Source organism: Limnohabitans sp. MMS-10A-192 (genome assembly GCF_003063335.1).
In the GTDB taxonomy this organism is placed as follows: domain Bacteria; phylum Pseudomonadota; class Gammaproteobacteria; order Burkholderiales; family Burkholderiaceae_C; genus Limnohabitans_A.
Window position 1 is genome coordinate 730,217 of sequence record NZ_NERX01000001.1, and the last position, 56,686, is coordinate 786,902.

The following is a 56,686-nucleotide window of genomic DNA, read 5'->3' on the forward strand; positions in this document are numbered from 1 at the left end:
GCAAACGCTGCAAAAAGAATATTGTGAAGGTATCAGTTGATAATGTTTCTTCAGTCACTTTTTGTTTCATCAATGTGTTGTCAATTGATAGGATGCCGGTCATTTTTTACCTTCTGAAATTTGATGGTGTATCGATTCTTTTTACGTCGTATTGCTTGAGCGCTAATGACGCCTTCTTTCATTTGTTCAACCTGCTGCCCTTGGCTGAGTTCTTATCCTCATACGTCAGAAACCCAATGGGTCGTTTGAGCGGCTCTGGTGGTGTGGTCAGCTCTCGGACCGCATCAAGCAGTTGGCGCAATTGCAACCGGGTATTGCTACTAAAGGTTTTGTGCGACATTTCTAGAGACTCGGTCTTCGTCTCAACCTCTGCTAGGCGCTGGGCGATATCTGCATTGGAAGCGAGTGACGGGCGCAACGGCACAAACGCCCGCTCGACATAAATTCCCATCTCAACTGCTTGGCTTGAACCCAGCACATTGGCCACCTGAATTGCACCCTGCTCGGTAAACGCAAACGGCCGCGCCTTGGAGAACTTCAGGTTTCGGAGGTGGTTGCAATTTGCTACCACCTCGCCTTTTTCATCCTGCGTGAGTTGAAACAGAAAGTGGCCGGGGATCAGAGAAGTCAAAATTTGTATGCGAAAAAAGTTCACATAAGCATATTCTGAATTTGGCCCAAAAAAACCCAGCTCATCACAAATTTGAATTTTTTGAGGCGTGTGGGGCTGGACTTGGCCCATAGCCACAAAGGCCCGTTAAAGCATCACCTGGCTTTAACGGTTCCCTGCTTGCCCTTGCACCAGCAGATCAAACACAATCCGCGCAAAGTTGGCGGCTTTGCTGGGGTCGGCCAGTAGCTGCATCATCTGGTTTTGGTGGGCATCGCTGCTGTCGAGGATGGCGTCGTCGATGGCCTTTGAGAAGTCACCCAGCAGGGCCTGCTCGGCCGAGTTGTTCTCGATCTGCTTCATCACCTTGATGTTCTCGCCCACCTTGTCGCGGATCGTATAGGCGTAGTTCACCATGTCCTTGTCGGTGAGCTGGTCGGTGACGAACACCTCGTTCAGGCGGTTGATGATCTGCGACAGGTACTCCTCTTTCTTGTCCTTTGGCTTGGCCGTACCCAGGCCTTCGCCCGGCTCCAGCTTGTACTCACCGGTGTTTTCTTTGAGCAGCAAATCCTGCTGGCGTATCTTGGCCACGCGGTAGTGGCTGAGCACTACGTTGCCTAGGTCGATGTCGTCTTCATCCAGCAAGGTTTCGCGCAACATGGGCCGCAGGTTGCGGGCGTACAGGCTGAGCTTTTCCAGATCGGTGTCGTCGTAATCCACGATCTGCGACATGAACTCATAAAAGCGCACAAAGGTGCCCAAGTCTTTCTTGAAAATTTCGAGCGCGTCTTTTTCCTTCTGGCATTCCTTCAGGCTTTTCTCCGCATTGGCGATCAGCACCGCATCGCCCGTCTTCTGGGTGCGCTCAAACATGTCCTTGGCAATCTTGAAAGCCTCCACCGCCGACTTGTAGCGCAGCTGCCAACGCTGCACCGCAGGCTTGCAGATATTGGCAATCGCCGCGTTGCTCTTGTTCTTCACATAAAACGCGGCGCAGAACTGCTCCACTTCCTGCCAAGTAAAAATGCCAGCGGCACGCAATTTGTCTTGCAGCGCAAAGATCAGATTCGGGTCAGACACATCCAGCAGCTCAGCCGTCTGGAAATACGGCTGAAACGCTTCCAGAATCTCGTCCGGGTCATTGAAGAAGTCCAGCACAAAGGTGCCCGTCTCGGCCTTGTTGGGGTAGGTGCGGTTCAGGCGCGATAAGGTCTGCACGCACTCCACCCCGGCCAGCTTTTTGTCCACATACATGGCGCACAACTTGGGCTGGTCAAAGCCGGTCTGAAACTTGTTGGCGACGATCATCACCTGGTAGTCATCTGAATCAAAAGCCTTGCGCATATCCCGGCCCTTGAGGTTCGGGTTCATATTGCTTTCGGTGAACTTCTCGCCGATCAGTCCCGCCGTGATCTCACCCGCCGAACTCGGGTCTTTGTCGGTGAACAGCACCTCACCCGAAAACGCCACCATGGCGCGAATCTTCTGGTAGCCCTTGTCTGCGATGTACTTGTCAAAACACTGCTTGTAGCGCACCGCCTCCTTGCGCGAGCTGGTGACCACCATGGCCTTGGCTTGCCCACCGAGCAAGCCCATCACGTTGTCCTTGAAGTGCTCCACGATCACCATCACCTTTTGGGCAATGTTGTGGTCGTGCAGGCGCACCCATTGGTTCAGCTTCACCTTGGCCCGCTTGCTTTCCACCTCTGCGTCGGCACCCTGCACCTTCAGGGCCAGCTTGTAGGCCACCTTGTAGTTGGTGTAGTTCTTCAGCACATCGAGGATGAAGCCCTCCTCAATCGCCTGGCGCATGCTGTACACATGAAACGCCGCTGGCTTGTTGGTTTTAGAAGGCACTTCGTTCGGTTGCGGCAAGCGGCCAAACAGCTCCAGCGTCTTGGGCTTGGGCGTGGCGGTAAAGGCAAAGTAGCTCAGGTTGCCCGATGCGCGGCGCGCAGCCACCGTGGCGGCGATGATGTCGTCGCTATCCAGCTCCTCGCCGTCGTCCCCGGCTTCCTTCATCAGCACCTCTTTGAGCTGCCGCGCTGTCGAGCCGCTTTGCGACGAATGCGCCTCGTCGGCAATGATGGCGTAGCAGCGCTCCTTCAGGCTCACGCTGTTTTCAATCGCCTTCAACACATGGGGAAAGGTCTGAATGGTGACGATGATGATGGGCTGGGCCGACTCCAAGGCTGCGGCCAGCTTCTCGGACTTGGAGCCGTCGCCTTCCTTGTTGTTGATGCGCCCCACCACGCCATCGGTGTGCTCAAACTGGTAGATCGTGTCTTGCAACTGCGCGTCCAGCACGGTGCGGTCGGTCACCACAATCACCGAGTCAAACTGCTTTTTGCCGTCGGCCTTGTACAGCGACGAGAGCTGATGCGCCACCCAGGCAATCGAGTTGGACTTGCCCGAGCCCGCGCTGTGCTGAATCAGGTACATCTGCCCCGGTCCCTCGCTGCGCGCCGCCGCCAACAGCTTGCCCACCACGTCCCACTGGTGGTAACGCGGGAAGATCAGACTTTCCTTCTTGTACTTGCGGCCTTCCCAGTCTTCTTTGTCCTCAATCTGCAAGTGCACAAAACGGGCCAAGATGTTGAGCAGGTTGTCCGGCAGCAGCACTTCGTTCCACAGGTAATCCGTGGCGTAGCGGTTGATGTCGTACGGCACACTATTGCCCGCGCCGCCGTCGTGCGTGCCTTTGTTAAAGGGCAGAAAGTAGGTGCCCTCCCCCTCCAAGCGTGTGGCCATGTGCACCTCGTACTGGCTGACTGCAAAGTGCACCAGCGCACCGCGCTTGAAGGTCAACAGCGGCTCGGCTTTCTTGGCCACCGGGTCTACAGGCAGGCGAGTGGTCTTGTACTGCCGAATGGCGCGGTCCACCGCCTGCTTGAATTCACTCTTCAGCTCCAACGTGGCTACTGGCAGACCATTCACAAACAGCACCAGGTCAATGCGCCACGCCTTGGCCTTCTTTGCGTCGCTGTTGCCGGTCTCGGTCAGATGCGCATCAGTCGCCCACGGGCTGTACACCAGCTCTGGCACCACACGCAGGCGGTTTTTGGCGTAGCGGACCAGCGTGTCCGGGTTCAGGTCGTGCTCGGGCCTGAACTGGCACAGCGACAAACGCGCATTGCGGTCGCGCAGCTCGTGGCGCAGCACGCCCAGCGTGCCAAAAGTGCGGCTGTCTTTGTGCGTGGCGTTCGGGTCGGCCTTGCCCAACTGCGCGGCAACCAGTTGCAAAAACTTCTGCTCTGCATCCTTGGGGTGGTTGGCGCAAAACTTTTGCCACTGCGCGTCTTGCGTCTCCTGCACAAAGCCCAGCGCATCCTCGGGGTACAAGGCCAGTTCGCGGTTGTACTTGTCTGGCGAGCCGAGCAACCAGCCATTGGCCTGCAGCTGGCGAATGATGTCGTCTTGAAAAATGCGTTCGGTGGCTTGGTCGCTCATGGTCGAGTTGAGATTTGGCTGTTTGGGTTAAGGCAGTCAGGCGGCAGCTTGCCAGTCGCGCACGTCGATCTTGCCGGTGACGGCGGCGGAGATCAGGGCGGTGCGCCGTTCTTGGAGCAAGCTGATTCCTGTTGATGCTTGTTGTTCAAGTGCATCAAATGACTCCATTCGCTTGCGAATGGTGGCATTAATTTCAAGCTGCTCATGGTAAGGCGGCACAGGGAAAACACTTGAAGATAGATATTCGTGCTCAATACTTTCAACAGTGGCCCCCTCCTTCGACCACTCCAACAGCAGGGGTGGAATATTTCCAAGGATGAAATTTGCCGCAAACTCAACATTCATTTCTGAGATAAAAGACAAAGCCTTCATATCTTGATTGAGGGTGACGGGAACTGTATTGATTGCGATAGGAATGGTTCTTTGCAAGATTCCAGAGCGGACAACAATTAATAAAGAGCCAGCATCGACAAAATTAGTAGATGAGGCCTGCACAGCAGCTTGCGTAATTTTGTCCTGGCTATCGTTAATCCAGAAGCTTTTCATATCCTTGGGCGACACCCACGGAATAGTGCCGTCACTCCAGTAGCTCAAATTATCTTTGCTTGGTGTGCCCCCACCACTGAAGGAGCACAGATACTTTAGCGGCTGCAAATCCCAATGAGCAGGCACTTCGCCCTGCCATTCCACGCCTGAGTCTTTCATCGGGGCGTTGGGGTTGAGGCCTTTGGTGACGGCGTGGCTGATGACGGCTTGGCGCTTTTCCTTGAGCAATTCAATCAGCCGCTGCTGCTTCTCGATCAAGGCATCAATCTTCGCCGTCTCGTGGTCGAGGAAGGCGGCGATTTTTTGTTGCTCAATCTTGGGCGGCAGAACTACACGAATATTTCCGAGCAATCCTCTACTAATTCGCTGCATGGTTGCGCCACGAGCCAGATTAGTGGTGTGTTCGAAGTACGCTGGACTTGAAAATAAGCGAACTAGATATTCTTTTGAGTAAAGCTGATCGGGTCGAAAAATAACGTTATCAACAGATGTGACAACTCTTGAAGCAAGATACGGCACAACGCACGCGCGTCCGATGGGTGAATTTAGTCTTGAGATCAAAACATCGCCAGGGAAAACCTCGGTGCAATTTAATGCGCTGAATTTTTCCTCACTAATAAATCCAGAGCCCTGTTCTTTGTATGCACCTTCGCCAACATTTCCTGTTGTGATGTATTTGATTCCCTCGCTGGAAATGTCCTTACTTTCGATCCAGTCGCCATCTAAAAAAAGTGTGCCTTCTTCAAGGGCCATATATTTAATGGCGACACGCGACCAATGCGTTGGAACAGTATCAAGCCATTCGACGCCGGAGTTTTTGTACTCCGAATAAGCCTTGTACCGACTCATTACGCATCCCCCTCGCCCACGTTGGCCAAATAGAACTCATGCAGTTTGGCTTGCAGCAGTTTCTTGTCTGGCAACTGGATTTGGTCATTGCCCTTGAACAAGCTGACCGCATCAGGATGAATTTGTCTCACCAGTGGTGAGAGTTTTGGCAATTGTGTCAGCAGTGGTGACACTAATTGCGGGGCTGGATAAGCCAAGTAGCTCACGAATGCACCTCGCGCAGCAGGGCCATGATCTCGGCGCTCACGGCGTCCAGATCGGCGTCAATTTCTTCCAATGGCCGTGGCGGCTGGTATTGGTAAAAGTGGCGGTTGAACGGAATCTCGTAGCCGACGATGCCGATCTCGCCATCTTTGGCGTCGCGCTTGCTGGCATCTATCCACGCATCGGGCACATGCGGCTGCACTTCGGCGATGAAATAGGCCTCGATGCTTTCGCTCACGCTGCGGCTGGGGTCTAGCGCGACGTTTTCAAAATCGCGAAGCTCGCCATCGGCTTGGTATTCGATCACTTCATTGTTCACTTCGAACAAGCCATACAGGGGGGCGTCGTTGCCTTTGTGAACCTTCTTGATCACCTTTTCGGCGGCGGGGTTCTTCCAGCTCACGGCATCCGCGATCTGCTTTTTCTCTTTGGCGTCCAGCGTGATGTCGGCCTGCTTGCTGGCGGCCTTGATGGCTTCGTCATAGCCATTGAAGTCGTCGCACTGCACTGAGCCTATCGCGCCCTGCAAGGCGCGGGCTTTGAGCAGCACGGCCTTTTGTGCCAGCCAGGTGCTGGCGTCGAGCAGGTCTTTGATCTGCTTTTCCTTGAGGTCGGCAAACTGGCTTTTGAGATAGGCGCGGATTTCGACGGCGTAGTCGTCCAGCTGGCCGTAGAGCTCGCAATCTGCCGCGTCTTGCCAGTGGCCCTGACCATACTCGGAGTAGATCCAACGCATGGCTGCATTCAGGGTGCCGGACTCAAAGCGCAGGCTGGCGATGCGTTCATCGCTGAACTGCCACGACAAACGCAGTGGCCGTTCGATGGTGATGCGGCGGTAGCCGAACTCGTGCGTGGCGAAAATTTGGCTGGCGAAGGTTTTGACGGCTTCGGGCTTGGGGTTGGCGGCTTGGCGACCACGGTTGCTTTTGACTTCAGCCGGTTTATCGAGTGCCTGCGCTTCGACCACCTCGAAGTTGCCAAAGCAGCGGGTGATGGTGGCGATGTCGCCCTCGTCCATCACATGGCGCTTGCTGCCCAGCGATTTGCGCATCTTGCCGCAGAGGTTGGCTCCGTTGATGAGCTGCACCTTGCCTTTGCGCTCGGCAGGCTTTTTGTTCGAAAGCACCCATACATAAGTGGCAATGCCCGTGTTGTAGAACATGTCGGTGGGCAGGGCGACGATGGCTTCGAGCAAATCGCTTTCCAAAATATGGCGGCGGATTTCGGATTCGCCCGAGCCTGCACCGCCGGTGAACAGCGGCGAGCCATTCAAGATGATGCCGATGCGAGAGCCACCTTCCTTCACATCACGCATCTTGCTGATGAGGTGCAGCAGAAACAGCAGCGAGCCGTCGGACACACGCGGCAGGCCGGGGCCAAAGCGGCCATCAAAGCCTTTGAGGGTGTGCTCGTCGGCAATGTCGCCTTCGATCTTTTTCCAGTCCACGCCAAAGGGCGGGTTGGAGAGCATGTAGTCGAACTTGCTGGCGTAGAGGTGGTCGTTGGAGAGTGTGTTGCCGAGCTTGATGTTGCTGACTTCCTGCCCCTTGATGAGCATGTCGGCCTTGCAGATGGCGTAGCTCTCAGGGTTCAGCTCCTGACCAAAGGCGCGCATGACGGCTTGGGGGTTCTGCTCGTGCACGTATTCCATGCCCGCCGACAGAAAGCCACCAGTGCCCGCTGTCGGGTCGTATATGGTGCGAATGATGCCGGGCTTGGTGAGGGCTTCGTCATCTTCCATGAACACCAGCGAGGTGGTGAGGTGCACGATGTCGCGCGGTGTGAAGTGTTCGCCAGCCGTTTCGTTCGAGCTTTCGGCAAATTTGCGAATCAGTTCTTCAAACACCAGGCCCATTTCGTAGTTGGAAACGGCTCTGGGGTGCAGGCCCATGGTGCGGACTTTTTGCACCACCTTGTAGAGCAGGTTGGCGTCATTCAGCAGGCCAATGAATTCGGCGAACTTGAAGTGGTCAAAAATCTCGCGGGCGTCTTTGGAAAAGCACTGGATGTAGCGCTCCAGATTGGCCTTGATGCCCGACTCGCCCAGGGTGCTCAGATCCATGGGCGAGGTGTTGAAAAAGCTGAGTCCGCTGGTGGCGCGCAGGAGCAGCTTTTCCTTGGCCTCTTCGGCAATGGCCATCTTCTCCACCTTGGCCGCTTCGACCAGCACAGCAGACTTGCTGCTTTCCAACACACATTCCAGTCGGCGCAGCAGGGCAAAAGGCAGGATGACACGGCCGTATTGGCTCTGTTTGAAGTCACCGCGCAGCAGGTCGGCCAGCGCCCACAGATCGGCGGCGAGGTTGTTGGTTTCTTGGGTCATTTTTTACGAATGAGGGGTTGGAGTTTCAACCAGATAGCCCACAAGTATTACACGGGGTTGAAGCGAAATTGGCCCTGCGCCACATAGGTCAGCTCACCTGCGGCGTGGGGTGTTTTTCCAGCCTGGATATACTATGGTATCTACCATCGCGCCATGGAGGTTAAATATGTCCCAAACCGCCAAACTTTTCCTGAACGGTCGCAGCCAGGCCGTTCGCCTGCCAGCTGCCTACAGGTTTGACACCGAAGAAGTCTTTATCCGCAAAGACCCGGTCACAGGTGATGTGATCCTTTCACGCCGTCCCGATGACTGGACTGGTTTTTTTGCGGCGGCTGACAACGCTCAGGTGCCTGACGACTTTTTGAGCCCCGAAGAACGCACGCCACAAGGCCAGGCTGAAGCTGCAGATCGCGACCCTTTTGAGTCCTTACCCAACACCTTGGGGCACTGAGCCAGGCCATGAACACACGCTACCTGCTGGACACCAACACGGTCAGCCACCTCATCAAACGCCATCCGCAGGCTACCCAACGCTTGCTGGCTGTGCCCATGCACAGCGTTTGCATATCGGCCATCACGGCAGGTGAGCTGGCCTATGGTTTGGCAAAACGACCCGAAGCACTGGCGTTGAAAGCGGCTGTGCACGAATTCTTGCGTCGCGTAGAAGTGCTGCCGTGGGACGAAGCCGTGGCTCAGACCTACGGCACATTGCGGGCGCAACTGCAAAGCCAAGGCATCAGCCTGTCGGCGCTGGACATGCAAATTGCGGCGCATGCACTGCAAGCCAAAGCCGTGCTGGTCAGCAGCGATGCCGCCTTTTTACATGCAGGTCAGCTCCAAATCCAAAATTGGATGGACGCCATCAGTTGATGAAATTTTTTTTCGCCCTGAGTCGAGACACAAGTTCATCAAAAAAAGCCGCCAACCTTTGCAGGTTGGCGGCTTTTTGGGTTGGGGCTTGAAGCGTTTACTTCTTGCTAGGCGGCACGTCCGTGCAGCTACCGTGTGCCACTTCCGCCGCCATACCAATGCTTTCGCCCAGGGTTGGGTGGGGGTGGATGGTTTTGCCGATGTCCACTGCGTCTGCGCCCATTTCGATGGCCAGTGCGATCTCACCAATCATGTCGCCCGCGTGCGTGCCGACCATGCCGCCGCCCAAGATCTTGCCGTGGCCGTGGGCCTCGGGTGAATCGTCAAACAGCAGTTTGGTCACGCCTTCGTCGCGGCCGTTGGCGATGGCGCGGCCCGAGGCGGTCCAAGGGAACAAGCCCTTTTTCACCTTGATGCCTTGCGCTTTGGCTTGGTCTTCGGTCAAGCCCACCCATGCCACTTCGGGGTCGGTGTAGGCCACGCTTGGGATGACGCGTGCGTTGAACGCTGCGGCTGCCAGCTCTTTGTTGCCTTGCAGTTCGCCCGCAATGACTTCGGCCGCCACGTGTGCTTCGTGCACCGCTTTGTGCGCCAACATGGGCTGGCCCACGATGTCGCCAATGGCGAAGATGTGCGGCACGTTGGTGCGCATTTGAATGTCGACGTTGATGAAGCCACGGTCGGTCACAGACACGCCTGCTTTTTCGGCGGCGAGTTTTTTGCCGTTGGGCGTGCGGCCCACGGCTTGCAACACCAGGTCGTACACCTGCGGCGCGGGGGCTGTGCCGCCCTCTTCTGCCGGTGCAAACGTGACTTCAATGCCTTCGGGCAAGGCGCGTGCGGACACGGTCTTGGTCTTGAGCATGATGTTGTCAAAGCGCTTGGCGTTCATCTTTTGCCAGATCTTGACCAAGTCGCGGTCAGCGCCTTGCATGAGGCCATCCATCATTTCCACCACGTCCAGGCGTGCGCCCAGCGTGCTGTAAACGGTGCCCATTTCGAGGCCGATGATGCCGCCGCCCAGAATCAGCATGCGCTTGGGCACTTCTTTGAGTTCCAAAGCGCCGGTGCTGTCGACCACGCGTGGGTCGTTGGGCATGAAAGGCAAACGCACGGCTTGCGAACCTGCAGCGATGATGGCCTTCTTAAAGGCGATCACTTTTTTGCTGCCGTTTTGTTCTTGTGCAGTGCCGGTGGTCTCTGACACTTCAAGGTGGTTTGCACCTACGAACTGGCCCAAGCCGCGCACGGTGGTGACCTTGCGCATCTTGGCCATGGCAGCCAAGCCGCCTGTGAGTTTGCCAATGACTTTTTCTTTGTGGCCGCGCAGCTTGTCGATGTTGACCACCGGCTTGCCAAAGTCCACGCCAAGGTCGGCCATGTGGCTGACTTCGTCCATGACGGCCGCGACGTGCAGCAAAGCTTTGGAGGGGATGCAACCCACGTTCAAACACACGCCGCCCAAGGTGGCGTAGCGCTCGACGATGACGACGTTCAAGCCGAGGTCAGCCGCGCGGAATGCAGCCGAATAACCGCCGGGGCCACCGCCCAACACGAGCACATCGCACTCGAGGTCGGCAGAGCCGCCGAAGCTGGAGGCCACGGGTGCTGCAACGGCTGGGGCTGCTGCTGGGGCTTGTGGGCTGGATTGCCGCGCTTCGCTCGCAATGACGGGTGCAGGGGCAGCAGCCGGGGCCGCCGCAGCGCCCTCGCCGTCCAGCACCAACACCACCGAGCCTTGCTTGACCTTGTCGCCCAGCTTGATGCGCAGCTCCTTGACCACGCCAGCGTGGGAGGACGGGATTTCCATCGAGGCTTTGTCGGACTCGACGGTGATGAGCGATTGCTCGGCCTTGACGGTGTCGCCGGGTTTGACCAGCAACTCGATCACGGTCACTTCGTCGAAGTCGCCAATGTCGGGGACTTGGATATCAATCAGTGCCATACCAAATCCTTAGAGAAGAACGCGACGGAAGTCGCTGAGGATTTGACCCAGGAACGCGTTGAAGCGTGCCGCTGCGGCGCCGTCGATGACGCGGTGGTCCCATGTCAAAGACAAAGGCAGCATCAGGCGGGGCACAAACTGCTTACCGTCCCAGACGGGCTCCATGGTGCTCTTGCAAACGCCCAAAATGGCCACTTCGGGTGCATTGATGATGGGCGTGAAGTACTTGCCACCAATGCCGCCGAGGCTGGAGATGGTGAAAGTTGCGCCGGTCATTTCAGCGGGGCCGAGTTTGCCGTCACGGGCTTTCTTGGCCAGCTCGCCCATTTCCTGGCTGATTTGCAAGACGCCTTTTTTGTCGCAGTCGCGGATCACTGGAACCATCAAACCATTGGGCGTGTCGGCGGCAAAGCCGATGTGCCAGTAGTTTTTGTAGACGATGGCATCACCATCCAAAGAGCTGTTGAACTCGGGGTATTTCTTGAGCGCGGCCACGCAAGCCTTGATCAAGAACGCCAGCATCGTGACTTTGACGCCCGACTTTTCGTTCTCTTTGTTGGTCGAGACGCGGAAGGCTTCGAGGTCGGTGATGTCGGCGTCGTCGTGGTTGGTGACCGCCGGAATCATGATGGCGTTGCGCAGCAAGTTGGCACCGCTGATCTTCTTGATGCGGCCCATTTCTTTGCGCTCGATGGGGCCGAATTTGGCAAAGTCCACCTTGGGCCAGGGGATCAGGCCCAGCTCGGAACCGCCACCGCCCGAAGCTGCAGGGGCTTTGGCTGCCTGCGCTTTGGTTTGTGCAACGCCCGACATGACGGCCTTGGTGAAGGCTTGCACGTCGTCTGACGTGATGCGGCCCTTGAGGCCGGAGCCTTTGACTTCGTCCAGCGGCACACCCAACTCGCGAGCGAACTTGCGCACCGATGGGGACGCGTGGGGCATGCCCACCGTGTTGCCACCAGGTGCGTGGGCAGGCGCAGACACTGCGGCAGCAGCCGCTGCGACAGGGCTTGGCGCGACAGCGGGTGCCGAGGCTACCGCCACAGCCACTACGGGGGCAGCAGCAGCCACGGGCGCAGCCGCCAGAGCGGTGCCTTCCAGCACAGCCAGCAGGTCACCAATGTTGACCGTGTCGCCCACTTTGACTTTGAGCTCTTTGAGCACGCCAGCGGCCGAGGACGGGATTTCCATCGAGGCCTTGTCGGACTCGACCGTAATCAGCGATTGCTCGATCTTGATGGCGTCACCAGGCTTGACCATGACTTCGATGACGACCACGTCTTTGAAGTCGCCGATGTCGGGCACATGCACTTGCACGGGGCCGGAGGCTGCTGGGGTGGCGGGCGCTGCACTAGATGGCTGCGCTTCGCTCGCAACGACAGGGGACGCGCTCGAAACTGCGGCTGAAGGTGCGGCTGCAGGTGCAGCGGCCGCACCAGCGGCCTCCACCACCAACACCACCGAGCCTTGCTTGACCTTGTCGCCCAAGGCCACGCGCATTTCCTTGACCACGCCTGCCGTGCTCGATGGGATTTCCATCGAGGCTTTGTCGGACTCGACTGTGATCAGCGATTGCTCCGCCTTCACGGTGTCGCCCACTTTGACCATCAATTCAATGACGGTCACTTCATCAAAATCCCCGATGTCCGGGACTTGTACTTCTACCAATGCCATGTGTGTCTCCCGGATTTATGCGTACAGCGGGTTGATCTTGTCGGTCTTGATGCCGTACTTCTTGATGGCCTCGGCCACTTGAGCGACGGGCACTTTGCCCTCTTCGCTCAGCGCCTTCAGGGCCGCGACCACGATGTAGTGGCGGTTGACCTCGAAGTGCTCGCGCAGCTTGCTGCGGAAGTCGGAGCGGCCAAAACCATCGGTGCCCAGCACTTTGTAGGTGCGGTCTTTCGGAACGAAAGGACGGATCTGTTCGGCATAGGCCTTCATGTAGTCGGTCGACGCGACTACGGGGCCGCTGTGCTTGGCCAACTGTTGACCGACAAACGGCACGCGTGGCGTTTCCAGCGGGTGCAGCATGTTGAAGCGCTCGGCGTCTTGGCCGTCGCGGGTCAGTTCGTTGAAGCTTGGGCAGCTCCACACGTCAGCCTGGATGCCCCAGTCGGTGGCCAGCAGGGTTTGTGCGGCAATCGATTCGCGCAGGATGGTGCCCGAGCCCAGCAGTTGCACGCGCTTGTCGCCAGCGGCGCCGGGCTTGCACATGTACATGCCCTTGATGATCTGCTCTTCGGTGCCGGGCGTGAGGCCTGGCATGGCGTAGTTTTCGTTCAGCAGCGTCAGGTAGTAGAAGATGTTGTCTTGCTTCTCGACCATGCGCTTGAGGCCGTGGTGCAGGATGACGCCGACTTCGTGCGCAAATGTGGGGTCATACGACACGCAGTTGGGAATGGTGTTGGCCATGAGGTGGCTGTGACCGTCTTCGTGCTGCAAGCCTTCGCCGTTGAGCGTGGTGCGGCCCGATGTGCCGCCCAACAAGAAGCCTCGTGCTTGCATGTCGCCCGCAGCCCAGGCCAGGTCGCCAATGCGCTGGAAGCCGAACATCGAGTAGTACACGTAGAACGGGATCATGATCCGGTTGGATGTGCTGTAGCTGGTGGCCGCAGCGATCCAGCTGGACATGCCGCCCGCTTCGTTGATGCCTTCTTGCAGGATCTGACCGGCCACGTCTTCGCGGTAGTACATGACCTGGTCTTTGTCGACCGGGGTGTAGTTTTGACCTGCAGGGTTGTAGATACCGATCTGACGGAACAGGCCTTCCATACCAAAGGTACGGGCTTCGTCCACCAAAATCGGCACCACGCGTGGGCCCAGGGCCTGGTCGCGCAGCAGCTGGGTCAAGAAGCGCACATACGCCTGGGTGGTCGAGATTTCACGGCCTTCAGCCGTAGGCTCCATGACGGACTTGAACGTCTCCAGCGCGGGCACGGTGAAGCTCTCGTCGCTCTTGGTGCGGCGGTGTGGCAAATAGCCGCCCAAGGCCTTGCGGCGCTCGTGCAGGTATTTCATTTCTGGGGTGTCGTCTGCGGGCTTGTAGAACGGGATCTTGGCCAGCTCGCTGTCGGGCACCGGAATGTTGAAGCGGTCGCGGAAGGCTTTGATGTCCTCGTCCGACAGCTTTTTGGTTTGGTGCACGTTGTTCTTGCCCTCGCCCGCTTTGCCCATGCCAAAACCCTTGACGGTCTTGATCAGCAGCACGGTGGGCTGGCCTTTGTGGTTGACCGCTTTGTGGAATGCGGCATAGACTTTTTTGGAGTCGTGGCCACCACGGCGCAGGTCGAAGATCTCTTCGTCAGACATCTTGGACACCATCTCCAGGGTGCGCGGATCGCGGCCAAAGAAATGTTTGCGCACATAAGCGCCGTCGTTGGCTTTCATGGCTTGGTAATCGCCGTCCAGCGTTTCCATCATGATCTTCTTGAGCGCGCCTTCTTTGTCGCGGGCCAACAGGGGGTCCCAACCGGAGCCCCACAGCAGCTTGATGACGTTCCAGCCGGAGCCACGGAACTCGCCTTCGAGCTCTTGAATGATCTTGCCGTTGCCGCGCACCGGGCCATCCAGACGCTGCAAGTTGCAGTTGACCACGAAGACCAGGTTGTCCAGGTTCTCACGGGCAGCCAAGCCGATGGCACCCAAGGATTCGACTTCGTCCATCTCGCCGTCACCACAGAACACCCAGACCTTGCGGTTTTCGGTGTTGGCAATGCCACGGGCGTGCAGGTATTTCAAAAAGCGGGCTTGGTAGATCGCCATCAGTGGGCCCAAGCCCATCGACACCGTGGGGAACTGCCAGAACTCGGGCATCAGCTTGGGGTGTGGGTAGCTCGACAGGCCTTTGCCGTCCACCTCTTGGCGGAAGTTGAGCAATTGCTCTTCGGTCAGGCGGCCTTCCAAGTAGGCGCGGGCATACACGCCGGGCGACACGTGGCCCTGGATGTAGAGGCAGTCGCCGCCGTGGTTTTCACTCTCGGCGTGCCAAAAGTGGTTGAAGCCAGCGCCAAACAAGCTGGCCAAAGACGCGAAGGAGCCAATGTGGCCACCCAAATCGCCGCCGTCAGCGGGGTTGTGGCGGTTGGCCTTGACGACCATGGCCATGGCGTTCCAGCGCATGTAGGCGCGCAGGCGCTCTTCGATTTCGAGGTTGCCAGGAGCGCGCTCTTCTTCCTGCGGCTCGATGGTGTTGACGTAGCCCGTGGTGGCGGAAAACGGCATGTCGATGCTGTTTTCGCGGGCATGTTCAAGGAGTTGCTCAATCAGAAAGTGGGCACGTTCGCCACCTTCTTTTTCAATCACGGCGGACAGTGCGTCCATCCATTCACGGGTCTCTTGCGAATCCAGATCGGGCTTCGGCTGATGTGGGTTGGCCGCTGTCATGCGTGTCTCCTGTTTGTTGTCGATGAAATGATGCCCGTAAGTTTCTCATAATTTTTCAAATATTTCAAATGGTGCCGGATGATTTCTTATTGTGAAATTTTGAGAGAATTTTCCGTGTCGGCACAGCCGTTTTACGGGTAGGTACGCAAGGGTTGTCACCTAAACTTAGCCCATGGAATTGAACAAAGCTGCATCGGTGGTCAAAAAGGTAGGTCCCTGGGCATGGTGGCGCTCATGGTGGGTGCAGCAATCACCCAATAGGCAAGATCGGTTTGCCAATTTGGCGCCGGTTGCCGCCGTTTTATTGTTCTTGGCAGCCATCGCCAGTGCGTTTTGGTACTTGCGCATCGAAGAAGTCGAGCGTGAGCAAGAAGCGATCAAACGTGATGTGGAATACGCACAGCAGAGACTGCGACTGCGACTGATCGAGCGCCAGGAACAGGTGATGCGCTTGGCACGCGATGTGTCCAACCGCGAAGTCAGACCCGATCAATTCATGTCGCGCGCCGAAGCCCTGGTGCAGCAATACCCCGAATACCAATCTTTGTCCTGGATCGATGACCGCCGTCGGATCATTGCCCACCAAAGCATCTCCAGTTTGCTGCCCACACAGCATTTGAAAACAGGCAGTGTTCTGAAAGTCGGTGAGACAGAGGCCCACTTCAGCTTGGCACGTGATTTGATGCAACCGATCTACGGTCGCGTCGACGCGGATGAGGACAAAGACAACAACAACGAGGTGCTGCAACTGCACTCGCCCTTGAGCGACGATCAAGGCCGATTCAGTGGCGTCATCCTGGCCGAATACACCATGGAAGGCTTGCTTCGTTACGGCATTCCCACCGAGGTTCTGGCGAAATACGCCGTTGCCTTACAAGACAGCACAGGGCAATTGCTGGCAGGACAAACCATTCCCAAACGTATTCATTTGCTCAACTTGCTGCCAGGCACCCAGCGCTTGGACAACGACTACGAAATCCCTGTGCCCCCGGTGGGCAACGATCTGATCTTGCGCGCACAAGCCTGGCGAACTTCGCAGGGTTTGGTGGGAAGTGGTTTGTTTTGGCTGGTGAGCGTACTCAGCGTCATGACCGCCTGGATGCTGATCGGCAATTGGCGGCATACCCGCAGACGACTGCAAGCACAAAAGGCACTGGTTGCAGAAACCAGTTTTCGCAGGGCCATGGAGAACTCCATGGTCACAGGCATGCGTGCACTGGATTTGCGTGGACGCATCACTTACGTCAATCCCGCTTTTTGCCAGATGACCGGCTGGAGCGAGGCGGAATTGGTGGGGGCAGAAGCGCCCTTCCCTTACTGGCCAGACCAGGACCGGGAACTGCTGATGAAGCGCTTGGAGGAGGAAATCAGCGGACAACATTCATCCGCAGGCTTTCAGGTGCGGGTCAAGCGCAAAAGCGGCAAGTTGTTTGATGCGCGAATGTACGTCTCGCCCCTGATCGATGCGACGGGCAAGCAAACGGGCTGGATGACGTCGATGACCGACATCACCGAGCCCAACCGCATTCGCGAGCAGTTGGCCAGTTCGCACGAGCGTTTCACCATCGTGCTCGAAGCGCTGGACGCCTCTGTATCGGTTGCGCCCTTGGGCAGCGAAGAGCTGCTGTTTGCCAACAAGCTCTACCGCCTGTGGTTCGGACAAAACACAGAGGGGCATTTGCGCTTGGTGCAACAAGCGGGTGCCTACAGTGGCGAAAAAGCCTCCGACGATGTGGACGATCTCGCAGGACTGCCGATCGACAGTTTGACCGTGGCCTCGTCGGAAAATGCCGAAATCTTTGTCGCCGAGCTTGGCAAGTGGCTGGAAGTGCGTTCGCGCTACATCAACTGGGCCGATGGGCGCTTGGCGCAGATGGTGATTGCCAGCGACATCACGCCACGCCGACAGGCAGAAGAGCTGGCCGCCCAGCAGGCCGAGCGCGCACAAACCGCCAGCCGCCTGATCACCATGGGCGAGATGGCCTCCAGCGTGGCCCACGAGCTGAACCAACCCCTGACCGCCATCAGCAATTACTGCAGCGGCATGATTTCGCGCATCAAGAGCCAACAGGCCGAGGAAAAAGACCTGCTCTGGGCACTGGACAAGACCGCGCACCAAGCCCAGCGCGCGGGCCAAATCATTTTGCGCATCCGCAGTTTTGTGAAACGCAGCGAACCCAACCGCGCCTTGTCGGACGTGAGCGCCATGGTCAACGAGTCGTTGGAACTGGCCGAAATTGAACTGCGCCGCCGCCATGTGCGTCTGAGCCATTACGTGGCCGCCCGCTTGCCGCAGCTGATGGTGGACCCGATTCTGATTGAGCAGGTCCTGATCAACCTGATGAAAAACGCGGCCGAGTCGATTGACAACGCCAACCGGCCAGCGGACAAGCGCCATGTGGAATTGAAAGTGGTGCCCACCATGGTGGACGAGAAACCGGTGGTCGAGTTTTCTGTCACCGACAGCGGGCAAGGCCTGCCACCCGAGGCCATCGATCGCGTCTATGAAGCCTTCTTCTCAACCAAGGTCGAAGGCATGGGCATTGGCCTGAATTTGTGCCGCAGCATCATCGAGTCTCACCAGGGCAGGATCGTGGCCGAGAACCTCTACAATGCCGACGAGGTTACCGGCTGCCGGTTCTCCTTCTGGATTCCGGTCGACACCACGTTGACCACACAACAAGCCACTGGGGTAAATGAATGAGTTTGATTCCGAAAAAAGGCACCGTTTATGTCGTGGACGACGACGAGGCCGTGCGTGACTCGCTGCAGTGGTTGCTCGAAGGTAAAGACTACCGCGTTCGCTGCTTTGACAGTGCCGAGTCCTTCATCAGCCGTTACGACCCCCGTGAAGTGGCTTGCCTGATTGCCGACATCCGCATGGGCGGCATGACCGGACTGGAACTCCAAGACCGCCTGATCGAGCGCAGATCTCCTTTGCCCATCGTGTTCATCACGGGCCATGGCGACGTGCCCATGGCTGTGAACACCATGAAAAAAGGCGCGATGGACTTCATCCAGAAGCCCTTCAAGGAAGAAGAATTGGTCAGCCTGGTCGAACGCATGCTCGACGAGGCCCGCGAAGCCTTTGCCGGTCACCAGCAAGCGGCCAGCCGCGACGCCCTGCTGTCCAAGCTGACCGGCCGCGAAGCCCAGGTGCTTGAACGCATCGTGGCCGGACGACTGAACAAGCAGATCGCCGACGACTTGGGCATCAGCATCAAGACCGTGGAAGCGCACCGCGCCAACATCATGGAAAAGCTCAACGCCAACACTGTGGCCGATTTGCTCAAGATTGCCCTGGGACAAAACGCGCCCAAGGCCTGATCCACAAGCCCTCTCCAAAACGCCCGCACCCGTCGGGCGTTTTGCATTTATCACCGACCTTTTCGAGTTTTCACACATGACCGCCCAACTGATCGATGGCAACGCCCTGTCCAAACAACTGCGCTCCGAAGTCGCCACCCGTGCTCAAGCCCTGAAAGCCAAAGGCGTCACGCCGGGGCTGGCCGTGGTGCTGGTGGGCGACAACCAAGCCAGTCAGGTTTATGTGCGCAACAAGGTCAAAGCTTGCGAAGACGCAGGCTTGCACTCGGTGCTGGAGAAATACGAGGCCAGCATGACCGAAGCCGACTTGCTGGCCCGCGTGGAAGCGCTCAACAACGACCCCAGCATCCACGGCATCCTGGTACAGCTGCCCTTGCCTGCGCACATCGACGCGCAAAAAGTGATCGAAGCCATCAGCCCGGCCAAAGACGTGGACGGTTTCCACATCGCCAGCGCTGGTGCGCTCATGACCGGCATGCCCGGTTTCTGGCCCTGCACGCCTTATGGCTGCATGAAGATGCTCGAAAGCATCAACTACGACCTCAAAGGCAAACACGCCGTGGTGATTGGCCGCAGCAACATCGTGGGCAAGCCCATGGCGCTGATGCTCTTGCAAAAGAACGCCACCGTGACCATTTGCCACAGCGGCACCAAAGACCTCAAGGCCATGACGCTGCAGGCCGACGTGATCGTGGCCGCCGTGGGCAAACGCAATGTGCTCACGGCCGACATGGTCAAGCCCGGCGCTGTGGTGCTGGACGTGGGCATGAACCGCAACGACGAAGGCAAGCTGTGCGGCGACGTGGATTTTGAAGGCGTCAAACAAGTCGCCAGCCACATCACCCCCGTGCCCGGCGGCGTCGGCCCCATGACCATCACCATGCTGCTGGTCAACACCCTTGAAGCCGCCGAACGCGCCTCCAATTAATCCACAAGGCACCCAAAGCCCCAAATGAATCGACCCGGGCCCCAAATGTGTCACCCCGGGCCCAAAATCTGTCACCCCGGGCTTGACCCGGGGTCTATCCCCGCCAGACCCCTGCCCTTGACCCACAAGACCCAAAAGCCATGACCAATCCCCTGCTCGACACCTCCGGCCTGCCCTTGTTTGACCGCATTGCCCCGGAACACGTGGCACCCGCCATGGACGAACTGCTGGCGGCCGCCAACAAGGCCCTCGAGACGGTCACCGCTGCAGATTTCCCGGCGCAATGGGTCGAGATCGCCAAGGTGCTGGACGTCAGCACAGAGCGCTTGGGGCTGGCTTGGGGCGCAGTCAGCCACCTCAACAGCGTGGCCGACACCCCCGAGCTGCGCGCCGCCTACAACGCGGCACTGCCCCTGGTCACCGAATTTTGGACACGCCTGGGCAGCGACGAGCGCCTGTACGCCAAGTACAAAGCCATCGACACCGCCCGCCTGAACGCTGAACAAAAGCAAGCCCACCAAAACGCCTTGCGCGCCTTTGTGCTGGGCGGTGCCGAGCTGCAAGGCGAGGCCAAAGTGCGTTACGCCGCCATTCAGGAGCGCCTGGCCGAGTTGACCCAGAAGTTCAGCGAAAACACGCTGGACGCGACCGACAACTTTTCCTTGTATGTGAGCGAAGACCGTCTGGCGGGCGTGCCCGCTGACGTGGTGCAAGCCACCCGCGCCTCCGCCCAAAAAGAAGGCCAGGACGGCTGCCGACTGAGCCTGAAGATGCCGGTGTACCTGCCGGTGATGCAATTTGCCCATGACGCGGCGCTGCGCGAGCAACTGTACAAAGCCCACGTCACCCGCGCATCGGACCAGGCACCTGAAGACAGCCGCCAGTTCGACAACACCGCCTTGATGCAGGAGATCCTCGTCTTGCGCCAAGAAGAGTCCCGCCTGCTGGGGTACGACAACTACGCGCAGGTCTCGGTGGTGCCCAAGATGGCCGAATCGCCCGAAAAAGTGATCGGCTTTTTGCGCGACCTGGCCGTGCGTGCGCGCCCCTTTGCCGAAAAAGACCTGGCCGATTTGCGCGAGTTCGCCGCCCAAGAGTTGGGCCACACCGGCCCGCTGAACGCTTGGGATGTGCCCTACATCAGCGAAAAGCTCAAGGAAGCGCGCTACAGCTTCAGCGAACAGGACGTGAAGCAATACTTCACCGCGCCCAAGGTCTTGGCCGGTTTGTTCAAGATCATCGAAACCCTGTTCGAAGTCAGCATCCGCCCTGACCAAGCCCCGGTCTGGCACCCTGCGGTGCAGTTTTTCCGCATCGAACGCCAAGGCCAGCTGATCGGCCAGTTCTACCTGGACCAACCCGCACGCGGCGGCAAACGCGGCGGCGCCTGGATGGACGATGTGCGCGGCCGCTGGCAGCGCCCCGACACCGGCGTGCTGCAAACACCGGTGGCGCACCTGGTGTGCAACTTCGCCGAAGGTGTCAACGGCCAGCCCGCGCTGCTCACGCATGACGACGTGATCACCCTCTTCCACGAGTTTGGCCATGGCCTGCACCACATGCTCACGCAAGTCAACGAGCGCGATGTTTCGGGCATCAGCGGCGTGGAGTGGGATGCGGTTGAGCTGCCCAGCCAGTTCATGGAAAACTTCTGCTGGGAATGGTCGGTGCTCAGCCACATGACCGCCCATGTCGAGACCGGCGCCGCCTTGCCGCGCGAACTGTTCGACAAAATGCTGGCCGCCAAGAATTTCCAAAGCGGTCTGCAAACCCTGCGCCAGATCGAGTTTTCGCTGTTCGACATGCTGGTGCACGCTGAGCACGACCCGTCACAGGACTTCATGCCGCTCTTGCAAGAAGTGCGCGACGAAGTGGCCGTCATGCGTCCACCGGCGTTCAACCGCATGGTCCACACCTTCAGCCACATCTTTGCGGGCGGGTATGCGGCCGGCTATTACAGCTACAAATGGGCCGAGGTGCTGAGCGCCGATGCCTACGCCGCCTTTGAAGAAGCCGCCGCTGCCGACGGCAGCCCCAGCCTGGACACCGGCCGCCGCTACCGCCAAGCCATTTTGGAAGCCGGCGGCAGCCGTCCTGCGCTGGACTCGTTCAAAGCCTTCCGAGGCCGCGAGCCCAGCCTGGATGCGCTGCTGCGGCACCAGGGCATGGTCAGCGCCTGAAACAAAAAAGGGAGCTTGCAAGCTCCCTTTTTATTTGGCAGCTGAAACCAAGCGACTGCCCAGAAACGAAAAAGCCCGGTAAATCTTTGATTTACCGGGCTTTTAAACCTACCAAATTTGGTAGGCGCGATTGGACTCGAACCAACGACCCCCACCATGTCAAGGTGGTGCTCTAACCAGCTGAGCTACGCGCCTGTTGAAGCCTTGAATTATAGCAGTAAAAATCAGCGCCTTCGGGCTGACCGCACACCTTTTACGTTTCGCACCGTGCCCAGCACCTTGTTCAGGCCCGCCGCATCGCTGATTTCTACCGTGAAAGTCATCCAGGCTGTGCCTTTGACCGATTGGGTTTGCACCCCGATCACGTTCATTTTTTCTTTGGCAAAGACCTCCGAGATGTCGCGCAGCAAGCCTTGGCGGTCAAACGCTTCAACCGACACGTCGATGGGATAAACCGCACCGTCAGGCCCTTTGTGCTCACCCCATCGCACGTCGATCACCCGCTCACCATGGCGCGACGCCAGCTCGCGGAAATTGCTGCAGTCCTGGCGGTGGATGCTCACGCCCTTGCCTCGGGTGACAAAACCACTGATCACATCGGGCGGCGCAGGTTTGCAGCAGCGTGACAACTGGGTCAAGAGCGAGTCCACCCCCACCACCAGCACGCCCGATGGTGATTTGCGCGCCACGGCGCCTTTGAATTTCTTTTGCAGGTACTCGTCAGGCAAAAGGGCGGGCTCAGGCGGGTTGAGCAAAACCTCGATGTTGCGCAGCGAGTATTCGTCTTTGCCCACGACCTCGAACAAGCCCTCGGCCGACTTGAAACCCAGCTGACTGGCCAAATCCTCGAGCTTGGTGGATGTGCGGCCCAGACGTTGCAAGAGTTTTTCGACCGCCTCGCGCCCACGCGCGATGGTCTCTTCGCTGATCTGCGCGTTGAACCAGGCACGCACCTTGGCACGGGCACGGTTGCTGGCCAAATAACCCAACTCGGGGTTGAGCCAGTCGCGTGAGGGGCCGCCTTCCTTGATGGCAGTGACCTCGACCGTTTGGCCATTGGCCAGGGGCGTGTTGAGAGGCACCATGGCGCCGTCGACCTTGGCCCCACGGCAGCGATGGCCTAAATTGGTGTGCACGGTGTAAGCAAAGTCCACAGGCGTGGCGCCTTGCGGCAGTTCCACCACGGCGGCGTCGGGCGTCAGCACATAGATGCGGTCGTCGAACAGGCCTTCGCCCTGCCCTGCACCGGACAAGTCACGCTCCCAGGCGAGCAGCTGCCGCAAGACCGCGATCTTGGCGTCGTAGTCGCTGCTGGCCGAGACACCTGCATAGCCTTTGGCTCCCGCTTCCTTGTAGGCCCAATGCGCCGCCACACCATGCTCGGCATGGTCGTGCATGGCCTGTGTGCGGATTTGAATTTCGATGGGTCTGCCGTCCACATCGCGCACCACCGTGTGCAAGGACTGGTAGCCGTTGGGCTTGGGCTTGGCGATGTAATCGTCAAACTCTTCGGCGATCGGCACAAAGTGCTCATGCACCCAACTGAGCACCTGGTAACAGTCCGACACGGCGGGCACCACCACGCGCAGCGCACGGATGTCAAAGACCCGGTCAAAGGCCAGCGACTTGCCGCGCATCTTGCGCACGATGCTGTAGATGTGCTTGGGTCGGCCGTCGACCTGAGCTTTCACGCCCTGCGCGGCCAGTTCTTGCTGCATGCGCTCACGCAAGTCCACCATGTAACGCTCGCGCTCGCCCCGCTTTTGATCGAGCAAGCTGGCGATTTCCTTGTAGGTCACCGGCTCCAGAAAGCGGAAAGACAAGTCTTCCATCTCCCACTTGATCTGCCAGATGCCCAAGCGGTTGGCCAAGGGCGCAAACACCTGCAAGGACTCGCGAGCCAGTGCGGGCGGGACCGGCAGCTTGGTGGCCGCGTAGTGGCGCAAGGTCTGCAGGCGCGAGGCCAGGCGCAGCATGACCACGCGCAGGTCGCGGCTGAAGGCCAGCAGCATTTTGCGCACGTTTTCGGTCTGCAGCTTGGGGTCATCGACCAGCTGCGCACGGGTCTCGGCCGCGCGCGACAAGCGCTGCACATGCACCAGGTGGTTGGTCTGTATGGCCAGCTGCGCCAAGTTGGGGCCAAAGGCCTTGGTGATGACGTCTTCGGGTTTGTTCAGGTGCGGGCAGGCATAGACCAGGTAACTGGCCGCCTGCATTTGGGCCGAACCACCGATCTGGGCCAGGATGGCGGCCACCGCATCGGCGTGCGTGAGGATGTTCTCGCCCGTGTCCAGACTTTCGCCCGAGATCAAGGGCTCGGCAAATGCGCGGGCGCGGACCAGCGTGTCAGCCAGATCGGCGTTGTCGGCCGTGACCAGCATGACCGGCGGCACCGCCGCATGCAAATGCGTCGAGATGCGTGTCGGGCTGGCGGCGTGGCTGGTGTTGGGACTGACCATGGTGTCAAGCCGCAAGCAAGAAATTGGCCACCACCTCGATGTGCACATCGCTGGTGATGGTGGGGGCATGACCGCAATCGGCCCAAACAACCAATTGGGCTTTGGGGCCCCGCTCGGTCATGGCCAAAGCCGTTTCGGGGGTGAGCAAATCAGAATCGGCCCCACGAATGAGCAAGGTTTTCGCCTGTATCTGGTCGTACACGGTCCAAAGCAGCGCCTCGCCCGCTTGGGCTGCTTCGGGCGTCAAGGCACGCACCGGCGTCCCGATGGCCGGGTCGTAATGCAAAGTGAGCGCGCCATCCGCGCAAGGCCGAACCATGTGTGAAGACATCTCACGCCACACGTCCGCTGGTACAGGACCAAAACCCTGCGACAACGCCCACATGGCCGCAGCAGCTTCGTCCAGGTCACGGTACTGGCCATACCGGCCGACATAAGTCTGCATCCGCTCGACCGAGGCCCAGGTGATGGCCGGCCCCACATCGTTGAGCACCAAACGGCGAATGGGGCTGGGCAAAGGCAAACCCGGCTGACCGGTCAGCAGCATGCCTATGAGCCCGCCCATGCTGGTGCCAAGCCAGTCCAGGCTCAACAATTCGGCACCACACTGAGCACGCACTTGCGCCAGCAAGGCCAACATGTCGGCTGCATATTGGGGGACTTGATAGCCCATGGGGTCCGCAAGCCATTCGCTGCGACCGCGCCCCACCACATCGGGGCAAATGACTTGCAAAGGCTCGGCACTGCGGGCCACCAAGGCTTTCGCCAAACGGTCAAAGTCGCGCCCCTGTCGGGTCAAACCATGCACGCAGACCACCACCCGGCGGGCTTGGGCATCCCCCCAACGCCAATAGGCCATGCGGTGCTGGCCCTCAGGGTGGGGGCAGGACACAAATTCAAGTTGAGGCTGCAAATCGCTGGTGGTCATGACAATCGGACACAATCAGATCAGACGTTACCCAAAAGAGTCATTGGGCAGCGCGATAATGGACTTTTATGCATCCTAATTCATCTGGAGTGGAAATCATGTTGCAAGGTAAAACAGCTTTGGTCACGGGTTCAACCAGCGGTATTGGTCTGGGCATTGCCAAGGCCTTGGCCAAACAAGGCGCCAACATCGTTTTGAACGGTTTCGGCGACGCCGAAGGCCCCCAGAAAGAAATCGCCGCACTGGGCGTGAAAGTCGCCTACCACGGCGCCGACATGAGCAAAGCCGGCGAAATCGAAGCCATGATGAAGTTCGCGGCCGACACATTTGGCCGCGTGGACGTCCTGGTCAACAACGCCGGTATCCAGCATGTGGCCAAAGTCGAAGACTTTCCCGTCGAACGCTGGGACGCCATCATTGCGATCAATCTGACCAGCGCATTCCACGCCACCCGCCTGGCCTTGCCTGCCATGAAGGCATCCAACTGGGGCCGCATCATCAACGTGGCCTCGATCCACGGCCTGGTGGGTTCTGCAGAAAAATCAGCTTATGTGGCCGCCAAACACGGCGTGGTCGGTTTGACCAAAGTCACCGCGCTGGAAAACGCCACCACCGGCGTGACCTGCAACGCCATTTGCCCCGGCTGGGTGTTGACCCCTCTGGTGCAAAAGCAGGTGGACGCCAAAGCTGCGGCCATGGGCCTGTCCAACGAAGAAGCCAAAAAGCTGCTGCTGCAGGAAAAAGAGCCATCCATGCAATTCACCACCCCCGAAGAACTGGGGGAGTTGGCTGTCTTCTTCTGCTCGCCTGCAGGCAACAACGTGCGCGGTGTGGCCTGGAACATGGACGGCGGCTGGACCGCTCAGTAAACGGCGTTATTGACGACTTTTTAAAATAATCTCACCATGACTGCACCTACCTCCCGCTTGGACAAGATCGTCATCGTCGACGACGACGCACGCATTCGTGATCTGCTTCGCCGATTCTTGTCGCAAGAAGGTTTTGACGTTTTGTTGGCAGAAGACGGGCGCGCTTTGGACCGCATCCTTCAGCGCGAGACCATCGATCTGCTTGTGCTCGACTTGATGCTGCCTGGGGAAGACGGCTTGAGCATTTGCAAACGACTTCGCGGCAATGGCACCAAAATTCCAGTGATCATGCTGACCGCCAAAGGCGAAGATGTGGACCGCATCAACGGCCTGGAAATTGGTGCAGACGATTACTTGGGCAAACCCTTCAACCCCCGCGAACTGCTCGCGCGGATCCATGCTGTCTTACGCCGCAGGCCTCAGGCTGAAGTCCCCGGAGCGCCTGCCAACGACAAAGAAGTCATCACGTTCGGCGAATTCTCACTGGATCTGGGTGTGCGTGCGCTCAGTAAAAACGGGCAAGACATTCCACTGACCACGGGTGAGTTCGCGATGCTCAAAGCACTGGTGCGCCACCCTCGCCAAGCCCTCAGTCGGGACAAGTTGGCACAACTGGCTCGCGGCCGTGAATTTGAACCGTTTGACCGCAGCTTGGATGTTCAGGTTTCACGTTTGCGCAAAATGATTGAGCTCGATCCAGCTTCGCCCAAAATCATCCAAACCGTTTGGGGGGTGGGCTATGTCTTCGTCCCCGATGGCCAATCGTGAGCCCCGCTGAAGTCACATTGCCGGAAAACGTTGCGCTGACAACCACGACACCGCGCAGGCTGAAATTCAGCCTGTTTTGGCGCACGTTTGTCTTGCTGGCGTTGTTGATCCTGTGCAGCAGCTTGGTTTGGTTGCAACTTTTTCGCACACAAGAGTACGAGCCACGCATCATGCGCAATGCGCACCAGATTGCCACGGTCGTGAACCTGACCAAAACCGCCTTGACGCACAGCGACGCCATTGCCCGCGTGTCATTGCTCAAGACCCTGGCCGATGAGGAAGACGTCAATATCCAAACGCGAGAGCCCAACGACCGCATCGAGGTGTTTGGTGAAACCGCGATGGAGAAACAACTCGCGCAGGAAATGATCAACCGACTCGGTGAAGGCACTGCGGTCGCCTCCAGCGTGAACGAAAAATCGGGCTTGTGGGTGGGCTTCACCATTGAACGCGACAGTTACTGGCTCCAAATGGACCCCGAGCGACTCAAGCCATTGGGCGGAACAACCTGGCTGGTGTGGTTCAGCATGGCCATCGCACTGTCCTTGACAGGGGCTGCCATCATGGCTGGCTTGATGAACCGCCCCCTCAAAAGACTCTCTTATGCGGCCAGTCAGGTCAGAGAAGGACACTTCAACACCTCCACGCTGGACGAGCACGCCGCCACCAGCGAAATCCGCGAAGTCAACATTGGGTTCAACCGCATGGCCGAGCGGCTGGCCAAGATCGAAGCCGAACGCGCCTTGATGCTGGCAGGCATATCCCACGACTTGCGCACGCCACTGGCTCGCTTGCGGCTTGAAACCGAGTTGAGTGTGGCCGACCCCGAAACCCGTGAACTCATGGCGGGCGACATCGCCCAGTTCGACGAAATCATCGACAAATTCCTCGACTACGCGCGGCCTGAGCCAACCAATCTGGGGCCGGTGCTGTTGTCGGGCGTGGTGAGCCGCTGCATTTCCCCCTGGCGCAACAATCCGCGGTTTGAAATTTCGGTGGATGTCGCCGAAGACCTGCATGTCAAAGCCGAAACCGTCGAGCTGGGTCGCGTCTTGTCCAACCTGCTGGAAAACGCCCGTCGTTACGGCCAAAGCCCCAGCGATGGTGTGACCCGTGTCGAGATCGTGGCCCGCGTGCACGATGGCTGGGTGCTGTTGCGTGTGCGTGACCAAGGTCCTGGCGTGTCCGAAGAAACCTTGAAAAACCTGACCCAGCCCTTTTACCGAGGCGACACCGCACGCACCTCGGCCACTGGATCAGGCCTTGGACTGGCGATTGTGGAGCGCTCGGTGCAGCGCATGGGCGGCACCTTTTCGGTGTTCAACAACAGCTCAGGCGGTTTGATGGCCTTGATGAAATTCAGGCAGGTCGAGGCGGGTTAAAGCCTGTGGTGGATGGACCCCGGTTCAAGCCCGGGGTGACAAGCAAGGATCTGTCATGCAGGGCTTGATCCGGCACCCAAGCAAGGATCTGTCATGCCGGACTTGATCCGGCATCCAAGCACGCGTCTGTCATGCCGGACTTGATCCGGCATCCATCTCCCGGCATCGTCCAGCTGCCCCACAGAAGTCCGACTGGGCACAACACGCCATCAGCGCTTTTCCAGCAACACCACGGCCCGCGCTTCCATGCTTTGGCCCATGCCCACGGGTCCCAGCTTCTCGGCCGTTTTGGCTTTCACATTGACCTGATCGGGCTGCACACCCAGCGCCTTGGCCACCGAGGCGTTCATCGCGGCCATGTGCGGTGCCAGCTTGGGGGCTTGAGCGATCACGGTGCTGTCCACGTTGACCAACTCATAACCGGCCGCACGCACCCGGCGCATGGCCTCGGCCAGCAAGACCGACGAGTCAGCGCCCTTGAACTGCGCGTCCGTGTCCGGAAAATGCCGCCCGATGTCGCCCAGCCCCGCCGCGCCCAACACCGCATCGGTGATGGCATGCAAAAGCACATCGGCATCTGAATGTCCCAGCAGCCCTGCTGTGTGGGGAATTTGCACCCCGCCCAAAATCAGCTTGCGCCCCGGCACCAGGGCATGCACATCCCAGCCTTCACCGATTCTGAAACTCATGCTCTGCTCCCCAAAATGGCTTCGGCCAAGGCGAAATCGGCCGGGTAAGTGACTTTGAAATTCTGCGCCGTGCCTTCGACCAAGCGCGGCTGGAGGCCCAAACGCTCCATCGCGCTGGCCTCGTCGGTGATGTCCGCAAAACCACTGGCCGCCACCGCCGCCAGCGCATCGTGCAAAGCCTGGAGGCGAAACATCTGCGGCGTTTGCGCCAACCATTTGTGCTCACGCGGCACCGTGGCCAGCACGCGACCGCCTTCTTCGCTTTTGAGTGTGTCAGGCAAAGGCAGGGCCAGCAGGCCGCCGACCGCGTCACCCTGGCAAGTCTCGATCAAGCGGGACACCGACTCGGGCGACACCAGACAACGCGCGGCATCGTGCACCAGCACCCAGTCTTGGGGGTCAAGGCCTGCGGCCAACATGGCTTGCAGGCCGTTGAACACGCTCGCGGCACGTGTAGCACCACCACAGGCCACGCGCTGGAAATGCGCTGGCCAGCCTTGCTCGGCCCATACATGCCCATCATCGGGCGACAAAATCACCCAGCCACTGGCCAGTTGAGGCACCTGCGCCAAGGCCTGCACGGTGTGCATGACCATGGGCTGCCCAGCCACCTGCTGGTATTGCTTGGGTTGCACCGTGCCAGCACGGCTGCCCATGCCCGCACAAGGGATGAGGGCGTGAAAACGGGTCGAAGGGGTGCGATCGGTCATAAGTTGACATTGTAGTTTTGCAGGTCGGTGGCTTCGGCCCCGACAAATGCCGTCGGTCCATCAAGCCCTGTCGGGGCTGAAGCCGCCAACCTAGCGAAGACTGTGCCCAATGCGCGCACCATGCTCATGAACAGCGCAAAGCTTCTAAAATCACATTCGTTCGACATGTCCACACCCCCCTCCTTTTTGGCGGGGGGTGTTCTGCTTTTTTCATCGCCTTTGCCCATCTCCACCATGCAACTGCCCAGCCTGATTTCCGGCAAACGTTTCACCCTGCCCCGCCCTGTCGGATCAGCCGATGCCGTGCTGCTGGCCCAGCTGGCCGAGCGCGAAAAAAAGGCCGGCAAACTCACCGCCATCATCACCAGCGACGCGGCCGACGCCCAGCGCCTGATGGACGAGCTGGTGTTTTTTGCGCCCGGCCTGCGCTGCGTGATGTTCCCCGACTGGGAAACACTGCCCTACGACACCTTCTCGCCGCACCAGGATTTGATCAGCGAGCGCTTGGCCACGCTCTGGCGCATCAAGCAGCGTAACCACGAAGAAAGCGCCGACGTGGTGCTGGTGCCTGCCACCACCGCGCTGTACCGGCTGGCACCGCCGTCCTTTTTGGCGGGCTACACCTTCGAGTTCAAGGTCAAGCAAAAGCTGGACGAAGCCCAGCTCAAGGCCCAGTTGACACTGGCGGGCTACTCGCATGTGAGCCAGGTGGTCAGCCCCGGCGAATACGCGGTGCGTGGCGGCTTGATTGACCTCTTCCCCATGGGCTCGCTGGTGCCTTACCGGGTGGATCTGTTCGACGACGAGATCGACTCCATTCGCACCTTCGACCCCGACAGCCAGCGCAGCCTCTACCCCGTGCCCGAGGTGCGGCTCTTGCCGGGTCGCGAGTTTCCGATGGACGAGGCGGCACGTGCGCGCTTTCGCAGCCGCTGGCGCGAACTGCTCGAAGGCGACCCGACCAAAAGCCGCATCTACAAAGACATGGGCAACGGCGTGGCCACGGCGGGCATTGAGTACTACCTGCCGCTGTTTTTTGAAGAAACCGCCACGGTGTTTGACTACCTGGGCGCTGGGCAAGCGGACGCGGCCACCGTGGTGCTGCACGGCGATCTGGAACCCGCCTTTCAACGCTTTTGGCAAGACACCCGCGACCGCTACCGCCTGGTGCAGGGCGACCCCGAGCGGCCTGTGCTGCCGCCCGATGCGCTGTTTTTGAGCGCTGAGCAGTTCTACACCCTGACCAACGGCCACGCCCAATTGGCTTTGCGGGCAGGCACAGCCGATGTGGCCGACAACGCCTTGGCTCAAGCTCTGCCCGAGCTGACGGTGGTGCGCGGTGCCGAAGACCCATTGGCCCGACTGCAAGCCCACATCCACAGCGGCAAAACTCGCGTGCTGATCCTGGCCGAAAGCGATGGCCGCCGCGAAAGCCTGCTCGACTTTGTGCGCTCCAGCGGCCTCACGCCCCCGGTGTTTGACAGCCTCGAAGAGTTTTTGACCAGCAACGAAAAAGTCGGCATGGCCACGGCAGCACTGGTCAGCGGTTTTCATTGGTTTGAGCACGACATTGACCTCGTCACCGAAACCGAACTCTTTGCCGCAGGCCCGACCACACGCCGCCGCAAAAAGCAGGAACAGGTCAGTGATGTCGAAGCGCTGATCAAAGACCTGAGCGAACTCAACGTGGGCGACCCGGTGGTGCACAGTGCCCACGGCATTGGCCGCTACCGGGGTCTGGTCAACATGGACATGGGCCAGAAGAACCCCGATGGCACGCCCGCCTTGCAGGAGTTTTTGCACCTCGAATACGCCGACCAAGCCACGCTGTATGTGCCCGTGAGCCAGCTGCAACTGATTGGCCGATACACGGGCGTGAGCGCCGACGAAGCGCCGCTGCACAAGCTGGGCTCGGGCCAATGGGAAAAAGCCAAGCGCAAAGCGGCTGAGCAGGTGCGCGACTCAGCGGCCGAATTGCTCAACATTTACGCACGACGCGCTGCCCGCGAAGGTCACCCTTTCCGCTACAGCCCGCAAGACTACGAAACCTTTGCCAACGACTTCGGCTTTGAAGAAACCGCTGACCAAAAGGCGGCCATCCACTGCGTCATCCAAGACATGATCAGCCCCCGCCCCATGGACCGGCTGGTCTGCGGCGATGTGGGCTTTGGCAAGACCGAGGTCGCGCTGCGGGCCGCCTTTGTGGCTGTCACGGGCGGCAAGCAAGTGGCACTGCTGGCGCCCACCACGCTGCTGGCCGAGCAGCACTACCAAACGCTCAAAGACCGCTTTGCCAAATGGCCCGTCAAGGTGGCCGAAGTCTCGCGCTTCAGGTCGGGCAAAGAGGTCACTGCGGCTCTCAAAGGCATCGCCGATGGCACGGTGGACATCGTGGTCGGCACGCACAAGCTGCTGAGCGAATCCACCAAGTTCCATGACCTGGGCTTGCTCATCATCGACGAAGAGCATCGCTTTGGCGTGCGCCACAAAGAGGCCATGAAAGCCCTGCGCGCCGAGGTGGATGTGCTCACGCTCACGGCCACCCCCATCCCCCGCACCATGGGCATGGCCTTGGAAGGCCTGCGCGATCTGAGCGTGATTGCCACCGCACCGCAACGCCGCCTGGCCATCAAAACCTTTGTGCGCAACGAAGGCACGGGCGTGATCCGCGAGGCGGTGCTGCGCGAACTCAAACGCGGCGGGCAGTGCTACTTTTTGCACAACGAGGTCGAGACCATCGAAAACCGCCGCCAGAAGCTCGAAGAAATCCTGCCCGAAGCCCGCATCGCCGTGGCCCACGGCCAGATGCCCGAACGTGAGCTGGAGCGCGTCATGCGCGACTTTGTGGCCCAGCGCTACAACATCTTGCTGTGCTCGACCATCATCGAGACCGGCATCGACGTGCCCACGGCCAACACCATCGTGATTTCACGCGCCGACAAGTTCGGCCTGGCCCAGCTGCACCAGTTGCGCGGGCGCGTGGGTCGCTCGCACCACCAAGCCTATGCCTATTTGATGGTGCCCGAGATCGAAGGCCTGACCAAACAAGCCGCCCAACGGCTCGACGCGATCCAGCAAATGGAAGAACTGGGCAGCGGTTTTTACCTGGCCATGCACGACCTGGAGATTCGTGGCGCGGGCGAAGTGCTGGGCGAAAACCAGAGCGGCAACATGCTCGAAGTGGGCTTTCAGCTCTACAACGAAATGCTGTCCGAGGCGGTGCGCAGCTTGAAAGCAGGCAAAGAACCCGACCTGCTCAGCCCCCTGTCGGTCACGACCGACATCAACCTGCATGCCCCCGCCCTGCTGCCCAACGATTACTGCGGCGACGTGCACCTGCGCTTGTCGTTCTACAAAAAACTGGCCACCGCCAAAACCAGCGACCAGATCGACGCCCTGCTCGAAGAGCTGGTCGACCGCTTTGGCAAACTCCCCCCCCAAGCGCAAACGCTGGTGGATGTGCACCGCCTGCGCGTGCTGACCCAGCCCTATGGCGTCATCAAGGTCGATGCCGCCCCGGGCATCATCCAGATCACCTTCAAACCCAACCCGCCCGTGGACCCCATGGCCATCATCGGCCTGATTCAGAAGAACAAACACATCAAACTGGCGGGCAACGACAAGATCCGCATCGAACGCGAACTGCCCGACCCCAAGGCGCGGGCGCAGATGGTGCGGGATGTGTTGCGCTCATTGGGTCAGCCTAAAACCGAAACCGCCCCAGCCTGAGTCCTTTCAACGATCTTCGATAATCCTGACCCATGACCACCGTTACCGAATTTGCCCCTGGCCTTGCCATTCAAGGCTTCACCGCTCCCCTGTCTCTGTCCCAGTTCAAGCTGATCGCGTTTGACATGGACTCCACGCTCATCAGCATCGAGTGCATCGACGAGATCGCTGATGCCGTGGGCCGCAAGGCCGAAGTGGCCGCCATCACCGAAGCGGCCATGCGCGGCGAGATCACCGACTTCAAAGAGAGCCTGCGTCGCCGCCTGGCCCTGCTCAAGGGCGTGACGCTGGCCGACATGGAACGCGTTTACACCGAGCGCCTGAAGATCAACCCCGGTGCGGCCGAGCTGATTACCGCTTGCCAAAAAGTGGGCATGAAGGTCTTGCTGGTGTCTGGCGGTTTCACCTTCTTTGCCGACCGCGTCAAAGCGCGTTTGAACATCGACTTTGCCCGCTCGAACAGGCTGGAGATCGTGAACGGCGAACTAACGGGCGGCTTGGTGATGCAAAGCTGGGGCGACATCTGCGACGGCGCAGAAAAACGCCGCACCCTGCTCGAAGTCGCATCGCTGCTGGGCATCGAGCCACACGAGTGCATCGCCATGGGCGACGGCGCGAACGACCTGCCCATGATGGGCGCTGCCGGTTTGTCGGTGGCCTACCACGCCAAACCCAAAGTGCGTGAGCAGGCCATGGTCGCCATTCATGAAGGTGGGCTGGATCGATTGCTGGAAGTCGTCAAACCCTGAGCTGAAGCAGGCATGGACCCCGCATCCAGTGCGGGGTGACAGACATGAGCCAGTGACTGCCGTCACTACGCCCATGTCATGCCGGACCTGATCCGGCATCCATGCATGAACAAGCGCTCCTACAGCGCAACGGCTGCAATATGCCTTGTCATGCCGGACTTGATCCGGCATCCACCCATGAACAAGCGCTCCAACAGCGCAAGAGCCGCAATATGCCTTGTCATGCCGGACTTGATCCGGCATCCATGCATGACCTAGCGCATCAACGGCGCAAAGGACGCAGCAAGTCCTTGAGGCCGTTGTGGTCGATCTCTTGCATCAGACGCAGCAGCTGACCGACCTCGCCTTTGGGAAAGCCCTCCCGCGCAAACCAATTGAGGTAGTTGCCGGGCAAGTCGGCGATCAGCACGCCCTTGTGTTTGCCAAAGGGCATGGGCGTGTTCACCAGCTTGAGCAGGTCGTCGGGCTTCATGCCGCACCCCAGAGCCATGCACGCACACGGGCATGAAACGCTTCGGGCCGGGAAATCATGACCCAATGCCCACAGGGCAAGCCTTGCACAGCGCTGCCAGGGGTGGCGGCAATTTTTTCAAGCCATTGGGCGGAATGGAACATGAAGGGCTTGCGCTCGCCATAGACAAACAAGAGCGGCATCGGCAATTGAATTGGCGCCGCCTGCTTGAAACCACTCGCCGTGCCGAACCACTGCATGGCGTAGGGGTAGTTCATTTTGTGGGTGATGGTGGCCGGATCGGTGGGGCAGCGCAGCCAGCGGGCCATGGCGCGGGTCATGCGGATGCCCAAGTCACCGCCCAACTTCCAGGCCAGGGCCAGCCACACTTGGTAGCCCATGACCGACAACTTTTCCTTAGCTCCCCAACTGCGCAGCAAAGCCCCAGAGTTGTGGTCACCCACGTCCACCGCCACCACGCGGGCCACGCGCCCAGCGTGTCGCATGGCGAATTCGTAGCCAAAAATGCAGCCCCAGTCGTGCAGCATCAGCGTGACAGGCTGGTCGGGGCTGATGCGGTCCACCGCCTGGCGCAGCAGTTGGCACATGTCGTCCAAGCTGGTCGCCGCAGGGCCGGTCTCAAAGCCGGGCAGCGTCAGGCGGGCGCAGGTGGCGCGGTCTTGCAGTGCGGCCACGGTGCCATCCCACAGGGCGCGGGTGTCTGGCCAGCCGTGCAGCATCAGCACGACTTCATCGCCCTCACCTTGCAGCCAGACTTCGGTGCCGTTGACATCGATGCACAGCTCGGTGCCGGTTCTGACGGGTTCGATGTCGTTGGAGGACCGTTCTTGAGACATGTTGATGTCGTCCCGCACTCGATGCGGGATCCATGGTGATGAAGAAATGGACCCCGGATCAAGTCCGGGGTGACAGGTTCACGCGTTTCGGGGTGACAAGTTCACGCGTTTCGGGGTGACAGGTTCATGCGATTCGGGGTGACGAAGAGAGTCAAAGCGCTTTGGCCAGGCGCGCCACGCCTTCGAGGATCTTGTCTTCGCCCACGGTGGCAAAGCTCAGGCGGAAGGTGGCATTGTCCGGATTGGCGCAGAAGAACGGCGTGCCCGGCACAAAGGCCACGCCGTTGTCGATGGCGCGCTTGGCGAACACATTGCCGTCAGCCACCTTGCCGCCTGCGCCCGTGAGGCGCGCCCACACGAACAAGCCGCCTTGCGGCTGCACAAACTCGACCGCATCGCCCAACTCACGGCGCAACGCGTCGCCCATGGTTTGGGCGCGCTTTGCATAGACGGCACGCACTTTGTCCAGCGTGGCGGGCATGCGACCGGCTTTCAAGTATTGCGCGGCCGTGGCCTGTGCAAAGGTGCTGGTGTGCGCGTCGCTGAATTGCTTGCACATGGTGGCGCGGGCCAACAGCTCGGCAGGCGCGATCATCCAGCCCACACGCAGGCCGGGCGACAAGACTTTGGACAGTGAGCCGCAATGCACCAGCAATTCGCGGCTGCCAGGCACCGAGGCGCTCATGGCCAACAGGCTGGGCGGCGGGGCTTCACCAAAGTACAAATCACCATAGGGGTCGTCTTCCACGATCAGGGTCTGGTGCTTGACGGCCATCTCCAGCACCTGTTGGCGGCGCTCTGCGCTGAGCAAGGCCCCGCTGGGGTTGCCAAAGGTGGGAATCAAATAAACAAACTTGGGCTTGTGCTCGGCGATCAGCTTTTCCAGTTCGTCAGTCTTCACGCCGTGACCGTCCACCGGGGCGCTGATGAGCTCGGCCCCATACAAACGGAAGCACTGGATGGTGGCCAAAAAGGTCGGGCCTTCCACGATCACCTTGTCGCCGGGGCTGATCATGGTCTTGCCGATCAAATCGAGCGCTTGTTGGCTGCCAGTCGTCACGATCAGCTGCTCTGCGGTGACGTCTTTGGCGCCCTTTTGGGCCATGAAGTGGGCCAGTTGCTCGCGCAGCGGACCAAAGCCTTCGGTCGCGCCGTATTGCAGGGCAGCGCCCGGGTCTTGCGCCAAAGCAGCATTGCTGGCTTCGCGGATGCCCTCCACGTCAAACATCGCGCTGTCGGGAAAGCCGCCCGCAAAACTGATGATGCCCGGCTTGCCCAAGAGCTTGAACAGCTCACGGATGGCGGAGGTTTCGACGTTGTTCAGGCGGTCGGCAAATTGCAAAGACATGGTGGTGTATCTTCCCGGGTTGAATTGGCCCTCATTTTGCCAACATCCAAAGACCATGAAGCCCGCACAGATCGAATCTTTTTTTGCCACGCTGCAAGCCGCCAACCCCATGCCTGTGACCGAGCTGGAATACACCAGCGTCTTTGAGCTGCTGGCCGCCGTGCTGTTGTCGGCCCAGGCCACCGACGTGGGCGTGAACAAGGCCACACGCAAGTTGTTCCCGGTAGCAGGCTCGCCGCAAAAAATTCTGAACCTCGGGCTGGAGGGGCTGGAGGGCTACATCAAGACCATTGGCCTGTACCGCAGCAAAGCCAAACACCTGATGGAGACCTGCCGCATTTTGGTGGAGCAGCACGGCGGCCAGGTGCCCCGCAGCCGTGAAGCCCTGGAAGCACTGCCCGGGGTGGGCCGCAAAACGGCCAATGTGGTGCTCAACTCGGCCTTTGGCGAAGCGACCATGGCGGTGGACACGCACATCTTCCGCATGGGCAACCGCACGGGCCTGGCACCGGGTAAAACGCCTTTGGAAGTGGAACTCAAACTGCTCAAGCGCATCCCGGCCAAGTACTTGGTGGACGCACACCATTGGCTGATCTTGCACGGCCGCTATGTGTGCCAAGCGCGCAAGCCGATGTGCGGGCAGTGCTCGGTGTCGGCATTTTGCGATTTCAAGCTCAAAACAACTTGAAATCAATCCGATTTTCGGCGTACTTTGGTGCTCTCATCCAGTCATCAGGTGACCCTGTCGACAGGTAAAATCCCTCATGAAAATGGCCGCATCTCGCGGTCCGTGCCTTGAAGGCACATTCCTTCCGCTTGCAAGATCGTCACCCGGCGTGAGCACACCGCCCAAGCTTCTTGGGAGCGGCCAGCCTTGCCATTCGATTCCAAACCGATACGTCCATGACGCGAGCCCTGCCGCGTGCCCACCTCAACAGTTCCAGACTTGTGCGTTTTCTGACCGAGAACGCCATGATCGAGGCCGTCCAAGCCACGGAAGATGTGGGCCAAAAACTGGGCGACTGGCTGGATTTTCGCCAGGCCATTGCCTTGCACGGCCTGCTGAACCCCGAGCCGCAAGCGCCTGCCACGCTGCCTGCACACCAGCGCCGCGCAGGCCTGATGACGCCCGAGGCCTTGGGCCGACACGTCGAAAAATTCAAAGCCGCGCTGGAGCAGTCCATCGCGCAAGGCGCCCCCTCGGGCACCGGGCTGACCCGCATCGACATGCCACCGGCCACACTCGATGAGCCGATCGAGCCCAAGATCGCCTTTGAGCCCTACCGGCGGTTTTATGCGGCGCACCAGCGCCAGATGGAAAACCAAGTTCGCACCCTGCGCTCGCAACTGCGAGGCCAGCTGGCCAAAAGCTCGCCCGCCTTGCAGCAATTGGCAGCGCTGGACGCCAGTTTTGAAAACATCCTCAGCGAGCGCGAAGCGATGCTGCTGGGCAAAGTGCCAAAGCTGCTGGAAAAACGCTTCACGCAAGCCCTCAAACAACACCTCAAGAAGCAGGCCGAAGCCTTGGCGGAAGACGTCAATGCCCCCCGCCTCAAGCCCGACGCCTGGCTTTTGCCCTGGCGCCAGCAAATGCGCACCGCCTTGCTGGCCGAGCTGGACACCCGGCTGCAACCGGCCCTGGGCCTGCTTGAAGCATTCAACCAAGAAAGCACTCCCTCTCCATGAACCGTCTGAGTCGACATTCGTTCCTGATCGCATTTGCACTTGGCGCATTGGCCGTCCTCTGGGTGGCTGCGGCGGTGGCCAGCAGCCACTTTCTGGTCTTGGTGATGACAGCGGTCATTGGCGCGGTGTATGTGTTTGCGGCACTGGAGCTGCGCCATTACCGCGACACCACTGCTGCACTGAACCAGGCCCTGAGCGACATCCCGGCCGATTTGCAACACCTGAGCGACTGGCTGATCACCCTGCCCGCCTCGCTGCAAAACGCCGTGCGCCAACGCGTTGAAGGCGAACGCCAAGGTTTGCCAGGTCCGGCGCTCACGCCCTATTTAGTGGGTCTCTTGGTCATGCTGGGCATGCTGGGCACGTTTTTGGGCATGGTGGTCACGCTCAATGGTGCGGTCTTTGCGCTCGAGGGCTCCAGCAACGTGGCGGGCATCCGCGCCGCATTTTCTGAACCCATCAAAGGCCTGGGCCTGGCCTTTGGCACCTCGGTCGCGGGTGTGGCCACCTCGGCCATGCTGGGCCTGATGAGCAGCTTGGCCCGCCGCGAGCGTGCCCATGCGAGCCAAACACTGGACAGCTGCATCGCCACGCAGCTGCGCGGCTTCTCGCTCACGCACCAGCGCCAGGAAACCTTCAAGGCCTTGCAACAACAATCGCAAGCCTTGCCCCAAGTGGTCACGCAACTGCAGGCCATGATGGTGCAGATGGCCCAGACCAGCGAGCAGATCAATGAACGCTTGATGGCCAATCAAAAAAGCTTTCACCAGGAAGTCCACACCGCCTACACAGGCCTGGCCCAATCGGTGGACCAGTCGCTGCGCACCAGCTTGAGCCAGAGCATGCAAGTGGCCAGCGATGGCATCCGCCCTGTGGTGCAGGCGACCATGACGCAGATGGCCGAGCAGGCGCAAAGCATGAACGACAAGCTCTTGCAAAACACCCAGCACCAGCTGGCCGAACTCAATGCCCAGTTCAGTGCCACGGCGGCAGGTGTGGCGCAAACCTACAGCACAGCGCTGGCCCAACACGAGGCCAGCAGCACCGGCATGCTCGAGCGCGTGGGCCAGACGCTCGACGGCTTCAGCCAGACATTTGAGCAGCGCAGCCAGTCGCTGCTGACCCATATACAGGCCGCTCAGGCCGAGCAGCAGAACCAGCAAGGCCATGCCGACCAGCAGCGCCTGGACGCCTGGAAAGCCTCGCTCGAGAGCCTGGCCACATCGCTGGGCAGCCAATGGCAAGCCTCGGGCAGCCAGACACTGGCCCAACAACAGGCCATTTGCGACACCCTCACCCAAACGGCCCAAGCCATCACCACCCAGGTGCAAAGCCAGGCCAGCCAGACGCTGGCCGACATCCAGCGCGTGCAGACCGAACACGCGAGCCAAGACCAGCAAAGGCTGGACGCCTGGAAGGCCTCGCTCGACGCCATGGCCGCCACGCTGCAAAGCCAATGGCAAAGCGCGGGCGACAAGACACTGGCGCAGCAACAGCAAATTTGCGACACGCTCACACACACCGCCACGCAGGTCACTGAACAGGTACAGGCCCGCACCAGCCAGACCCTGGCCGACATCCAACGTGTGCACAGCGAGCGCGAAGCCGCCGATCAAGTGCGTCTGAACGCCTTCACGGCCTCCTTGGAAAGCACCGCCGCCGCACTGGGCCAGCAATGGCAAACCTCAGGGGCACAGACGCTGGCACAACAGCAAGCCATCTGCGACACCTTGAGCCAGACCGCGCAAGCGATCACCACGCACACCCAGACGCAAGCCACGCAAACCCTGGCCGAAGTCACTCGCCTCATGGCCAGCAGCGAAGAGCTCATGCGTGCGCGCATCGCCTCCGAAGCGCAATGGGCGGCCCAACATACCCAGCGCTCGGAAGAACTCAGCGCCCTGCTGCGCACCGAACTGTCGGCCCTGCGCGAAGCCGAAGACGCGCGCGGCGAAGCCGCCGTGGCCCGCTTGAGCGAATTGCAAACCGCCGTGACCGCACACCTGAGCACTTTGGGCACCGCGCTGGAAGACCCGATCACCCGCCTGATTGAGACGGCATCCGAAGCGCCCAAGGCCGCCGCTGAAGTCATTGGCCAGCTGCGTCAGGAAATCTCGGTCAGCGTGGCACGCGACAACGCCCTGCTCGAAGAGCGCACCCGCATTATGGACACCCTCAGCAATTTGCTGAATGCGATCAACCATGCATCGACTGAGCAGCGCAGCGTGATCGACAGCTTGGTCAGCTCATCGGCCGCCACCCTGAACCAGGCCAACAGCCAGTTCATCGAACACGTGAGCTGCGAGTCGGCCAAGCTTGGCGACATCGCCGCGCAAGTGACGGCCAGCGCCGTGGACGTGGCCAGCCTGGGCGAGACCTTCGCCTTTGCGGTGCGATCGTTCAACGAGACCAACGAAAAGCTGATGAACAACCTGCAGCGCATCGAGCAAGCCATGGACAAGTCCATGACCCGCAGCGACGAACAGCTGGCCTATTACGTGGCCCAAGCCCGCGAAATCATTGACCTGAGCATCACCTCGCAAAAAGACGTGCTGGAAACGCTGCAACAACACGCTGCGCAAGGAGCCGCGTGATGCTCGAACAAGACGCAGACGTCGAGTCCACCTCGCCGGTCTGGATCTCGTTTGCCGATCTGATGACCGGCCTGCTGGGCGCTTTTGTGTTGCTGCTGGTGGGTGTGATGGCCGCTCAGCTGGACATGGCCTCCAAGCTCGAAAACGAGGTGCAAAAGCGCCAGATCGAAGAACAAAAGCGCATGTCGCTGGAAAAAGCCTTGGCCGTTCCGCTGGCCAGTGGGCGCATCACTTTGAACAATGGCCGCATCGGCATCAGCGGCAAGCTCTTGTTTGAACTGAACTCCGACAAGCTCGAACCCGAAGGCCGCAAATTGCTCAAAAGCCTGGTCGTGCCCTTGCGCAGTTATTTGCAGTCACGCGATGAAATGCTGATGGTCAGCGGCTTCACCGATGACCAGTCCATCAAGAGCCGCAATCGGCAGTTTGAAGACAACTGGGAACTGTCGGCCCAGCGCGCTTTGACGGTGACGCGGACCTTGATCGAAGAAGGCATGCCCTCGTCCATGCTGTTTGCTGCAGCCTTCGGGCAAGAACAACCGCTGGTGGCCAACAACAACGAAAAAGCACGCGCCCAGAACCGCCGCGTGGAGATGGCGCCAGTGCCCAAATCCTCGAACGCCAGCAAGCCATGAACCAAGCCTTGTCCGCGTGCTCAGCCCTGGAGGCCTTGCAGACATCCCTGCGCGATGCTGGCGCTGCGCGCTTGGACGCGGTGGGCTGGCATTACATCGAAGTGCTCAGTCAGCGTGCTCGCGCACAAACCGGTCATGCGCAGGCTCTGCTGAACGACAAGTTGACCACGGCTTTGGCGCAATTCAAACGCAAATTGGATGAAGCCCCGCCAGCAGCCCAGGGTTCAGAGACATCACCCTCGCCTTTGGCCACGCTGCTCAGCGAGATGGCGCAGCACACCACAGCACCGCTGACTGCGCCGAGCACGCAGGCCAGCAAACCCAGCGCTTGGCGTGCGGAAAGCACCCAGGTTCAGCAGTTCAAAAAACAGCTGAACAAGATCAGTGTGCAAAAACAGGTGAAACAGGCCATAGCGATGGCGCCGCAAAATGCGGGGCCCATCAACTCACACATGCTGGTGTTGCGCTCTCTGGGTCTGATGCGCGATGCGTCACCGGATTACCTGAACCGGTTCATCAACTATGTGGACACCTTGCTCAGCCTGGAGGAGGCAGGCAAGGCCGCAGCATCACCGAAGAAAAGCACCTCGGTGGTGAAAGCCAAAAAGTGAGCTTCAGCGGCCGAGCTGCGCCAAAGCAGCTTGCAAACCGGCCAGGCCACCCACGCGCTGGTCGTTGATGAAAATTTGCGGCATCTGGCGAACCGATGGACCACATTTTTCATAGAAAGCCATGCGCTCTTCTTCGCTGTCGATCTTGATTTCTTCAAAAGCCAACGACTTGGTCTTGAGCACCATCTTGGCGGACTCGCATTGGGGGCATGCGGACTTGGAGTAAACGACGATTTTGAGTTCCATGGGCCAGATTCTAGCGGTCCCTCAGGCCGCGGCCAATCGGGCCAAAACCTGTGGCGCAAAGTGCTGCTCAACGAAATCGGCCAAGCCGTCGAACACCGACTCCAGGGTGGGGGCCTGCGCACCAAAGAGGGCATGCAGCACCGCCGGACATTCGAACAGGCCGTGCAGATAGGTGCCCAAAATTTGCCCCTTGAACTGGCCGTCACCGCTTTGCCAAGCCAGCCCAGGCATGACTTCGTGCAGCACCGCGCCACCTGCCAGCATGGCGCTGTGGCCTTGGGTTTGGCCATGGTGGATTTCGTAGCCCGCGACTTCAACCCCGCTCAAAGCAGCCCATGCGCCATGCACCTGCCCGAACACGGCCTGGGTTTTCACCACAGTTTTGTCCTGTGCAAACTGCGTGACCAAGGGCAACAAGCCCAGACCCGGCGCATTGCCGTCAATGCCGTGGGTGTCGACAAGGGCTTCGCCCAGCATTTGCAGGCCACCGCAAATGCCCAGCACCGCCCCGCCCTTGCGAGCGTGGCTGGCCACGGCCGCATCCAGCCCCTGCTGGCGCAGCCAGGCCAAATCGCTGCTGGTGTGTTTGCTGCCGGGCAAGATCACCCAATCGCTGACCTGCAAACCCGCCAGGTCGGCAGGCGATCGCGCCCAGAGCAAACGCACGCCAGGCACGTTCTTGAGCGGCTGAAATTCATCCAAATTGCTGATGCGCGGGTAAGCGATCACGGCCACCGTGCGCGTCACCACCCCGTTGGCGCGGCTGCGGTCGTCGAACACGCCATCTTCTTCGGGCAGGCCGTGCTGCCACCACATGGGCAGCACCGCCACAGTGGGCACGCCGGTCAGTTGTTGCAGCATCTCGGGCGCCGGGGTCAGCAAGCGGGCATCGCCCCGGAACTTGTTGAGCACAAAGCCCTGAATGCGTTGCTGGTCCTCAGGTGGCAGCAGCGCCCAAGTGCCATACAAGTGGGCAAAGGCGCCGCCTTTGTCGATGTCGGTCACCAGCAGGCAGCGGGCCTTGGCGTGGCGGGCCACGCGCAGGTTGACGATGTCGCTGTGCATGAGGTTGATCTCGGCGGGCGAGCCTGCGCCCTCGATCACGACCACGTCGTTTTCGGCGATCAGTTCATCCAGCGCTGCCGCAATGGTGGGCCAGACTTTGTCGCTGCGTTCGTGCCAGGGCGTGTGGCTCAGTGCTTCGCTGACCTCGCCCAGCAGCACGACCTGGCTGTGCGTGTCGGCCTCGGGCTTGAGCAGCAAAGGGTTCATGCGCACATCGGGCTCAGCCCTGGCCGCCAGCGCCTGAAAGTATTGCGCGCTGCCGATCTCGCCCAGCCCACTGAGCCCGTTGGCACGGGCCACCACCCGGGCGTTGTTGCTCATGTTCTGCGCCTTGAAGGGCGCGACCTTGAGCCCCTGGCGGGCGTAATGGCGGCACAGCGCGGTGGTCAGCCAGCTTTTGCCCGCGCCGCTGGACGTGCCCAGCACCATGATGCAGCGCGCGGTCATGCGATGCGGGGCAAAACCACCCATTGGCCATCCAACGCACAAATGCGGATGCGGTGGTTGAAGACCGACTCGATGGCCGCGTGGGTCGCAGGATCGCTGCAAGCGCCGTGGTGGCGCACCAGGCCCTGGTCCAGAACAATGACTTCGTCGGCATGCAAGGCCATGCCGATCTCGTGCAACACACTCACCACGGTGGTGCCTTGCGCGATCAGGCAATGCACCTGCTCCAGCCAGTCCACTTGGTGCGGCGGGTCGAGGTTGGCCAAGGGCTCGTCCATCAGCATGAGCGGCGCATTGCCCGCCATGGCGCGGGCCAGCAGCACGCGCTGGCGCTCACCGCCCGAGAGTTCGCCCAGCGTGCGTTCGCGCCAATCCCAAGCTTGGGTGGCTTTCAGGGCGGCCTCCACCATCTCGGCGTCTTGGTCGGTGGGCGCGCCCAGCCAGCCTTGGTGTGGCAAGCGGCCCAACATGGCCACATCCCACACACGCAAATCCATCGTGCTGGCTTCGCCCTGCCCCAGCCAGGACAACTGCAAACCACGGTCACGGCGAGAAACAGTTTCGAGCGCTTGGCCCTGCCAGAGCACCTGCCCGCTGTGCGGCAGCAGCCCCGCCAGCGCTCTGAGCAAGGTGGATTTGCCCGCCCCGTTGGGGCCAACCACGCAGGTCCAGCGGCCTGCAGCGATCTGAAGGTCAAGGCCGTTCAGCACGCTGCGGCCGCCCAGGTCCACCTGCAGTTGTCGGGTTTGAAGGGCGAAGCTCATGGCGCTGCGCCTGCACTGCGGTGCGTGTCCCGGTACACGCGCCACAACAGATAGCCGCCGCCCAGCACCGCCGTGAGCACGCCCACTGGCAACTCTTGCGGCGCAAACAGCACGCGGGCCAGCACATCGGCCAAGCCCAACAAAGCGCCGCCCATGAGCGCGGCCAGCAGCAAGCGCCACGCGTGGGTGCAGCGCACCAGAGAACGCACAAGGTGCGGTGCCGCCAGACCCACAAACGCCACCAGCCCGATGTGCGCCACAGCAGCCCCCGTGGCCAGAGAAATCACCCCCACCAACACCAGGCGCGCAGAACGCAGCGGCACGCCCAATGTTTGCGCCGTGGACTCGCCCAGCGTCAAGGCATCCAGCACGCGGGCAAAGGTCCAGGCCAGACCCGCACACAAGACCAGAACAAGGGCCATGGTGATGCAAGCCGTCCAGCTGACGAAAGCGGTGGAGCCCAGCATGAAGCCCTGCATGGCTTGTAGCACCTGCGGCTGCAGCAAAGACAGCATCGAGGTGACTGCACCCAAAACCACCCCCACCACCACACCGGCCAGCAGCAAACGCAGGGTCTGCTGCACGCCACGCGCCAGCAGCAAAGTCAGAATAACGGCCAACACGGCCCCCACAAAGGCCGTGCCTGTGAGGCCCAAGCCCATCCACCCGGTCATGGCCCAGGCGCTGCCACCGAACAAGCTCAAAAAAGTGCCCACGCCCAGCGATGCGCCCGAGGCACTGCCCAGCAAATACGGATCGGCCAGCGGGTTGCGAAACAGCCCCTGTGCAACAGCACCGGCCAGGCCCAGCAAGCCACCGCCCAACCATGCACCCAAGCTGCGCGGCAAGCGGATGTCAAAAACAATTTGCTGTGACACCGCATCGGCCTGCGCGGACCACCAAGCCTGCCAGCCCTGGCTGCCTGCCGCTGTGCCCAGCAGCACCGTGACCACACCGACCACCAGCAGCAGCACGGCCCAGCGTTGCGCACGGGACGGATCGCTCATCGCCCTGCCCCTGCAGCTTTGTTCAGGCAATCGGCCATGAGCCTGGCGCCTTCGGCCATGCGCGGGCCGGCACGCACCAGCATGTCGGACTCGGCTGGCTTGAACACACAAATGCGTTGCGCCTGCATGGCACGCAAGGCCGGCCAACCCGGGCGCTGCGCCATGCTGGCGCGGCTGCTGTCGCCCACCATGATCACGTCAGGCTGGGCACGCACCACGAACTCGGGATTGACCTGTGGGAACGGCCCCATCGAAGCCGGCAAGATGTTGCCCACCCCCATGCGCGTGAGTGTTTCGCCGATGAATGACGCTTCGCTGGCCCCGTAAGGCGCAGAGCTGACTTCAAAATACACCCGCTGTTGGCGTGCCTGCGGGCTGAGTGACTGCACGGCGGCTTGTACGCCCGACTCGATCTCGCGCCAAACGCGTTCGCTCTGGGCGGGGGACACCCCCAAGGCATCGCCCACGGTGCGCAGCACGCGCTGTGCATCCGCATGGGTGCGCGGCTCCAGGCGCAACACCGTCAGGCCCAGGGCTTGCAGACGGTCTGCCCCTCGGGTCGAGCCCGCCGCCAAGACCAAGTCAGGCTTGAGCGCCACGATGCTTTCGATGTTCGGATCGATGCCACCGCCCACGCGGGGCACCTGCGCAATCGATGCAGGCCAGTTGGAATAACGGTCCACCCCGACCAAACGCTGGCAGGCACCCAACGCGCACACGGTTTCGGTCAGTGAAGGCAGCAAGCTCACGATGCGCTGCGGTGCTTTGCTGATCTCGATTTTTTGCTGGCGATCGTCTTGCACCGTCACCGCCAAGGCCCAAACGCTCGCCAGCAACAAAGCCAGGAACACGAGCAGCGTTCTCCATCCATGCGTGTGCAGCCTCGCGCGCTCACTTCGGGCTTGGCGCAGGACCCGCTTCATCTCTGGCGTGCAGCAAAAGTCAGGCATATTGAGCCTCCCATTGGCTGATGATGCGGTGCAACTGCGCCACACCATCGGTCAAGGCTGCGGGTCCGGGTTGCAGGATGTCGGCCGATTTGATCTCAAACAACTGACCGTTGCGCACCGCGGGCACGTCTTGCCAGCCCGGGCGTGCGGCCACTTTTTCGGGGCGAAATTTCTTGCCGCACCACGAGCCGATGATGATGTCGGGGGCGCGTTCCACGATGGTCTGTCCATCGGCAATGATGCGGTCACGGCCCAGCGACTGCACGGCCAGCTCGGGGAACACGTCGTCACCGCCTGCAATGCCCATCAACTCCGACACCCAGCGGATGCCGCTGATGTGCGGCTCGTCCCATTCTTCAAAAAATACTTTGGGGCGGCGCTTGAAGCTGGCCGCCTTATGGCCGATGGCATCCAGCTCGGCGCGCATGACCGACAACCTGGCCAGGCCTTGCTCGGCCTCGCCCACCATCGCCGCCACTTGGTAGAGCATCGAGAAAATCTCATCCACGCTGCGCTGGTTGAAGATGGTGACCTGCACACCGGCCTTGATCAGCAAAGATGCGATGTCGGCCTGCAGGTCCGAAAATCCGAAAACACAATCGGGCTTGAGCGCCAGGATCTTGTCGATCTTGGCGCTCAAAAAAGCACTGACTTTGGGTTTTTCTTCGCGGGCCCGGCGCGGCCGCACCGTGTAGCCCGAGATGCCCACGATGCGCTGCTCTTGCCCCAACAGGTACAGCCACTCTGTCGCCTCTTCGGTGAGGCAGACGATGCGTTGGGGGGCGAGAGATGTGCTCAACATGACATTGTTTTACAACGATGCCTTCAAGTTGAAGAACAACGCACGACCATCTGCAGGATAAATCCCGTTGTACTTGGCAAAGTCATAGTAATTCTTATCCAACACATTACGTACCCATGCCGACAAAGTCAATGTTTTGGATAGTGAAGTATTCATTCCAAAATCAACCACGTTCCGAGATGGCATCAAAGGATAGTAAGCCGTTTGATCACTGGCTTGAAGCATATTGCTGCGATACCGTGTCGAGGCAATCAGCGTATATCCGTCCATGCGCTGCTCAGCCGTCAAACGTGCCACCTTTTTTGCCGTCAAAGGAAGTCGATTACCCACATTGAAGCCACTGTCAATCGCTGCATTGACAAAATCCAATCCACCTTTGAAGGTCAATGTCCCGTTAGCTTTCCAGCTTCCGTTGAATGAAAGCACTTGACGCTGCGTGTCATATAGGTTTGTATTGCACGATGCAGAAATTCCTCCAATAGCTCCACAATCGTATTGGTATCCAATTTCATCACCTGCGTGAATATTTCTATAGTGAATATCGAACTTACCTGCCCCATATGAATGCTCAGCTTGAGCAAAGAACTCTCGGGTGCTCATTGGTTTGATTGTCGGATTGATCGCCAACAAAGCATAGTCCCCGCTGGGTTTGAAGTAATACAACTCATCGGCATTGGCAAACCGGAATCCAGTCAAGCCCCCCACACGCAACACCGTGTTTTGAGACAGTTGATGCCTTAACGCCGCAGAGAAACCAGACTTTCGGGTACTTGCTGATGTGGTACTTCCCGCTGCATTGACCTGAAAATCGTTCTCGACATTCTGTGTTCGTGCACCCAATTCCAAATTAACACTTTGACTAAGTGGCTGAGTTGTTTGCACGTAGAAGGATTGACTTAATTGTCCGACTTGTTTTCCAGCGTCTGTTTTTGCAGCCGTATCAGCGAATTCACCGCCGATAACCCACTGACCATTACCTATACGTGAATGCAGTTCTGGGCTAATTGAAGATCGAGAATTACGAATGGTGTTGTAAAGCTTCTCTTGTGAAGACTGATGAAATACATCCACAGACAAAGAACTGTCATTGCTGAGGGCCCGGTCATATCGAGCACCGATCGCTCCGCCGGAACGATCAGCCTCGGCAGGCTCAGCGCCAATTTTTCTAGGATTGGCCATGAACTCAGCTGGGCTCAAATAACTCGGAGATTGCGCCTTTTCTTCGAAGGCACGAGCAAAAAACCCGACACGCCCCCAATCTCCTGATGTTGACAATTTGAGTTGCGCGCTTTGCTGACGAGACTCGCTGTAAGCACGATATCCATTGGCACTGGCAGACATCAAGGAAACGGCACCGCGTACATCGTCCGTTTTAAATCCAAGATAGGCGTCCAATTTTTTCGTACCAAAGCTTCCCAAACTAGCTGCCACTTCTTTTGTAGCATCGGTACGTGTGATGATGTTAATGACACCACCTTGTGCTCTATCCCCATAAAGCGCACCACCATTAGCCTTACGGATTTCAATTCGCTCTATGCTACTCATAGGCAATTGAGCAAAACGAATTCCCGAGGAATCCAGGCTATTCAGACGTTCGCCATCAACCAAGACCAAAACGTTTTGTGAACCCGCCTCTCCTAAATAGCCAATATCCAGTGAAGCATCAACTCCAGCACGTCCGTACAAACGTGTCAGAGACATTCCTCCAACCGTATCCAAGAACTCAGCCACATTTGATGCACCGGATTGCTCAATCTGCTCACGCGTAATCACATCCACAATGGCTGCCGACATCGAACGTGGCTGCGCCATGCGCGATGCCGAAATGACGATGGGGTCAATGTCGTGACTGACATTTGCAGTAGACACAGAATTTTGCTGGGCATGCGTGGTGACGGCCAGCGTTAACGCACCGGCAAAAACTAACGTTTGGTTTTTCATAAGAAACTAACAAGTCAAAACGCCCTCACCGCCTTCCCCGACAGTGCATGGGCTTCACGACCGGTCTTGCGACAGGTCACCTTGTTGGCCGGTATCCGGGCTGACAGAGCGACCTTCATCACCTTCCCGGCGGCCTGTTTCAGGGTCACCAGTGGTTTGAGATGAAAGCGGAGTCTTTGTTTGTGGCAAAGACCCGTCTGCTTACCGTTGCGGGGGCAGCGCAGGTTAGGTCGGCCGTGGTGGCACTTCCCTCCTGCTTCCCGTTGAACTGCGGGCCGTGAACCGGCTTCGCGAGCACCAACTGGGGGCTATTTTAGGCGTCAAGCTGTCAGCCAGCCTACAAGGACGGCCAAGGCCTACAATGGCATCAATTTTGATAACTTGATTGCCATGGCCCAACCCGACACCATCGATCAGATTGCCGAACGTGTGGATCACCTCTTGCTCCGTCACGAAGAGCTGCAACGCACACACGTTTTGCTGACCCAGCAAGTCCAGGCCCTCACACAGGAGCGCGATCAGCTCAAGTCCCGCCTGTCGGCCGCCCGGGCAAGGGTGGACTCCCTGATCGAGCGTTTACCGCAAGCATCTGCTTCGGCTGCGCCGGAGGTTTCTCAATGAGCGCCAAACAAATCGAAGTCCAGATCATGGGCCAAAGCTATATCCTGGGCTGCCCCGAGGGTGGCGAAGCGCGGCTGCAAGCGGCCGTGCAAAAAGTCGATGTGGCCATGTGCAAGATCCGCGATGCTGGCAAGATCAAGGCCCGCGACCGCATTGCCGTGCTGGCCGCCCTGAACCTGGCTTTTGACCAAGGTGACAACGCCACCGCCGCCCCCAGTGCTGCCGCCAAACCCGCCGACACCAGCACGCCTGAAAGCCAGGACCGCCTGACACAGCTGCTGCAACGGCTGGACCGGGCGATTGAATCCGACGGTCAATTGCTCTGAGTTCCGCAAGCGGGCCCTCAAAGGCCTACAATCCGCCTGTCTGCGGTGCACGCCGGGCTTTATATTTCCTTGAACCAATGCTCATAGAGCACGGGCTTGGTACATTGGCTGGTGAGCGTGATCGTCTCGCGTCAGATGAACCCAACGCCAGTCTGCCCTCGCCCACCTGAACCCCCGGTTCAGGATGACGGTCCGGTGGCATTCGCAGACACCTTCTTCACTTGCACGCCAATTCACCATGATGATTGAACCAACGCTGCTGGCCGAATTGGCCGTTCTGGGCCTTTGCACAGGTTTTCTGGCCGGTCTGCTCGGCATTGGTGGCGGCATGATCATGGTGCCCTTCCTCACCTATTTGCTCGGACAGCGCGGCGTGGGTCCTGATCTGGCCGTGAAGATGGCGATTGCCACCTCGATGGCGACCATCATCTTCACTTCGGTGTCGAGCGTGCGGGCTCACCACAAGAAAAAAGCTGTGCGCTGGGATCTGGTCAAAGGTCTGGCACCCGGCATTGTGCTGGGCAGCCTGATCGGCAGCATGGGCATTTTTGCATTCGTCAAAGGTGCATCGCTGGCCTTGTTCTTTGCCGCATTCGTGGGCTTCTCTGCCACGCAAATGTTTCTGGACAAGAAACCCGCCCCTACCCGCCAAATGCCTGGTTTTACCGGTCAATTGGGTGCCGGTGGCTTGATCGGTTTGTTGTCAGGTCTGGTTGGCGCCGGTGGCGGCTTCATCAGCGTGCCCTTCATGACCTGGTGCAATGTGGCCATTCACAACGCGGTGGCCACCAGTGCAGCCTTGGGCTTTCCGATTGCTTTGGCCAACGTGGCCGGCTACATCGTCAGCGGTCAGAACGTGCAGAACCTGCCTGACTATTCGTTTGGCTACCTGTGGCTGCCAGCGCTGGTGGTGATTGCCGTGTGCAGCGTGACCATGGCCCCTGTGGGTGCGGCCACGGCACACAAGCTGCCCGTCAAACAGCTCAAGCGCGTGTTCGCCACCATCTTGTATGTGCTGGCTGCCTACATGCTTTACAAAGGCCTGAGCGCCTGATCCGCTTGGCGTGTCCGCTCATTTGAGTTGGATGCTGCCCGCAACATTGACCGCCACGCGGGACTGACCTGCCTGCGCAGGAACGGGCATGGGGGATGGCGCGGCATCCATTTGTATCGCGGCCATGCGCATCTGAGGCGGCTCACCCGATGTCTCCTGATTGGTGACACGCACTTCGCGCAGACCGTAAGAGCCAAAGCCAAAGCTGGAGGCCAATGCACTGGCTCGCGCCTGGAATTGCGCCACCGCCTGACCCTGAATGCGGCTTTCGGTCTGGCGCTTGAGTTCAGGACTGACTTCCCAATGCATCTGGCTGACGGTCAGGCCCTGCACGCGTCCGGCCACAGCGGTGATGCGCTCCACATCACGACCTTGCAGCACCAATTCGGCCACACCGGTCCAGCCGTTGGTTTTGCCGTCGCGGCCATAACGCGGGGAGACCGACAATTGGCCTGTGCTGACATCCAGCAAACCCGCTTGAGCAGAACCTTGCGCCAAGCTCAATGCAGAAGCCAGCTGTGTTTTGATCTGCTTTTGAACGGCGGCGGCATCGGTCCCTTCTTTTTGCACGGCCAAGGTCATGACCAGCCAATCCTGTGTGACCTGCGCTGAAGCCGATGCGCTCAAATGCACAATCTGAGAAGAGGCAACAAGCGGATCCTTGGTCACAGAATTTTGTGCATGGGCCGTGATGCTGGACAACGCCACAATGATGGCGGCAGACAAGCTGTTGAAATTTCGCATGAACACCTCGTGAAAATGAGGTGCCATTGTGAGCGCCCAAGGGCCGTCAACGGGCCATCAGACACTTCGACGTCGTATCAGGGTGTAACGCACCATGGCGCTTGGTCGTGCACCAAGCCCATCCACAAAGCCCAAGAGGACAAGCCCACCAGGGCCAGTCCAGCCACGCGCACGCCCCACGCGCCATCACCAAGGGATTGCAGGCGCAGCAACAACCAAGGCCCGGTCCACAAACTCAAGCTCGAACCCAAGGCGAAAAGAGCCATGCTGCTCGCGCCATTCAAAGGATCGCCCGCCAAAGCGGCGACCATCAAAGCGGAATAGAGCAAGCCGCAAGGCATCAGTGCCCACAATAATCCGACCAGCAAAGGCGCGACGGCGCCGGAGCGCTGATGAAAAGCACGAACACGCGCCCACAGTCTGCGGGCACCTGCTTCGAGCCACACCGGCTGGCGCGCTTGCACCACCAACACCAGCCCCAAGGCCATTGCCGACAGATGCAGCAAGGTCCACAGGGGTCGCAAAGCAGCCGACTGAATGGTGAGCCACCCGAGGCCCTGCACGCTGTACGCAGCGGCTGCGCCCAGCAATGAATACCCCAACATCCGACCGACTTGGAAAGTCCAAAGCGCACGCAGACGGTGCTCGCCTGCCGCCTGCCCCAGACCTGCACAGGCAGCCCCACACATGGCAACGCAGTGAGGACCACCCAAGAGACCCATCATCAACGCAGTGATGGCCAAAGAACTTTGCATGTTTTTCCCGCTTGATCCGCGCTCCTGCGCAGACATCTTGCCCATCCTAGCTCAGATGATTTTGGAAAAACGGGTCCGATTGCGGTCGGCTTGCAGATAGCGGTCAAACACCATGGCCACGCCGCGCACAAAAAACCAGCCCATGCCGGTCACCTGAATGCCGGTGTCGCTCAGCTGCACCAAGCCTTGGCCTTGCATGTCATCGAGTTGCGCCAATTCGGCTGAGAAGTATTTCTTGAAGTCCACCAGCCAAGCCAGGTTGATGGACTCGAACTGCAACTGCCCCTGGCACATCAAGGCCATGATCACGGCGCGGCGGATCAGGTCGTCACGCGTCAGCGCCAGGCCACGCACCACGGGCAGATGCCCCTGGTCGAGCAGATCGCAATACTCTTCCATGGTCTTGGCGTTTTGGCTGTAGGTGGCTCCCACACGGCCAATGGAGGACACCCCCAGGGCAATCAAATCGCAATCGGCTTGGGTGCTGTAGCCCTGAAAATTGCGGTGCAAGCGCCCTTGCCGCTTGGCCACAGCCAAGGCATCGTCGGGCAAGGCAAAGTGGTCCATGCCAATGTAGACATAGCCCGCCTCAGTGAAGGCATCCAGCGAACTTGAGAGCATGGCCACTTTGGCACCACCTGAAGGCAGCTCAGCGGCATGGATGCGCCGCTGAGGCTTGAAGCGCTCGGGCAAATGCGCATAGGCGTACAAGGCAATGCGGTCCGGGCGCAATTCATTGACCTGTGCCAAGGTGCGCTCAAACGACTCTGGGGTCTGCAAGGGCAAGCCATAGATCAGGTCGACGTTGACCGATTCGAAACCCAGACGGCGCGCAGCCGCCACCAGGTCAAACACCTGCTGAGCGGGTTGGACGCGGTGCACCGCTTTTTGCACAGCCGGATCAAAGTCCTGCACGCCAAAGCTCAGGCGGTTAAAACCCAGCTCGGCCAACACGGCCAAGCGTTGTTCGTCAACGGTGCGGGGATCGACTTCGACCGAATACTCACCACCCGGCACAAACTCAAAATGGCGCCGCAGCATGTGCATCAATTCACGCAACTCGTCATCGCTCAAAAAGGTGGGTGTGCCGCCGCCCAGGTGCAGCTGGCTGACCGACTGCCCCATGCCCAAATGGGCTGTGTGCAATTGCACTTCACGCGTCAAGTAACGCAAATAGGTTGCAGCCCGGTCTTTGTGCTTGGTGATGATCTTGTTGCAGGCGCAGTAGTAGCACAGTGACTCGCAAAACGGGATGTGAACGTACAAGGACAAAGGCGTTGCCTTGCCAATCGCACCCGATTTTCGCTGGTCAAGTGCTTGCAAATAGTCAGCTTCGCCAAACGCCTCCACAAAGCGGTCTGCCGTGGGGTACGAGGTGTAGCGAGGCCCGGGGACATCAAATCGTGTCAGCAATTCAGGCGTGATGAGGGACATGAGCCCACCCTTTAATCAAATCGTGTTCAGTACGGGTGTCGACTTTGCCCGCAAGTCATGCAGCGTGTTTTGACACAAGTCAATGTTCGTAATGGTTAACTTCAATTTTTGACTGTTTCCGGGTATACCCCGAAGAGTAGCGAAGAAATCGTATTAAGCTCAAGACTTGATCCAAGGCAAGAACCATTTGTCATCGACGAGATAACACCATGAATCCACAAGCCATCAAAGTCGCCTGCTCCAACTGCAACCTGCGCGAACTGTGCATGCCCATGGGTTTGAACGAACAGGACCTCAACCGACTCGATGATCTGGTGGCCGTGCGTCGCAAAATCAAACGCGGCGGTACCCTGTTCACCAATGGCGAAAAGTTCACATCGCTGTACGCCATTCGTACCGGATTTTTCAAAACCTGCCTGGCCACCGAAGATGGTCGCGATCAGGTGACCGGGTTTCAGATGGCAGGCGAGATCATTGGTCTGGATGGCATCGTGCACGATCAACACACTTGCGATGCGGTGGCCCTGGAAGACGCTGAAGTCTGCGTCATGCCCTTCGACCGTATCGAAGAGCTGTCACGTGAAGTGACCGCTTTACAGCACCATGTGCACAAAATCATGAGCCGTGAAATCGTGCGTGAGCACGGTGTGATGTTGCTCTTGGGCAGCATGCGGGCGGAAGAACGTCTGGCCGCTTTTTTACTGAACCTGGTGCAACGCTTGCACGCAAGGGGGTTCTCTCAGTCCGAATTGGTGTTGCGCATGACACGAGAAGAAATCGGCAGTTATCTGGGCCTCAAATTGGAGACCGTGAGCCGAACTTTTTCAAAGTTCGTGGAAGATGGCACTGTAGAAGTCAAGCAGCGGCATGTGCGAATTCTGGACACCGATGGTTTGCAACGCCTGGTCAACAACCCTGCACATTGTCATTGACAGCTTCAGGGTTGGAGCCCTTTCAAAACTTGCATAAAAAAAGGGGCGTCACGCCCCTGTTTCACTGTCAGCAGCAGCTGTTGTCACGCGCGCAGTCTTGCGGACGCCCATTTGGCGGGACAGGGCAACGGTTGACCTCAAAAGGCGACATGGACAAGAGCGTGGTCAAACCGCTGGACACCATGGTCAGTGCCCAAAAGACAAAAAAAGCCACGGTGTAAACCCCTTGTCTGGACAGCGCCAAGGGATGACCAAACCACTGCAAGTCTTGGGGATCGACGAGACCGAAAACCACCAACTCCAGCAAGCCGGCCACCAAAAAAGCAGGCCAGGCAATCCACATCATTCTTTGCGCTTTCATGTTTCGTCTCCTTGTTGGCCCAAAGGGCTTATTTTTTAGATGATTGGTCAGGCAGTTCACCGGTGGCCGCATGGTTACGGGCCTGAACTGCAGGCGCCAAAGTGATGCCGCTGCCTTGTGTCTGGGTGCTGACCTCTTGTGTCGACAACACGGGGTCTTGTCCGTGAGCCGCCAGATAAAAAGTCACAAAACCCGCGATCACCACGATCAAGGGGCCGGAAATGATCAACCAGACATGACCGTGTGTCCACCAAGGGCGGTCTTGCAAAGGCAAAGAAGTATGAGAAGACATGTTGGAAACCCTCTGTGATGTGCTTAACGTGGCACAAGAAAAACAGACTTTTCAATCAACTCGGACTGCGCATGGCCGCCCTCGTCGATGGCACGAATCTTGAATTGGATGGGGTGTGAGCCGGGGGTTGCCGCATCATAGGGCAGCTGGACGCGCACCGAAATCCAGCGCGACTCCGTGGCGGCCACTTTCGCATCGCCTTCGAGCTGCAAACTGATGTCGCGCAGACCGTCCACCGACAGCTCATAATTCATGGCCTTTTCGGCAGCGTTCATGATTTGCAGACGGTAAACGTTTTCAATCTTGCCACCCGCCACGATGCGGGCCAGCGAAGCACGGTCACGCACCACATCCACCTTGAACGGCTTGCGCAAGCCCAAACTGGTGAACAAGGCGGCCACCACGATCACCAAAATGGTGATGTACAAAATGACCCGTGGACGGAACACATGGCGCAAGGTTTGCTCTTTGGTCCAGCCGTTTTTCATGGCGTGCTCGGTCGAGTATTTCACCAAGCCACGCGGATACCCCACTTTGTCCATGACGGTGTCGCACACATCGGCGCAAGCGCCGCAGCCAATGCATTCGTATTGCAGGCCTTTGCGGATGTCGATGCCGGTCGGGCACACCTGCACACACAAGCTGCAGTCCACGCATGAGCCCAAGCCCAATGTGGTCAGGTCGGCTTTTTTGGAGCGCGCGCCACGGGGCTCGCCTCGCTGTGCGTCATAGGTGACGATCAGGGTGTCTTTGTCGAACATGGCGCTTTGGAAGCGCGCATAGGGGCACATGTATTTGCAAACCTGCTCGCGCATGAAGCCGGCATTGCCATACGTGGCGAAAGCATAAAAGAACACCC

General features: G+C 59.4%; 50 protein-coding genes, 1 tRNA gene and 1 riboswitch (2 of these 52 cut by a window edge). Of the genes, 20 read left to right on the forward strand and 31 right to left on the reverse strand.

Going from position 1 to position 56,686, the window contains the following annotated elements; genetic code table 11:
• From B9Z43_RS16995 to B9Z43_RS03595, 6 genes are all read right to left on the reverse strand, one after another.
• Positions 1-103: the 5' portion of a hypothetical protein gene (locus tag B9Z43_RS16995; RefSeq protein ID WP_146183907.1), read on the reverse strand. Its footprint begins 1,751 nt before the window's first position; 103 of the gene's 1,854 nt are visible here — the first part of the coding sequence; the start codon lies at positions 101-103; the stop codon falls past the left edge of the window.
• Between the two features lie 75 nt (positions 104-178).
• Positions 179-742 (reverse strand): ORF6N domain-containing protein, encoded by a 564-nt coding sequence (locus B9Z43_RS03580; RefSeq protein WP_233250004.1) that lies wholly within the window; start codon positions 740-742, stop codon positions 179-181.
• A 33-nt stretch (positions 743-775) separates the two neighbouring features.
• Entirely contained in the window at positions 776-4,063 is a 3,288-nt protein-coding gene (locus B9Z43_RS03585) for a type I restriction endonuclease subunit R (RefSeq protein ID WP_108322742.1), read from the reverse strand.
• 36 nt (positions 4,064-4,099) lie between these two features.
• Positions 4,100-5,458 (reverse strand): restriction endonuclease subunit S, encoded by a 1,359-nt coding sequence (locus tag B9Z43_RS03590; RefSeq protein ID WP_108322743.1) that lies wholly within the window; start codon positions 5,456-5,458, stop codon positions 4,100-4,102.
• Positions 5,458-5,589 (reverse strand): hypothetical protein, encoded by a 132-nt coding sequence (locus B9Z43_RS17480; RefSeq protein ID WP_255417082.1) that lies wholly within the window; start codon positions 5,587-5,589, stop codon positions 5,458-5,460. The genes B9Z43_RS03590 and B9Z43_RS17480 overlap by 1 nt, the downstream gene beginning before the upstream one ends.
• A gap of 71 nt (positions 5,590-5,660) precedes the next feature.
• Positions 5,661-7,985, reverse strand: a complete 2,325-nt coding sequence (locus tag B9Z43_RS03595; protein WP_108322744.1) for a class I SAM-dependent DNA methyltransferase — start codon at positions 7,983-7,985, stop codon at positions 5,661-5,663.
• Positions 7,986-8,151: 166 nt separating this feature from the next.
• Here B9Z43_RS03595 and B9Z43_RS03600 point away from each other — a divergent pair, with 166 nt between their 5' ends.
• Together B9Z43_RS03600 and B9Z43_RS03605 are read left to right on the forward strand one after the other, a co-directional pair.
• Positions 8,152-8,436 (forward strand): antitoxin, encoded by a 285-nt coding sequence (locus B9Z43_RS03600; RefSeq protein WP_108322745.1) that lies wholly within the window; start codon positions 8,152-8,154, stop codon positions 8,434-8,436.
• 8 nt (positions 8,437-8,444) lie between these two features.
• Positions 8,445-8,855, forward strand: a complete 411-nt coding sequence (locus B9Z43_RS03605; RefSeq protein WP_108322746.1) for a type II toxin-antitoxin system VapC family toxin — start codon at positions 8,445-8,447, stop codon at positions 8,853-8,855.
• A 97-nt stretch (positions 8,856-8,952) separates the two neighbouring features.
• On the opposite strand, the gene lpdA is transcribed toward B9Z43_RS03605, so the two are convergent.
• The 3 genes from lpdA to aceE are packed head-to-tail and all read right to left on the reverse strand — an operon-like array spanning position 8,953 to position 15,186.
• Positions 8,953-10,800 carry a dihydrolipoyl dehydrogenase gene (gene lpdA, locus B9Z43_RS03610; RefSeq protein ID WP_108322747.1) on the reverse strand — a complete coding sequence of 616 codons (1,848 nt, stop codon included), beginning with the start codon at positions 10,798-10,800 and terminating at the stop codon, positions 8,953-8,955.
• Positions 10,801-10,809: 9 nt separating this feature from the next.
• Positions 10,810-12,474: a dihydrolipoyllysine-residue acetyltransferase gene (aceF, locus tag B9Z43_RS03615; protein WP_108322748.1), complete on the reverse strand. Its 1,665-nt coding sequence runs from the start codon at positions 12,472-12,474 to the stop codon at positions 10,810-10,812.
• 15 nt (positions 12,475-12,489) lie between these two features.
• The gene (gene aceE, locus B9Z43_RS03620) at positions 12,490-15,186 is read right to left on the reverse strand and encodes a pyruvate dehydrogenase (acetyl-transferring), homodimeric type (RefSeq protein WP_108322749.1); all 2,697 of its coding nucleotides are present in this window, start codon (positions 15,184-15,186) and stop codon (positions 12,490-12,492) included.
• Positions 15,187-15,358: 172 nt separating this feature from the next.
• Between aceE and B9Z43_RS03625 the strand changes: the two genes are divergently transcribed.
• From B9Z43_RS03625 to B9Z43_RS03640, 4 genes are all read left to right on the forward strand, one after another.
• On the forward strand, positions 15,359-17,890 hold the full coding sequence (locus B9Z43_RS03625; protein ID WP_108322750.1) for a PAS domain S-box protein: 2,532 nt from the start codon (positions 15,359-15,361) through the stop codon (positions 17,888-17,890).
• Positions 17,887-18,513: a response regulator transcription factor gene (locus tag B9Z43_RS03630; RefSeq protein WP_108322751.1), complete on the forward strand. Its 627-nt coding sequence runs from the start codon at positions 17,887-17,889 to the stop codon at positions 18,511-18,513. Before B9Z43_RS03625 ends, B9Z43_RS03630 begins: the two co-directional genes overlap by 4 nt.
• Positions 18,514-18,589: 76 nt before the next feature.
• The gene (folD, locus tag B9Z43_RS03635; RefSeq protein ID WP_108322752.1) at positions 18,590-19,441 is read left to right on the forward strand and encodes a bifunctional methylenetetrahydrofolate dehydrogenase/methenyltetrahydrofolate cyclohydrolase FolD; all 852 of its coding nucleotides are present in this window, start codon (positions 18,590-18,592) and stop codon (positions 19,439-19,441) included.
• Positions 19,442-19,581: 140 nt separating this feature from the next.
• On the forward strand, positions 19,582-21,621 hold the full coding sequence (locus tag B9Z43_RS03640; RefSeq protein WP_108322753.1) for a M3 family metallopeptidase: 2,040 nt from the start codon (positions 19,582-19,584) through the stop codon (positions 21,619-21,621).
• A 118-nt stretch (positions 21,622-21,739) separates the two neighbouring features.
• Here B9Z43_RS03640 and B9Z43_RS03645 read toward each other — a convergent pair.
• From B9Z43_RS03645 to B9Z43_RS03655, 3 genes are all read right to left on the reverse strand, one after another.
• A tRNA-Val gene (locus B9Z43_RS03645) sits at positions 21,740-21,816 on the reverse strand.
• 29 nt (positions 21,817-21,845) lie between these two features.
• Entirely contained in the window at positions 21,846-24,002 is a 2,157-nt protein-coding gene (locus B9Z43_RS03650) for a bifunctional (p)ppGpp synthetase/guanosine-3',5'-bis(diphosphate) 3'-pyrophosphohydrolase (protein ID WP_233250019.1), read from the reverse strand.
• An 82-nt stretch (positions 24,003-24,084) separates the two neighbouring features.
• Complete coding sequence (locus B9Z43_RS03655) at positions 24,085-25,008, reverse strand: alpha/beta fold hydrolase (protein WP_108322755.1); 924 nt, start codon at positions 25,006-25,008, stop codon at positions 24,085-24,087.
• A 98-nt stretch (positions 25,009-25,106) separates the two neighbouring features.
• Between B9Z43_RS03655 and B9Z43_RS03660 the strand changes: the two genes are divergently transcribed.
• From B9Z43_RS03660 to B9Z43_RS03670, 3 genes are read left to right on the forward strand one after another with little or no spacing between them, the layout of a single operon-like run.
• Positions 25,107-25,877 (forward strand): 3-hydroxybutyrate dehydrogenase, encoded by a 771-nt coding sequence (locus B9Z43_RS03660; protein WP_108323248.1) that lies wholly within the window; start codon positions 25,107-25,109, stop codon positions 25,875-25,877.
• Between the two features lie 36 nt (positions 25,878-25,913).
• Positions 25,914-26,645, forward strand: a complete 732-nt coding sequence (gene ompR, locus B9Z43_RS03665) for a two-component system response regulator OmpR (RefSeq protein WP_108322756.1) — start codon at positions 25,914-25,916, stop codon at positions 26,643-26,645.
• Positions 26,642-28,027: an ATP-binding protein gene (locus tag B9Z43_RS03670; protein ID WP_108322757.1), complete on the forward strand. Its 1,386-nt coding sequence runs from the start codon at positions 26,642-26,644 to the stop codon at positions 28,025-28,027. The genes ompR and B9Z43_RS03670 overlap by 4 nt, the downstream gene beginning before the upstream one ends.
• Before the next feature lie 209 nt (positions 28,028-28,236).
• On the opposite strand, the gene ispF is transcribed toward B9Z43_RS03670, so the two are convergent.
• From ispF to B9Z43_RS03685, 3 genes are read right to left on the reverse strand one after another with little or no spacing between them, the layout of a single operon-like run.
• On the reverse strand, positions 28,237-28,716 hold the full coding sequence (gene ispF / locus B9Z43_RS03675) for a 2-C-methyl-D-erythritol 2,4-cyclodiphosphate synthase (protein ID WP_108322758.1): 480 nt from the start codon (positions 28,714-28,716) through the stop codon (positions 28,237-28,239).
• A complete protein-coding gene (gene ispD / locus B9Z43_RS03680) occupies positions 28,713-29,426 on the reverse strand; it encodes a 2-C-methyl-D-erythritol 4-phosphate cytidylyltransferase (protein ID WP_108322759.1) in 714 nt (237 codons plus the stop codon). The genes ispF and ispD overlap by 4 nt, the downstream gene beginning before the upstream one ends.
• Positions 29,423-29,662, reverse strand: coding sequence for a hypothetical protein (locus tag B9Z43_RS03685; protein WP_108322760.1), 240 nt, complete (start codon positions 29,660-29,662; stop codon positions 29,423-29,425). The genes ispD and B9Z43_RS03685 overlap by 4 nt, the downstream gene beginning before the upstream one ends.
• On the opposite strand from B9Z43_RS03685, the gene mfd reads away from it, so the two are divergent.
• Both mfd and serB read left to right on the forward strand, forming a co-directional pair.
• Positions 29,661-33,155, forward strand: a complete 3,495-nt coding sequence (mfd, locus tag B9Z43_RS03690; protein ID WP_108322761.1) for a transcription-repair coupling factor — start codon at positions 29,661-29,663, stop codon at positions 33,153-33,155. The genes B9Z43_RS03685 and mfd overlap by 2 nt on opposite strands.
• A 32-nt stretch (positions 33,156-33,187) precedes the next feature.
• Positions 33,188-33,904 (forward strand): phosphoserine phosphatase SerB, encoded by a 717-nt coding sequence (gene serB, locus B9Z43_RS03695; RefSeq protein WP_108322762.1) that lies wholly within the window; start codon positions 33,188-33,190, stop codon positions 33,902-33,904.
• Positions 33,905-34,166: 262 nt separating this feature from the next.
• Here serB and B9Z43_RS03700 read toward each other — a convergent pair whose 3' ends face one another.
• The 3 genes from B9Z43_RS03700 to B9Z43_RS03710 all read right to left on the reverse strand — a co-directional run bounded on the left by B9Z43_RS03700 (position 34,167) and on the right by B9Z43_RS03710 (position 36,560).
• Positions 34,167-34,376 carry a DUF3820 family protein gene (locus B9Z43_RS03700; protein ID WP_108322763.1) on the reverse strand — a complete coding sequence of 70 codons (210 nt, stop codon included), beginning with the start codon at positions 34,374-34,376 and terminating at the stop codon, positions 34,167-34,169.
• A complete protein-coding gene (locus tag B9Z43_RS03705) occupies positions 34,373-35,212 on the reverse strand; it encodes an alpha/beta fold hydrolase (protein ID WP_108323250.1) in 840 nt (279 codons plus the stop codon). Before B9Z43_RS03705 ends, B9Z43_RS03700 begins: the two co-directional genes overlap by 4 nt.
• Positions 35,213-35,363: 151 nt before the next feature.
• Positions 35,364-36,560, reverse strand: a complete 1,197-nt coding sequence (locus B9Z43_RS03710; protein WP_108322764.1) for a PLP-dependent aminotransferase family protein — start codon at positions 36,558-36,560, stop codon at positions 35,364-35,366.
• Between the two features lie 55 nt (positions 36,561-36,615).
• Between B9Z43_RS03710 and nth the strand changes: the two genes are divergently transcribed.
• The 5 genes from nth to B9Z43_RS03735 all read left to right on the forward strand — a co-directional run bounded on the left by nth (position 36,616) and on the right by B9Z43_RS03735 (position 42,086).
• Positions 36,616-37,248, forward strand: coding sequence for an endonuclease III (gene nth / locus B9Z43_RS03715; RefSeq protein ID WP_108322765.1), 633 nt, complete (start codon positions 36,616-36,618; stop codon positions 37,246-37,248).
• A gap of 215 nt (positions 37,249-37,463) precedes the next feature.
• On the forward strand, positions 37,464-38,246 hold the full coding sequence (locus tag B9Z43_RS03720; protein WP_108322766.1) for a DUF3348 family protein: 783 nt from the start codon (positions 37,464-37,466) through the stop codon (positions 38,244-38,246).
• Complete coding sequence (locus B9Z43_RS03725) at positions 38,243-40,840, forward strand: DUF802 domain-containing protein (RefSeq protein ID WP_233250006.1); 2,598 nt, start codon at positions 38,243-38,245, stop codon at positions 40,838-40,840. The genes B9Z43_RS03720 and B9Z43_RS03725 overlap by 4 nt, the downstream gene beginning before the upstream one ends.
• A complete protein-coding gene (locus tag B9Z43_RS03730) occupies positions 40,840-41,475 on the forward strand; it encodes an OmpA family protein (RefSeq protein WP_108322767.1) in 636 nt (211 codons plus the stop codon). The genes B9Z43_RS03725 and B9Z43_RS03730 overlap by 1 nt, the downstream gene beginning before the upstream one ends.
• Complete coding sequence (locus tag B9Z43_RS03735; RefSeq protein ID WP_108322768.1) at positions 41,472-42,086, forward strand: DUF2894 domain-containing protein; 615 nt, start codon at positions 41,472-41,474, stop codon at positions 42,084-42,086. Before B9Z43_RS03730 ends, B9Z43_RS03735 begins: the two co-directional genes overlap by 4 nt.
• A gap of 3 nt (positions 42,087-42,089) precedes the next feature.
• Here B9Z43_RS03735 and B9Z43_RS03740 read toward each other — a convergent pair whose 3' ends face one another.
• The 7 genes from B9Z43_RS03740 to B9Z43_RS03770 form a co-directional block, all read right to left on the reverse strand.
• Complete coding sequence (locus B9Z43_RS03740; protein ID WP_108322769.1) at positions 42,090-42,332, reverse strand: glutaredoxin domain-containing protein; 243 nt, start codon at positions 42,330-42,332, stop codon at positions 42,090-42,092.
• 21 nt (positions 42,333-42,353) lie between these two features.
• Entirely contained in the window at positions 42,354-43,844 is a 1,491-nt protein-coding gene (locus B9Z43_RS03745) for a cobyric acid synthase (protein WP_108323254.1), read from the reverse strand.
• Positions 43,841-44,608 carry an ABC transporter ATP-binding protein gene (locus tag B9Z43_RS03750; RefSeq protein WP_108322770.1) on the reverse strand — a complete coding sequence of 256 codons (768 nt, stop codon included), beginning with the start codon at positions 44,606-44,608 and terminating at the stop codon, positions 43,841-43,843. Before B9Z43_RS03750 ends, B9Z43_RS03745 begins: the two co-directional genes overlap by 4 nt.
• The gene (locus B9Z43_RS03755) at positions 44,605-45,615 is read right to left on the reverse strand and encodes an iron ABC transporter permease (protein WP_108322771.1); all 1,011 of its coding nucleotides are present in this window, start codon (positions 45,613-45,615) and stop codon (positions 44,605-44,607) included. The genes B9Z43_RS03750 and B9Z43_RS03755 overlap by 4 nt, the downstream gene beginning before the upstream one ends.
• On the reverse strand, positions 45,612-46,466 hold the full coding sequence (locus B9Z43_RS03760) for an ABC transporter substrate-binding protein (protein ID WP_233250007.1): 855 nt from the start codon (positions 46,464-46,466) through the stop codon (positions 45,612-45,614). The genes B9Z43_RS03755 and B9Z43_RS03760 overlap by 4 nt, the downstream gene beginning before the upstream one ends.
• Before the next feature lie 91 nt (positions 46,467-46,557).
• On the reverse strand, positions 46,558-47,367 hold the full coding sequence (locus tag B9Z43_RS03765) for an ABC transporter substrate-binding protein (RefSeq protein WP_108322773.1): 810 nt from the start codon (positions 47,365-47,367) through the stop codon (positions 46,558-46,560).
• 9 nt (positions 47,368-47,376) lie between these two features.
• Positions 47,377-49,308, reverse strand: a complete 1,932-nt coding sequence (locus B9Z43_RS03770) for a TonB-dependent siderophore receptor (protein WP_108322774.1) — start codon at positions 49,306-49,308, stop codon at positions 47,377-47,379.
• 68 nt (positions 49,309-49,376) lie between these two features.
• Positions 49,377-49,625: riboswitch (cobalamin riboswitch) on the reverse strand.
• Between the two features lie 73 nt (positions 49,626-49,698).
• On the opposite strand from B9Z43_RS03770, the gene B9Z43_RS03775 reads away from it, so the two are divergent.
• From B9Z43_RS03775 to B9Z43_RS03785, 3 genes are all read left to right on the forward strand, one after another.
• Entirely contained in the window at positions 49,699-49,929 is a 231-nt protein-coding gene (locus B9Z43_RS03775) for a DUF904 domain-containing protein (RefSeq protein WP_108322775.1), read from the forward strand.
• Positions 49,926-50,255, forward strand: coding sequence for a cell division protein ZapA (locus tag B9Z43_RS03780; RefSeq protein WP_108322776.1), 330 nt, complete (start codon positions 49,926-49,928; stop codon positions 50,253-50,255). The genes B9Z43_RS03775 and B9Z43_RS03780 overlap by 4 nt, the downstream gene beginning before the upstream one ends.
• A 238-nt stretch (positions 50,256-50,493) precedes the next feature.
• Positions 50,494-51,309, forward strand: coding sequence for a sulfite exporter TauE/SafE family protein (locus B9Z43_RS03785; protein ID WP_108322777.1), 816 nt, complete (start codon positions 50,494-50,496; stop codon positions 51,307-51,309).
• Positions 51,310-51,327: 18 nt separating this feature from the next.
• Here the strand turns inward: B9Z43_RS03785 and B9Z43_RS03790 are convergent, their stop codons facing one another.
• The 3 genes from B9Z43_RS03790 to hemN form a co-directional block, all read right to left on the reverse strand.
• Positions 51,328-52,053, reverse strand: a complete 726-nt coding sequence (locus tag B9Z43_RS03790) for an SIMPL domain-containing protein (protein WP_158270058.1) — start codon at positions 52,051-52,053, stop codon at positions 51,328-51,330.
• Positions 52,054-52,130: 77 nt separating this feature from the next.
• A complete protein-coding gene (locus tag B9Z43_RS03795) occupies positions 52,131-52,808 on the reverse strand; it encodes a sulfite exporter TauE/SafE family protein (protein WP_108323256.1) in 678 nt (225 codons plus the stop codon).
• A 51-nt stretch (positions 52,809-52,859) separates the two neighbouring features.
• Positions 52,860-54,242, reverse strand: a complete 1,383-nt coding sequence (gene hemN, locus B9Z43_RS03800) for an oxygen-independent coproporphyrinogen III oxidase (RefSeq protein WP_108322779.1) — start codon at positions 54,240-54,242, stop codon at positions 52,860-52,862.
• Positions 54,243-54,451: 209 nt separating this feature from the next.
• On the opposite strand from hemN, the gene fnr reads away from it, so the two are divergent.
• Positions 54,452-55,174, forward strand: a complete 723-nt coding sequence (fnr, locus tag B9Z43_RS03805) for a fumarate/nitrate reduction transcriptional regulator Fnr (RefSeq protein WP_108322780.1) — start codon at positions 54,452-54,454, stop codon at positions 55,172-55,174.
• Between the two features lie 67 nt (positions 55,175-55,241).
• On the opposite strand, the gene B9Z43_RS03810 is transcribed toward fnr, so the two are convergent.
• The 3 genes in view from B9Z43_RS03810 to ccoG are tightly spaced (at most 28 nt apart) and all read right to left on the reverse strand, a layout consistent with a single transcriptional unit that may run on beyond the window.
• A complete protein-coding gene (locus B9Z43_RS03810; RefSeq protein WP_108322781.1) occupies positions 55,242-55,535 on the reverse strand; it encodes a hypothetical protein in 294 nt (97 codons plus the stop codon).
• Between the two features lie 28 nt (positions 55,536-55,563).
• Complete coding sequence (locus B9Z43_RS03815; protein ID WP_108322782.1) at positions 55,564-55,827, reverse strand: nitrogen fixation protein FixH; 264 nt, start codon at positions 55,825-55,827, stop codon at positions 55,564-55,566.
• Between the two features lie 23 nt (positions 55,828-55,850).
• On the reverse strand, positions 55,851-56,686 hold the 3' portion of the coding sequence (gene ccoG, locus B9Z43_RS03820; protein WP_233253944.1) for a cytochrome c oxidase accessory protein CcoG. The gene runs 622 nt beyond the window's last position; only the last 836 of its 1,458 coding nucleotides appear in the window; the start codon falls outside the window, past its right edge; it ends in the stop codon at positions 55,851-55,853.

Bases quoted from the DNA above. Each gene is read 5' to 3' on its own strand.
- B9Z43_RS03655 (WP_108322755.1), bottom strand. From the start codon at position 25,008: ATGACCACCAGCGATTTGCAGCCTCAACTTGAATTTGTGTCCTGCCCC.
- folD (WP_108322752.1), top strand. From the start codon at position 18,590: ATGACCGCCCAACTGATCGATGGCAACGCCCTGTCCAAACAACTGCGC.
- B9Z43_RS03815 (WP_108322782.1), bottom strand. From the start codon at position 55,827: ATGTCTTCTCATACTTCTTTGCCTTTGCAAGACCGCCCTTGGTGGACA.
- B9Z43_RS03810 (WP_108322781.1), bottom strand. From the start codon at position 55,535: ATGAAAGCGCAAAGAATGATGTGGATTGCCTGGCCTGCTTTTTTGGTG.
- B9Z43_RS03625 (WP_108322750.1), top strand. From the start codon at position 15,359: ATGGAATTGAACAAAGCTGCATCGGTGGTCAAAAAGGTAGGTCCCTGG.
- B9Z43_RS03705 (WP_108323250.1), bottom strand. From the start codon at position 35,212: ATGTCTCAAGAACGGTCCTCCAACGACATCGAACCCGTCAGAACCGGC.
- B9Z43_RS03750 (WP_108322770.1), bottom strand. From the start codon at position 44,608: ATGAGCTTCGCCCTTCAAACCCGACAACTGCAGGTGGACCTGGGCGGC.
- B9Z43_RS03605 (WP_108322746.1), top strand. From the start codon at position 8,445: ATGAACACACGCTACCTGCTGGACACCAACACGGTCAGCCACCTCATC.
- B9Z43_RS03710 (WP_108322764.1), bottom strand. From the start codon at position 36,560: ATGTCTTTGCAATTTGCCGACCGCCTGAACAACGTCGAAACCTCCGCC.
- B9Z43_RS03720 (WP_108322766.1), top strand. From the start codon at position 37,464: ATGACGCGAGCCCTGCCGCGTGCCCACCTCAACAGTTCCAGACTTGTG.
- B9Z43_RS03755 (WP_108322771.1), bottom strand. From the start codon at position 45,615: ATGAGCGATCCGTCCCGTGCGCAACGCTGGGCCGTGCTGCTGCTGGTG.
- ispD (WP_108322759.1), bottom strand. From the start codon at position 29,426: ATGACCGATCGCACCCCTTCGACCCGTTTTCACGCCCTCATCCCTTGT.
- ispF (WP_108322758.1), bottom strand. From the start codon at position 28,716: ATGAGTTTCAGAATCGGTGAAGGCTGGGATGTGCATGCCCTGGTGCCG.
- B9Z43_RS03660 (WP_108323248.1), top strand. From the start codon at position 25,107: ATGTTGCAAGGTAAAACAGCTTTGGTCACGGGTTCAACCAGCGGTATT.
- aceE (WP_108322749.1), bottom strand. From the start codon at position 15,186: ATGACAGCGGCCAACCCACATCAGCCGAAGCCCGATCTGGATTCGCAA.
- B9Z43_RS03640 (WP_108322753.1), top strand. From the start codon at position 19,582: ATGACCAATCCCCTGCTCGACACCTCCGGCCTGCCCTTGTTTGACCGC.
- B9Z43_RS03785 (WP_108322777.1), top strand. From the start codon at position 50,494: ATGATGATTGAACCAACGCTGCTGGCCGAATTGGCCGTTCTGGGCCTT.
- B9Z43_RS03595 (WP_108322744.1), bottom strand. From the start codon at position 7,985: ATGACCCAAGAAACCAACAACCTCGCCGCCGATCTGTGGGCGCTGGCC.
- serB (WP_108322762.1), top strand. From the start codon at position 33,188: ATGACCACCGTTACCGAATTTGCCCCTGGCCTTGCCATTCAAGGCTTC.
- hemN (WP_108322779.1), bottom strand. From the start codon at position 54,242: ATGTCCCTCATCACGCCTGAATTGCTGACACGATTTGATGTCCCCGGG.
- nth (WP_108322765.1), top strand. From the start codon at position 36,616: ATGAAGCCCGCACAGATCGAATCTTTTTTTGCCACGCTGCAAGCCGCC.
- B9Z43_RS03735 (WP_108322768.1), top strand. From the start codon at position 41,472: ATGAACCAAGCCTTGTCCGCGTGCTCAGCCCTGGAGGCCTTGCAGACA.
- mfd (WP_108322761.1), top strand. From the start codon at position 29,661: ATGCAACTGCCCAGCCTGATTTCCGGCAAACGTTTCACCCTGCCCCGC.
- B9Z43_RS03725 (WP_233250006.1), top strand. From the start codon at position 38,243: ATGAACCGTCTGAGTCGACATTCGTTCCTGATCGCATTTGCACTTGGC.
- B9Z43_RS03795 (WP_108323256.1), bottom strand. From the start codon at position 52,808: ATGCAAAGTTCTTTGGCCATCACTGCGTTGATGATGGGTCTCTTGGGT.
- B9Z43_RS03600 (WP_108322745.1), top strand. From the start codon at position 8,152: ATGTCCCAAACCGCCAAACTTTTCCTGAACGGTCGCAGCCAGGCCGTT.
- B9Z43_RS03730 (WP_108322767.1), top strand. From the start codon at position 40,840: ATGCTCGAACAAGACGCAGACGTCGAGTCCACCTCGCCGGTCTGGATC.
- aceF (WP_108322748.1), bottom strand. From the start codon at position 12,474: ATGGCATTGGTAGAAGTACAAGTCCCGGACATCGGGGATTTTGATGAA.
- B9Z43_RS03630 (WP_108322751.1), top strand. From the start codon at position 17,887: ATGAGTTTGATTCCGAAAAAAGGCACCGTTTATGTCGTGGACGACGAC.
- ompR (WP_108322756.1), top strand. From the start codon at position 25,914: ATGACTGCACCTACCTCCCGCTTGGACAAGATCGTCATCGTCGACGAC.
- B9Z43_RS03745 (WP_108323254.1), bottom strand. From the start codon at position 43,844: ATGACCGCGCGCTGCATCATGGTGCTGGGCACGTCCAGCGGCGCGGGC.
- B9Z43_RS03765 (WP_108322773.1), bottom strand. From the start codon at position 47,367: ATGTTGAGCACATCTCTCGCCCCCCAACGCATCGTCTGCCTCACCGAA.
- B9Z43_RS03585 (WP_108322742.1), bottom strand. From the start codon at position 4,063: ATGAGCGACCAAGCCACCGAACGCATTTTTCAAGACGACATCATTCGC.
- B9Z43_RS03775 (WP_108322775.1), top strand. From the start codon at position 49,699: ATGGCCCAACCCGACACCATCGATCAGATTGCCGAACGTGTGGATCAC.
- B9Z43_RS03780 (WP_108322776.1), top strand. From the start codon at position 49,926: ATGAGCGCCAAACAAATCGAAGTCCAGATCATGGGCCAAAGCTATATC.
- fnr (WP_108322780.1), top strand. From the start codon at position 54,452: ATGAATCCACAAGCCATCAAAGTCGCCTGCTCCAACTGCAACCTGCGC.
- B9Z43_RS03740 (WP_108322769.1), bottom strand. From the start codon at position 42,332: ATGGAACTCAAAATCGTCGTTTACTCCAAGTCCGCATGCCCCCAATGC.
- lpdA (WP_108322747.1), bottom strand. From the start codon at position 10,800: ATGGCACTGATTGATATCCAAGTCCCCGACATTGGCGACTTCGACGAA.
- B9Z43_RS03700 (WP_108322763.1), bottom strand. From the start codon at position 34,376: ATGAAGCCCGACGACCTGCTCAAGCTGGTGAACACGCCCATGCCCTTT.
- B9Z43_RS03650 (WP_233250019.1), bottom strand. From the start codon at position 24,002: ATGCTGGTCACGGCCGACAACGCCGATCTGGCTGACACGCTGGTCCGC.
- B9Z43_RS03580 (WP_233250004.1), bottom strand. From the start codon at position 742: ATGGGCCAAGTCCAGCCCCACACGCCTCAAAAAATTCAAATTTGTGAT.
- B9Z43_RS03770 (WP_108322774.1), bottom strand. From the start codon at position 49,308: ATGAAAAACCAAACGTTAGTTTTTGCCGGTGCGTTAACGCTGGCCGTC.
- B9Z43_RS03685 (WP_108322760.1), bottom strand. From the start codon at position 29,662: ATGGTGGAGATGGGCAAAGGCGATGAAAAAAGCAGAACACCCCCCGCC.
- B9Z43_RS03590 (WP_108322743.1), bottom strand. From the start codon at position 5,458: ATGAGTCGGTACAAGGCTTATTCGGAGTACAAAAACTCCGGCGTCGAA.
- B9Z43_RS03790 (WP_158270058.1), bottom strand. From the start codon at position 52,053: ATGCGAAATTTCAACAGCTTGTCTGCCGCCATCATTGTGGCGTTGTCC.